This is a genomic window from uncultured Campylobacter sp. (genome assembly GCF_937981295.1).
Lineage (GTDB): Bacteria > Campylobacterota > Campylobacteria > Campylobacterales > Campylobacteraceae > Campylobacter_B.
Genome location: NZ_CALJPC010000087.1, coordinates 1 through 57406 on the forward strand (window position 1 = coordinate 1; position 57406 = coordinate 57406).

The 57406-nt window shown below is 47.9% G+C and carries 56 protein-coding genes and 1 pseudogene (1 of these 57 cut by a window edge); 27 read left to right on the top strand and 30 right to left on the bottom strand.

The genetic code is table 11. The annotated features are described in order from the left end of the window. Window positions 1-284 precede the first annotated feature (284 nt). Window positions 285-557 (bottom strand): 30S ribosomal protein S15, encoded by a 273-nt coding sequence (gene rpsO, locus Q0135_RS08345; RefSeq protein WP_297989767.1) that lies wholly within the window; start codon window positions 555-557, stop codon window positions 285-287. Between the two features lie 104 nt (window positions 558-661). Between rpsO and Q0135_RS08350 the strand changes: the two genes are divergently transcribed. From Q0135_RS08350 to Q0135_RS08365, 4 genes are all read left to right on the top strand, one after another. Then, complete coding sequence (locus Q0135_RS08350; protein WP_297989768.1) at window positions 662-1075, top strand: Rrf2 family transcriptional regulator; 414 nt, start codon at window positions 662-664, stop codon at window positions 1073-1075. After that, window positions 1072-2124: a 3'-to-5' oligoribonuclease B gene (locus Q0135_RS08355; protein ID WP_297989769.1), complete on the top strand. Its 1053-nt coding sequence runs from the start codon at window positions 1072-1074 to the stop codon at window positions 2122-2124. The genes Q0135_RS08350 and Q0135_RS08355 overlap by 4 nt, the downstream gene beginning before the upstream one ends. Continuing rightward, window positions 2114-2356, top strand: a complete 243-nt coding sequence (locus Q0135_RS08360) for a hypothetical protein (RefSeq protein WP_297989771.1) — start codon at window positions 2114-2116, stop codon at window positions 2354-2356. The genes Q0135_RS08355 and Q0135_RS08360 overlap by 11 nt, the downstream gene beginning before the upstream one ends. A gap of 1068 nt (window positions 2357-3424) precedes the next feature. Further along, window positions 3425-4603 carry a TRAP transporter substrate-binding protein gene (locus Q0135_RS08365; protein WP_297989772.1) on the top strand — a complete coding sequence of 393 codons (1179 nt, stop codon included), beginning with the start codon at window positions 3425-3427 and terminating at the stop codon, window positions 4601-4603. Between the two features lie 966 nt (window positions 4604-5569). On the opposite strand, the gene Q0135_RS08370 is transcribed toward Q0135_RS08365, so the two are convergent. Then, on the bottom strand, window positions 5570-7837 hold the full coding sequence (locus Q0135_RS08370) for a molybdopterin-dependent oxidoreductase (protein WP_297989774.1): 2268 nt from the start codon (window positions 7835-7837) through the stop codon (window positions 5570-5572). A gap of 394 nt (window positions 7838-8231) precedes the next feature. On the opposite strand from Q0135_RS08370, the gene Q0135_RS08375 reads away from it, so the two are divergent. Genes Q0135_RS08375 through Q0135_RS08425 form a run of 11 tightly spaced genes read left to right on the top strand, consistent with a single transcriptional unit; the run spans window position 8232 to window position 18633 of the window. Beyond that, entirely contained in the window at window positions 8232-8831 is a 600-nt protein-coding gene (locus tag Q0135_RS08375) for a 4Fe-4S dicluster domain-containing protein (RefSeq protein WP_005871891.1), read from the top strand. Next, a complete protein-coding gene (locus Q0135_RS08380) occupies window positions 8828-10801 on the top strand; it encodes a proton-conducting transporter membrane subunit (protein ID WP_297989775.1) in 1974 nt (657 codons plus the stop codon). The genes Q0135_RS08375 and Q0135_RS08380 overlap by 4 nt, the downstream gene beginning before the upstream one ends. A gap of 10 nt (window positions 10802-10811) precedes the next feature. Continuing rightward, window positions 10812-11750: an NADH-quinone oxidoreductase subunit H gene (locus Q0135_RS08385; RefSeq protein WP_291936444.1), complete on the top strand. Its 939-nt coding sequence runs from the start codon at window positions 10812-10814 to the stop codon at window positions 11748-11750. 1 nt (window position 11751) lies between these two features. Beyond that, entirely contained in the window at window positions 11752-12396 is a 645-nt protein-coding gene (gene hyfE, locus Q0135_RS08390) for a hydrogenase 4 membrane subunit (protein ID WP_297916762.1), read from the top strand. A gap of 2 nt (window positions 12397-12398) precedes the next feature. Further along, complete coding sequence (locus tag Q0135_RS08395) at window positions 12399-13880, top strand: hydrogenase 4 subunit F (protein ID WP_297989776.1); 1482 nt, start codon at window positions 12399-12401, stop codon at window positions 13878-13880. A gap of 2 nt (window positions 13881-13882) precedes the next feature. Continuing rightward, window positions 13883-15619, top strand: a complete 1737-nt coding sequence (locus Q0135_RS08400) for an NADH-quinone oxidoreductase subunit C (RefSeq protein ID WP_005871901.1) — start codon at window positions 13883-13885, stop codon at window positions 15617-15619. Next, a complete protein-coding gene (locus Q0135_RS08405; protein ID WP_177386902.1) occupies window positions 15616-16155 on the top strand; it encodes a formate hydrogenlyase complex iron-sulfur subunit in 540 nt (179 codons plus the stop codon). Before Q0135_RS08400 ends, Q0135_RS08405 begins: the two co-directional genes overlap by 4 nt. After that, window positions 16152-16976 (top strand): NADH-quinone oxidoreductase subunit B family protein, encoded by an 825-nt coding sequence (locus Q0135_RS08410; protein ID WP_177386901.1) that lies wholly within the window; start codon window positions 16152-16154, stop codon window positions 16974-16976. The genes Q0135_RS08405 and Q0135_RS08410 overlap by 4 nt, the downstream gene beginning before the upstream one ends. Beyond that, window positions 16973-17317, top strand: coding sequence for a formate hydrogenlyase maturation HycH family protein (locus tag Q0135_RS08415; protein ID WP_005871907.1), 345 nt, complete (start codon window positions 16973-16975; stop codon window positions 17315-17317). The genes Q0135_RS08410 and Q0135_RS08415 overlap by 4 nt, the downstream gene beginning before the upstream one ends. After that, window positions 17317-17769 (top strand): hydrogenase 3 maturation endopeptidase HyCI, encoded by a 453-nt coding sequence (locus Q0135_RS08420; RefSeq protein ID WP_291936428.1) that lies wholly within the window; start codon window positions 17317-17319, stop codon window positions 17767-17769. Before Q0135_RS08415 ends, Q0135_RS08420 begins: the two co-directional genes overlap by 1 nt. Continuing rightward, window positions 17770-18633, top strand: a complete 864-nt coding sequence (locus tag Q0135_RS08425) for a formate/nitrite transporter family protein (RefSeq protein ID WP_005871911.1) — start codon at window positions 17770-17772, stop codon at window positions 18631-18633. Between the two features lie 280 nt (window positions 18634-18913). On the opposite strand, the gene Q0135_RS08430 is transcribed toward Q0135_RS08425, so the two are convergent. Then, window positions 18914-19552, bottom strand: a complete 639-nt coding sequence (locus tag Q0135_RS08430) for a Crp/Fnr family transcriptional regulator (RefSeq protein ID WP_005871915.1) — start codon at window positions 19550-19552, stop codon at window positions 18914-18916. Between the two features lie 354 nt (window positions 19553-19906). On the opposite strand from Q0135_RS08430, the gene Q0135_RS08435 reads away from it, so the two are divergent. The 3 genes from Q0135_RS08435 (at window position 19907) to Q0135_RS08445 (ending at window position 23214) form a co-directional block, all read left to right on the top strand. Continuing rightward, window positions 19907-20740, top strand: a complete 834-nt coding sequence (locus Q0135_RS08435) for a class I SAM-dependent methyltransferase (RefSeq protein WP_297989779.1) — start codon at window positions 19907-19909, stop codon at window positions 20738-20740. Between the two features lie 228 nt (window positions 20741-20968). After that, window positions 20969-22381: a sodium:alanine symporter family protein gene (locus Q0135_RS08440; protein ID WP_297989781.1), complete on the top strand. Its 1413-nt coding sequence runs from the start codon at window positions 20969-20971 to the stop codon at window positions 22379-22381. Window positions 22382-22527: 146 nt separating this feature from the next. Further along, window positions 22528-23214, top strand: coding sequence for an MOSC domain-containing protein (locus Q0135_RS08445; RefSeq protein ID WP_297989783.1), 687 nt, complete (start codon window positions 22528-22530; stop codon window positions 23212-23214). An 807-nt stretch (window positions 23215-24021) separates the two neighbouring features. Here the strand turns inward: Q0135_RS08445 and Q0135_RS08450 are convergent. From Q0135_RS08450 to Q0135_RS08470, 5 genes are all read right to left on the bottom strand, one after another. Beyond that, the gene (locus Q0135_RS08450; RefSeq protein ID WP_297989785.1) at window positions 24022-25038 is read right to left on the bottom strand and encodes a hypothetical protein; all 1017 of its coding nucleotides are present in this window, start codon (window positions 25036-25038) and stop codon (window positions 24022-24024) included. 33 nt (window positions 25039-25071) lie between these two features. After that, entirely contained in the window at window positions 25072-25287 is a 216-nt protein-coding gene (locus Q0135_RS08455; protein ID WP_297989788.1) for a hypothetical protein, read from the bottom strand. Then, window positions 25284-25664, bottom strand: a complete 381-nt coding sequence (locus Q0135_RS08460) for a hypothetical protein (protein WP_297989790.1) — start codon at window positions 25662-25664, stop codon at window positions 25284-25286. The genes Q0135_RS08455 and Q0135_RS08460 overlap by 4 nt, the downstream gene beginning before the upstream one ends. A 344-nt stretch (window positions 25665-26008) precedes the next feature. Next, window positions 26009-26386 carry a RidA family protein gene (locus Q0135_RS08465; RefSeq protein ID WP_297989792.1) on the bottom strand — a complete coding sequence of 126 codons (378 nt, stop codon included), beginning with the start codon at window positions 26384-26386 and terminating at the stop codon, window positions 26009-26011. A gap of 1053 nt (window positions 26387-27439) precedes the next feature. Further along, on the bottom strand, window positions 27440-28201 hold the full coding sequence (locus tag Q0135_RS08470; protein WP_297989794.1) for a TSUP family transporter: 762 nt from the start codon (window positions 28199-28201) through the stop codon (window positions 27440-27442). Window positions 28202-28311: 110 nt separating this feature from the next. Here Q0135_RS08470 and Q0135_RS08475 point away from each other — a divergent pair, with 110 nt between their 5' ends. After that, on the top strand, window positions 28312-28932 hold the full coding sequence (locus tag Q0135_RS08475; protein ID WP_297989796.1) for a hypothetical protein: 621 nt from the start codon (window positions 28312-28314) through the stop codon (window positions 28930-28932). 8 nt (window positions 28933-28940) lie between these two features. Here the strand turns inward: Q0135_RS08475 and Q0135_RS08480 are convergent, their stop codons facing one another. From Q0135_RS08480 to Q0135_RS08530, 11 genes and pseudogenes are all read right to left on the bottom strand, one after another. Next, window positions 28941-29708 carry a TIGR02757 family protein gene (locus Q0135_RS08480; RefSeq protein WP_297989799.1) on the bottom strand — a complete coding sequence of 256 codons (768 nt, stop codon included), beginning with the start codon at window positions 29706-29708 and terminating at the stop codon, window positions 28941-28943. Beyond that, window positions 29705-30799: an RsmD family RNA methyltransferase gene (locus Q0135_RS08485; RefSeq protein ID WP_367272150.1), complete on the bottom strand. Its 1095-nt coding sequence runs from the start codon at window positions 30797-30799 to the stop codon at window positions 29705-29707. The genes Q0135_RS08480 and Q0135_RS08485 overlap by 4 nt, the downstream gene beginning before the upstream one ends. A 15-nt stretch (window positions 30800-30814) precedes the next feature. Then, window positions 30815-31171 (bottom strand): annotated as a pseudogene (locus Q0135_RS08490) (RsmD family RNA methyltransferase); the annotation flags it as partial. Next, window positions 31164-31490: a hypothetical protein gene (locus tag Q0135_RS08495; protein ID WP_297989801.1), complete on the bottom strand. Its 327-nt coding sequence runs from the start codon at window positions 31488-31490 to the stop codon at window positions 31164-31166. The gene Q0135_RS08495 and the pseudogene Q0135_RS08490, both read right to left, overlap by 8 nt. Then, on the bottom strand, window positions 31490-32581 hold the full coding sequence (locus Q0135_RS08500) for an SAM-dependent methyltransferase (RefSeq protein ID WP_297989802.1): 1092 nt from the start codon (window positions 32579-32581) through the stop codon (window positions 31490-31492). Before Q0135_RS08500 ends, Q0135_RS08495 begins: the two co-directional genes overlap by 1 nt. Further along, on the bottom strand, window positions 32578-33747 hold the full coding sequence (locus tag Q0135_RS08505; RefSeq protein WP_297989804.1) for an aspartate aminotransferase family protein: 1170 nt from the start codon (window positions 33745-33747) through the stop codon (window positions 32578-32580). The genes Q0135_RS08500 and Q0135_RS08505 overlap by 4 nt, the downstream gene beginning before the upstream one ends. Continuing rightward, on the bottom strand, window positions 33744-34361 hold the full coding sequence (locus Q0135_RS08510) for a TRIC cation channel family protein (RefSeq protein WP_297944697.1): 618 nt from the start codon (window positions 34359-34361) through the stop codon (window positions 33744-33746). The genes Q0135_RS08505 and Q0135_RS08510 overlap by 4 nt, the downstream gene beginning before the upstream one ends. Window positions 34362-34952: 591 nt before the next feature. Further along, window positions 34953-35999 carry an alpha/beta fold hydrolase gene (locus Q0135_RS08515; RefSeq protein WP_297989806.1) on the bottom strand — a complete coding sequence of 349 codons (1047 nt, stop codon included), beginning with the start codon at window positions 35997-35999 and terminating at the stop codon, window positions 34953-34955. Between the two features lie 67 nt (window positions 36000-36066). Next, the gene (locus tag Q0135_RS08520; RefSeq protein WP_297989808.1) at window positions 36067-36654 is read right to left on the bottom strand and encodes an NUDIX hydrolase; all 588 of its coding nucleotides are present in this window, start codon (window positions 36652-36654) and stop codon (window positions 36067-36069) included. After that, window positions 36639-38018, bottom strand: coding sequence for a magnesium transporter (mgtE, locus tag Q0135_RS08525; RefSeq protein WP_297989810.1), 1380 nt, complete (start codon window positions 38016-38018; stop codon window positions 36639-36641). Before mgtE ends, Q0135_RS08520 begins: the two co-directional genes overlap by 16 nt. A gap of 8 nt (window positions 38019-38026) precedes the next feature. Continuing rightward, window positions 38027-39196 carry a peptidoglycan DD-metalloendopeptidase family protein gene (locus Q0135_RS08530; RefSeq protein ID WP_297989812.1) on the bottom strand — a complete coding sequence of 390 codons (1170 nt, stop codon included), beginning with the start codon at window positions 39194-39196 and terminating at the stop codon, window positions 38027-38029. A gap of 138 nt (window positions 39197-39334) precedes the next feature. On the opposite strand from Q0135_RS08530, the gene Q0135_RS08535 reads away from it, so the two are divergent. Both Q0135_RS08535 and Q0135_RS08540 read left to right on the top strand, forming a co-directional pair. Continuing rightward, window positions 39335-40063: a plasminogen-binding N-terminal domain-containing protein gene (locus Q0135_RS08535; protein WP_297989814.1), complete on the top strand. Its 729-nt coding sequence runs from the start codon at window positions 39335-39337 to the stop codon at window positions 40061-40063. Then, window positions 40050-41438, top strand: coding sequence for an FAD-linked oxidase C-terminal domain-containing protein (locus Q0135_RS08540; RefSeq protein ID WP_297989816.1), 1389 nt, complete (start codon window positions 40050-40052; stop codon window positions 41436-41438). The genes Q0135_RS08535 and Q0135_RS08540 overlap by 14 nt, the downstream gene beginning before the upstream one ends. A gap of 655 nt (window positions 41439-42093) precedes the next feature. Here the strand turns inward: Q0135_RS08540 and Q0135_RS08545 are convergent. The 7 genes from Q0135_RS08545 to ilvC all read right to left on the bottom strand — a co-directional run bounded on the left by Q0135_RS08545 (window position 42094) and on the right by ilvC (window position 48608). Beyond that, window positions 42094-42780, bottom strand: a complete 687-nt coding sequence (locus Q0135_RS08545) for a tetratricopeptide repeat protein (RefSeq protein WP_297989819.1) — start codon at window positions 42778-42780, stop codon at window positions 42094-42096. Between the two features lie 777 nt (window positions 42781-43557). After that, on the bottom strand, window positions 43558-43926 hold the full coding sequence (locus Q0135_RS08550; protein WP_297989820.1) for an EthD domain-containing protein: 369 nt from the start codon (window positions 43924-43926) through the stop codon (window positions 43558-43560). 445 nt (window positions 43927-44371) lie between these two features. Then, entirely contained in the window at window positions 44372-44764 is a 393-nt protein-coding gene (ruvX, locus tag Q0135_RS08555) for a Holliday junction resolvase RuvX (RefSeq protein WP_297989822.1), read from the bottom strand. 123 nt (window positions 44765-44887) lie between these two features. Further along, window positions 44888-45082, bottom strand: coding sequence for a hypothetical protein (locus Q0135_RS08560; RefSeq protein WP_297989824.1), 195 nt, complete (start codon window positions 45080-45082; stop codon window positions 44888-44890). A gap of 527 nt (window positions 45083-45609) precedes the next feature. Then, the gene (locus tag Q0135_RS08565) at window positions 45610-46398 is read right to left on the bottom strand and encodes a DNA-processing protein DprA (protein ID WP_297989825.1); all 789 of its coding nucleotides are present in this window, start codon (window positions 46396-46398) and stop codon (window positions 45610-45612) included. Continuing rightward, window positions 46382-47572 carry a divergent polysaccharide deacetylase family protein gene (locus Q0135_RS08570; protein ID WP_297989827.1) on the bottom strand — a complete coding sequence of 397 codons (1191 nt, stop codon included), beginning with the start codon at window positions 47570-47572 and terminating at the stop codon, window positions 46382-46384. The genes Q0135_RS08565 and Q0135_RS08570 overlap by 17 nt, the downstream gene beginning before the upstream one ends. A 13-nt stretch (window positions 47573-47585) precedes the next feature. After that, window positions 47586-48608 (bottom strand): ketol-acid reductoisomerase, encoded by a 1023-nt coding sequence (gene ilvC, locus Q0135_RS08575; protein ID WP_297989829.1) that lies wholly within the window; start codon window positions 48606-48608, stop codon window positions 47586-47588. A gap of 137 nt (window positions 48609-48745) precedes the next feature. Here ilvC and proC point away from each other — a divergent pair, with 137 nt between their 5' ends. Further along, entirely contained in the window at window positions 48746-49681 is a 936-nt protein-coding gene (gene proC / locus Q0135_RS08580; protein ID WP_297989830.1) for a pyrroline-5-carboxylate reductase, read from the top strand. Window positions 49682-50383: 702 nt separating this feature from the next. On the opposite strand, the gene Q0135_RS08585 is transcribed toward proC, so the two are convergent. Next, window positions 50384-51022 carry a hypothetical protein gene (locus Q0135_RS08585; protein ID WP_297989831.1) on the bottom strand — a complete coding sequence of 213 codons (639 nt, stop codon included), beginning with the start codon at window positions 51020-51022 and terminating at the stop codon, window positions 50384-50386. A 175-nt stretch (window positions 51023-51197) separates the two neighbouring features. Here Q0135_RS08585 and Q0135_RS08590 point away from each other — a divergent pair, with 175 nt between their 5' ends. From Q0135_RS08590 to Q0135_RS08610, 5 genes are all read left to right on the top strand, one after another. Beyond that, window positions 51198-51779 (top strand): hypothetical protein, encoded by a 582-nt coding sequence (locus tag Q0135_RS08590; protein ID WP_297989833.1) that lies wholly within the window; start codon window positions 51198-51200, stop codon window positions 51777-51779. Beyond that, window positions 51776-51919: a hypothetical protein gene (locus Q0135_RS08595; RefSeq protein WP_297989835.1), complete on the top strand. Its 144-nt coding sequence runs from the start codon at window positions 51776-51778 to the stop codon at window positions 51917-51919. The genes Q0135_RS08590 and Q0135_RS08595 overlap by 4 nt, the downstream gene beginning before the upstream one ends. Before the next feature lie 328 nt (window positions 51920-52247). Then, window positions 52248-53057 carry an SMI1/KNR4 family protein gene (locus tag Q0135_RS08600; RefSeq protein WP_297989836.1) on the top strand — a complete coding sequence of 270 codons (810 nt, stop codon included), beginning with the start codon at window positions 52248-52250 and terminating at the stop codon, window positions 53055-53057. Window positions 53058-53199: 142 nt separating this feature from the next. Continuing rightward, window positions 53200-54129 carry a DUF4299 family protein gene (locus Q0135_RS08605; RefSeq protein WP_297989837.1) on the top strand — a complete coding sequence of 310 codons (930 nt, stop codon included), beginning with the start codon at window positions 53200-53202 and terminating at the stop codon, window positions 54127-54129. A 184-nt stretch (window positions 54130-54313) separates the two neighbouring features. Next, the gene (locus Q0135_RS08610) at window positions 54314-54532 is read left to right on the top strand and encodes a hypothetical protein (protein ID WP_297989838.1); all 219 of its coding nucleotides are present in this window, start codon (window positions 54314-54316) and stop codon (window positions 54530-54532) included. Window positions 54533-54655: 123 nt separating this feature from the next. On the opposite strand, the gene Q0135_RS08615 is transcribed toward Q0135_RS08610, so the two are convergent. The 3 genes from Q0135_RS08615 to Q0135_RS08625 form a co-directional block, all read right to left on the bottom strand. Beyond that, entirely contained in the window at window positions 54656-55636 is a 981-nt protein-coding gene (locus tag Q0135_RS08615; protein WP_297989840.1) for a DUF3137 domain-containing protein, read from the bottom strand. A gap of 143 nt (window positions 55637-55779) precedes the next feature. Next, complete coding sequence (locus tag Q0135_RS08620; RefSeq protein WP_297989842.1) at window positions 55780-56208, bottom strand: hypothetical protein; 429 nt, start codon at window positions 56206-56208, stop codon at window positions 55780-55782. 508 nt (window positions 56209-56716) lie between these two features. Beyond that, a protein-coding gene (locus tag Q0135_RS08625) for a tetratricopeptide repeat protein (protein ID WP_297896459.1) crosses the window boundary here: on the bottom strand, window positions 56717-57406 show its 3' portion. 93 nt of this gene lie beyond the right edge of the window; only the last 690 of its 783 coding nucleotides appear in the window; its start codon lies beyond the right edge, outside the window — the gene reads right to left on this strand; it ends in the stop codon at window positions 56717-56719.

Sequence of the window (57406 nt, forward strand, 5' to 3'; positions counted from 1 at the left end):
CAAGACGGCGCAGATAAAATTTATCGCCGCTCGTAATTTCAAAATTCCGTCGCGGATGTGAACTACGCAAATTATTGGAATTCGGCAAAATTTCAAAATTTCTATGGAATTTTAAAATTTCATAATCCAAGCAGAATTCATAAATTTTACAAAATTCTCAAAAAATTCAAAGATTGAAAAAGTGTGGCTGTCTAAATTTCAGGCATAAAAAAAGCGTCCGCCGTTTGGCGGACGCCATGTATAATCGCGACGGACAAAATAAACGCCGCCGCGAGCAAAGGAGCTTATTTATCTCTTAAATTTAACTCGCTAACGAGCTTGGAGTAAACTGCGTAGTCTTTGTTTTTAAGATATTTCATCATTCTTTTGCGCTGACCTACTAGCTTTAGCAGTCCTAAGCGAGATGAAAAATCTTTCGGATTTGCTTGCAAATGAGAGGTCAAAAGCGTGATCCTCTCGGTAAGAAGCGCAATTTGCACCTCCGCAGAACCTGTATCTTTCTCTCTTCTAGCGAATTTCGCAACTATCTGTGCTTTTTGAGCCGTGTCTAAAGCCATGATGACCTCCTGATCGGTAAAATAGGAAGCGATTATACTTAATTAACCTAAATTTTTGCTTTCTTTGTGTAAAATGCACGCTTTGACACCAAAGGAGAAAATAAATGCTTTTTACAAAAGCAAGCGAATACGCCCTGCTTTCAATGATCTGCATCGCGGGCAAGGAGGAGTCGATGGATGTCGATTCGATCTCTAGCGAGCTTGGAATTTCACGCAGCTTTTTGGCTAAAATTTTACAAAATTTAGCTCGCGCGAAACTTTTGAATTCCTTCAAAGGCGCTAAGGGCGGCTTTGTGCTCGCGCGCAATGCGGATGAGATCACGCTAAGCGAGATCATCAAAAGCGCCGAAAGACGCAAGGCGACGGTGTTTGACTGCACCGCCGAGGGGATCGACGCCTGCCCAAACGGCCGCACGCTGTGCCGCGTCAATCTAATGTTTGGCGAGCTTCAAGATAAAGTCGATGAGTATATGGATACGATCACGCTAGCAGACATCATCGGCAAAGAACGTAAATGAAAATATATCACCTAAGCCATACCGATCTGGACGGCTACGGCGCGCAGTTCGTCGCGGCGCACTATTTGACGGACGTAGAATTTTTCAACGCCAACTACGGCAAGGAGATAAACGAAAAATTTGATCTCATCCTCGCTCGTATCGACGAGCGACTCGCCGTAAACGCAGACGAGAAAAGCCTGGTTTTAATCACCGATTTAAATTTACTGCCCGCGCAATGCGAGAAATTTAGCGGCGAGCTGGCACGTCGCAACGCTCGCATGATCCTTTTGGATCATCATCAAAGCGGGCTTGAGTGCGCGAAGAAATTCCCGTGGTATTTTTTGGACTCTTCGCGCTGCGCCACGAAGATCACCTATGATTTTTTCAGCGCGATGTTCGGCGGCTCGCCGCGGCTGGATAAACTCGTGCGCGTCGTAAACGCCGTGGATATCTGGCTGAAAGACGAGAGCGAGTTTGAGCTCGGCAAAGTCTGCCTCGGCATGGTCTCGGGCGCGAAAGAGATCAATAAGATCATGTTTGAGCGGGAGAGCAGAGATTATATATTTTTCCTGTTAGAAAAAATTTTTAAATTTCAAGACGAGCCGGACGCTCACATCGCGCTAGATAGCGCGCTGCACGGCATAAAGAAAGAATTTTTTAAAAGCGAGCGCGACGATACGCTAAGCAATCTCGTCTCGCATTTCGTAGTCGATCGCCTAAGCGTGCAAAAGCAGCGCTTCGAGATCAGCTATCTCGATAAAAAGGGCATTTTGACCTACAATATCGGCAACGTAAGCGTCATCGGCAACGACTTTTTGACGCAAAACCCCGATGTCGATTTTTTCATCGACGTAACGAGCAAAAAAACGCTCAGCTTCCGCGCCGACGGCAAAACCGACGTTAGCGAAATGGCAAAGCTGCTCCTCGGCGGCGGCGGACACGTAAACGCGAGCGGCGGGATGTTTGCAGGCTTTAAAGACGCGAGCTCGTACGAAGCCGTAAAGGCGCAAATCGTGGATCTAATCGAGAAAAAAACTCAAATTTTAAAGGAAGAAGATGAAAAATAATGACGAAAAAATCGCCGAGCAGGACCTCATCTACGAGATCAACATCCTGCTTGACGCGATGCTGCTTTATGCTGGCGTGAAGCGCGATCGGCTCGCTGATGCAGCGCAGCTGTATATCGAAAACATCGACACAGTGCTTGAAAGCTCGGACGCTAGCGGCGCGGATGAGGTAATCGCCGTGGTCGAGTTTTTGCGCGGCAAACACGCGGAGCTATTCGAAAATAAGGGCTAGCTCGCGAAATTTTAAGCAAAATTTTGCGAGCTAGAATTTTACGAAGCGCAAACTATGCGGAGTAAAATTTCATTTAGCGCAGAAATTTATAAAGCAAGAAATCCGCGAGATAAAATTTTGCGAAATAGAATTTCAAAACGCAAAATACGGAATTTTGCGGGTTTAGGCTCAAAATTTTCAAATTTAGCAAACAAGCTTTGCGAATAAAATTTTAAGGCATGGCGGCTACAGAATTTTGTTTTAAAATTTTATGCTGTCAAACAAGAGCAAAATTTCAAGGCTTATAATTTACGCTAAGTAATTCCGCACAATAGCAAATTTAAAATTTTAAGTGTATTTTGCGGCACGGAATTTTGCAAAAAATTTTAGACAGCGCGGGGTGGCTCTGCGTAAAATTCTAATCTAGGTTTCGCGAGGAATTTGCATCAAAACTCCGCGCGGAATTTTGCGCTCAACTAAGGCGCAAAATTTAAATATAAAGGCGCACTCTCCGCTTGCCGATGCGGTACAAAGAGTGCGCAGATCGTGGAATTTTAAATTTAAAAGCACGATTCTGCCGTCTAAGATCAAAGAAATGGCGTAGCGTCTAAGCTTGCTGATAATGACAAAGCTCGCTTTGAAAGGAAGAGAGAATTTTATCTGCAAAAGCGCAGAGATGGCATTTTAAGATATTTTTGTCATTTCTAAGCGAAAAAGATCCGCGCCAGAGGCTTTTAAGCAAGCGCGCTTGATAAAATATTATCGCTAGATATGGTGCAGGTGTGGTAACATCCGAACGTAGCGAAATTAAACGAACGCGGCACTCTATCGTCGCAAAGCCAGGCACCGTAAAATAAAAAGCTTAGGCGGGGCGCTAAGAAGTAAAATGACGCAAAATAAGACGTCTGCAAAGCAAGGTGCTAAGTAAGATAAAGCGTCGTAAAATAAAATAGCAAAGCAACGTGTCGATAAAATAGACACTGCGAAGCAGAATTCCGTAGCAGTAACGCAGGACGCGATTAAATTTTAAGCAGACGTCGCGCTAAATTTTGAAATTTTATGAATTTAAAACTTTATGAAAGGATATGAATGAAAAAGATTTTTTTGTTTGCATGTCTCATGCTTTTAGGCTCGCAGCTTTTCGGTGACGATAAGGTCTATCGCCTAAGACTTGCTAGTACATGGGAGGCGACTACGCCCGTTTTGGGCGTTGCCGCCGAGGATTTTAAAAACTATGCCGAAAGCCTTAGTGGTGGTAGGCTTCAGATCCGCATCGATACGCCGAGCAAGCACAAGGCAAGCTTTGGCATATTCGACTTCGTTAAAAGCGGTCAATACGATCTAGGATATACTTCGCTTTATTATTATAAAGGCAAAGACGCCAAAACTATGCTCTGGACGGCGGTGCCTTTCGGTATGACTACTGATGAGCAGCACGCGTGGTATTACTATGGTGGTGGGCGAGAGCTTAATGATAAGATGTTCGCGCAATATGGCATGAAGACCTTTTTGATGGGATCTACCGGCATGCAAATGGGCGGCTGGTTTAAAAAAGAGATCAACTCGGTCGCAGATCTGCAAGGGCTTAAATTCCGCATACCGGGGCTAGGCGGAGAGGTGATGAGCAAGCTAGGTGCCACTATAAACACGGTGCCTACGGGCGAGCTATTTATGGCGTTAGAGATGGGCACAATCGACGCGGTCGAGTGGGTAAGCCCTGTCTATGATATGCCACTTGGATTTCACAAAGTGGCTAAATACTACTACACAGGCTGGCAAGAGCCTATGGGAGACTGCCAACTGCTGGTAAATCAAAAGGCGCTAGAGAAGCTGCCTGCGGATCTTCAAGCGATCTTAGAGGCTGCAGCAAGACTTGCCGGAGAGAATTTCCAAAATAAGGGCTTTTATGAAAACGCTCGCATTTGGGCGGAGCTAAAAGCGCAGTTTCCGGACGTACAGGTGCGTGACTTCCCTGCAGACGTGATAGCCGCGCTTAAAAAAGCAACGAATGAAATCTTAGACGAGGAAGCGGCGAAAGATCCGATGTTTAAAGAGATCCTAGACAGCCAGCGCGCGTTTTTGAAAATCGGCAGAGAATGGAATAAAATAAGCACCGTAGCCTACATAAATAACGTAAGCGGCATCGCAGGCGAAAGTGCAGCAAATCCAATCTCCGTAGGCTCTAGCGGTACGACAAACTCAGATTCTGCAAGCAGCGAAAATCACGGCGCTGCGAGCGATTCTAACGCGACGGATGGCAAAAATTGAGGTGCGACAAAGTAAAACAGCGGGCGCTGCGAGCGATAAAAATAAGGTGCGACGAACAGATCTGGCACAATAAGTAGCTCAGGAGCGACAAGCGGCAGAAATTTTAACTATTTTTGCATAAAGTAAATGGAATTCTGCCGCAGCAGCTTTAGCACAATAGCTTCAATATCAGAGCCCAGTTCATAAATCTCATCCGCAAGCAGGCAGAAGCTTTGGCGTAATAGCTTTAACATCGCAAGTAGCGCGATCTATCTAGTGCAGCGAGCGACTCCCGCGTGAAATAGAAAAACACGCGATAAAATAAAATTATAAAAATTCTGAATTCCAAGCACGACGGAATTCGGAATTTTAAATCTAAAATTTTAAAATCAAAATTTATGGATTTCGGACGGAGCGCGAAACTACTCCAACTATGCTATAAACCGGCATTTGCGACTATTAAGATTAAAAGCCGTGTCTAGCGCTTTAAAAAGCCTATGGGTCTTTTGCATTCATCTATTAAAATCACAAAAATTGCATTTGCGTTATTAAAATTATGGCATTTCTTGGCAATATAGGCTAATTTACATAAAATAAGCCTGCGCGCGTTAAATTTAATCAATAATGTAATTTGGCAAGATTTGTCGCGATAAAATAGCCTTATTATCATGCTTATCTTTAAAATTTACTCCATTGCGCCGCTCTTATAGAGACTACATTTATTAGGATTTGATAAATCACGAATGCCCGGTCTCTGCCGCCACATCTATTAACGCAATAGCAGATAAATTTCTATGCCCTCTTATCGATAGTGCAACTACGCAAAAAAGCGTATTAATACCGCGAAATTTATTGAATTCTTGAAATTTTTGATCTTTAAAATATCGCAAGACGGCTAGATCGCTAAAAATTTCATATTATTTGAATTGATTGTTAAAAAGTAGATTCGGAAGCATAGCCCCCGAATCTACGGATAAGATTAAATTCTTAGAATTTAATCGGATGGTGGTGGAAGTCGTCGTAAACGACCTTGTTGGTCTGGAACTTAATGCGCTTAAGCTCGCGGATACGCAAAAATTCCTCTTCGTCGATCTTTTTAATCTGAATCGCCGCCTTAAACGTAGGAGTTTTGGCGATTAGATCCCAGCCGCCGCTCGTTAGCTCGTTGCAGCAGCTCTCCCAGTAGTGATAAGACATCTGAATGATACCATCCATTATACACTCGGTGATGTCCGCCTTGATCGCGATATAGCCGTAGCGGCTCCACGCGACGATGAAATCGCCCTGTGAAATTCCGTATCGCTCGGCGAGTTTCGGATTCATTTCCGCAATCGCTCCTATCGCGTCTCCGCCCTGCTCTACGGTCTTAGAGCGCCTAGTCATCGCGCCTCCTGCATACTCGTAAACCTTACGCGTAGTTAGAAGCTGGATCGGGAACTCCTCGTCGGTCTTCTCGTCCACGGAGCCCGCCATTACAGGATAATCTTTCGGCATATTCATACGCTTTGCGAATTCCTCTTTGGCGCTTTCAATCTTGCTCTTATCATCCACAAATAGAACTGGGACGAAATTTCCTTTACCGTCCGGGGTAAAGAATTTTTTATCAAGGTACAATGCAGGTCCGCCCATAGAATTCTCATCAGGGCACGGCCAGTGAAGTCCGTGGTATTTTTTGATGCGGTAATAGCTCATTCCGCCGTAGTTGTGCGGAGCTACCCTGCGCACCTCTTCCCAAATCTGCTCTGGAGATTGAAATGTGAAATAATCCCCTAGTCCTAGGCGTCTGGCAAGCTCGCAGATGATAGCCCAGTCTTGTCTAGCTTGTCCCGGAGGGGCAACTACAATTTCGCTATGCTGTACGCGGCGCTCGGCGTTAGCATAAGTACCCTCCTTCTCGCCGCTGCAAGCTCCAGGAAGCACAACATCTGCTTTGCGGCTCGTCTCGGTTAAGAAAATATCTTGGATCACATACATCTCTACCTGCGAAATCGCGCGCAAGAAGTGGTTTGCGTTCGGATCGGTCATAACCGGGTTTTCACCCATCGTCCAGAAGAATTTTACCCTACCATCAAGAATTGCGTCAGGCACTTCGGTTTTATGAATGCCGATCTTGCCATTTAGATGACCTTTCGGCAAATTCCACTGGCGCTCAAACCAATCACGGGCACTCTCGTCGGTTACGGCTTTATAGCCGGTAAATACGTTAGGAAGCATTCCCATATCGCAGCAACCTTGGACGTTTTCTTGTCCGCGGATCGGTAGATCGCCGCTTCCAAGCTCGCCTACGTTGCCCGTTACGAGCATTAAATTTGAAATGTCGCAGACCGCGCCCACGCCGTGGTTGAAGTGAGTTACGCCCATGCCGTGCGTGATAACCGCAGGTCGCGTAGTAGCGTAAATTCTAGCCGCTTTTCTAATATCTTCAGCGTTTAACCTTGTGTATTTAGCTACGGCCTCAGGCGAATAATCCTTAACCGCCTCTTTTACATATTCAAAACCCTTGGTGTATTTCTCAACGAATTCTTGATTTACCAAATTCTCGTCGATAATAGCATGGATTAAAGCGTTTATAACCGGGATATTGTGCTCCGGCTCAAGCTGGAGGTGGATATCTGCGCGATTTGCAAATTCCGTCTTAACTGGGTCAATGACGATGAGTTTGGCGCCTCTATTTAGCGCTCTTTGAACGTGCATAGCTACGATCGGGTGACCATTTTCCGGGTTTGAGCCGATCATCATAATGCAGTTACTGTGAGTTCCGATCTCCGTGAAGCTATTTGTAGCTGCTCCGTTACCGATTGTTTTGGCAAGACCTGCCACAGTCGGAGCGTGTCAAATGCGCGCGCAGTGATCGATATTATTCGTGCCTAAAATTCTAAGTAGCTTCTGCGCTACGTAGTTATCCTCATGCGTACAGCGTGCGGAATAGTTTCCGGCTATCGCGTCGGCGCCGTATTTTTCTTTAACTTCGAGCATCTTTTTAGCAACCAGATCAAGCGCTTCGTCCCAGCTAGCCTCGACCAAATCGCCGTCTTTACTAAATTTGCCATTCTTTTTACGAATTAGCGGAGTAGTAAGCCTATCTCTAGAGCCTACGTAGTTCCAGCCGTAGTATCCTTTCAAACACAAACATCCCTGATTTACGGGGTTGTCGCTTACGCCGGTTGCGGATTTGATATAGTTGTCTTCCGCAGTCAGCTCGATTTGACAGCCTGTGCCACAATAAGGGCATATGACCTTGCCTTTATTCGCCATATTTTCTCCTTTCGAAAATACTAAACATGCAAAATTACCATATATGCAATTTCGGCACAATTATATAAATTCTTACCTAAAATAAAATTGAAATTTTGCCTTAAGCTAAAAGAATTTTTTCAATTATAATTAGGAGTAAATTGGGGTAATTTAAGTAGTAATTTAAATTTTAAAATATACTTTAATACTGATATACTAGACATTTAAAGCAAATAATCAACGAACCGGTTTAAAAAAGAAATTAGTTTTTAAATTTAAGCTTTGAAAGCAAATTTATCAAATAAATTCCAAATATCGTCAGATAAATGACGGAATTTTTTTACGGACTTAAATATAATTACACCAAAATTTTTAGTAAAAAATTTTTAAAATTCCTTAAGTCAAGGAGAAAGGTATGAAACAACATAAATTTGTAATCTGCGATTACAAACGATGTATCGGTTGCACGACGTGCATGGCGGCCTGTTACTCAAGTGCCTACGAGCGCGGCAAGCTTGCTAAATCGCGACTTACCGTGCTTAGACAGGCTTACGGCGTTATGCCTACGCAGTGCAGGCAGTGCGATGACGGACCATGCGCAAATGTCTGCCCTACCGGTGCGCTTCGCTTCGATAATAACTATATCGAATTACACGAAGAAATTTGCATCGGATGTAAGATGTGTACGCTCGCCTGTCCTTATGGCGCGATCAGCTCGAATGCCGAGCTTATGCCGTCAGTAAATTATGCGGTCGAGCCGAAGTATTATCTCGAGATCGAAAGCCAAGCGGGCGCCAAAAGCACCGCCATCAAATGCGATCTATGCAACGGACGCGAGAACGGTCCTGCATGCGTCGAGGTTTGCCCAACTAGCGCTATCATTATGATAGATCCTAAAGAAGGTAAGCATAAATTGGGCTTTGCGATAGACTACGATGCGGCTAATGCTTTTGCAAAAGACGTGTTAAACGGCGAAATCAGTTGCGTCGCCAAAAAAGAAGGAGGCGCAAAATGATAAGCGTCTATACTTTATTTATCGTCAGTGCAGTAATTAGTATCCTTTTATACTGCGCTCCAAAAACTGCCGTTAAGGTAGGATTTGGATTAGGTGCTATCAGCTGTTTTTATGCGATGTGTCATTTCGTAGCCAATATGGGCGTAAGCGATAGCTTCGTTTTGGGCGGCACTTTCTTATATGCGCCAAAATTTGCTTTAAGCCCGCTTGGAAATTTCTTCAGTTTCGTAGTCGTTTTCATAGGCTTTGCAAGCAGCGTTTATGGCATGAGCTATGCTGAGGAATATATCGGAAAGGCAAATATCGGCGTTTTTGCATGTTTATTTAATACCTTCATCTTATCTATGCTTTTAGTCATCAGTGCGGATAATGTATTTTGCTTCGCTGTTTTATGGGAGCTTATGACGCTAATCTCGTCATTTCTAATCATAGTAAACGATGGCAAAGGCACGCTCAAAGCCGTTATGGTATATCTAGGCATAGCGCAGATCGGTGCATTTTGTATCACCTGTGGATTACTTATCATTGCAAACTACGCAGGAAGCTTCGAATTTGCGGAGTGGGGAAAAGTAAATATGCCGATGGGCGCTTCTGTAGCAGCATTCATCTTGTTTTTGGTCGGCTTCGGCTCAAAAGCGGGAATGTGGCCTTTTCACGTCTGGCTACCGCAAGCTCACCCTGCGGCTCCATCGAATGTCTCTGCACTGATGAGTGGCGTCATGATTAAAGTAGCGCTCTTTACGCTTGTTAAATTTACGCTATTTTTGCCACTAAGCATCTATTTTGGACTTGCAGTTTTGATCCTAGGAGCAGCTAGCTCGCTTTTTGGCGTTTTATACGCGTTGTGCCAGCACGACTTTAAAGCGCTTCTTGCGTATCACTCGGTTGAAAATATCGGCATTATCTTGCTGGGTCTTGGCACTGGAATTTACGGCGTCGCAGCAGGCAATGTAACACTAGCCGCAGTTGGATTTTTAGCAGGCTGCTATCACGTAGTAAATCACGCGATATTCAAAGGCTTGCTATTCTTATGTGCAGGCTCTGTAATCCACGCTACTCATACGCAAAATATGGACGTGCTAGGAGGGCTAGCTAAAAAAATGCCTCTAACTGCAGTCGGTATGTTTATCGGCATCATGGGTATTGCAGCACTTCCTCCGGTAAACGGCTTCGTTTCAGAGTGGTTTACCTATCAAGGAATGCTTCAAGGCGCTAAGGAAAGCGGAATTTTCATTAGATACGCTTTCTCGCTAGCAGTAGTCGCACTTGCGCTTACGGGCGTTTTAGTCGGTATGCACTTAAAACTATATGCGGTAATCTTTGCAGGAACCCCAAGAGATGAAAAAATTTGGGAAAATGCAAAAGAAAGTCCTCTTGGAATGGTTTTAGGAATGATCATTTTGATGATAGGCTGCGTGGGATTTGGTGTAGGCGCACACTTCATAGTCGATTACATCATGCAGGCGGTAAATTCTATCACTTCCAATAGCGGGTATGTTGCAAGCCTAGGCGCTTCGTCAATCACTTCACCTTTGGGAAGTATCGTTTCAACTCCTCTTATTGCAGTGATTTTGTGTTCTACAATGTTGCTTCCGTTTATCATCCTAGCGGTTATGAAAGCAAATCGCGACAAACCTCGTGAGACAGATCCTTGGGCATGCGGTTTTAAATATAGCCCTCGCATGCAGATGACCGGCGGTCCTTTTACCGGCGATTTAAGAAAGATTATGGACTGGTTATTTAGAGGTCATAAACGCAGAATAGAGCAAAACGGCTACTTCGGACCGATCGAGTATCACAACCACCCACAAGACATTTGGTGGACGATGATTTATCAACCGGTAATCGATTGGAGTAAGAAGATCGCCGATAAGATAGGAATTATTCAAAGCGGCTATGCAAATTTATATACGCTTTACATCCTAATCTATCTTTGCGCGATACTGGGCGTCGGATATTTCTTGATCTAGGAGGTTTAAGATGCAGACTATACAAACTATATTTTTAATGATATTTCAAGTCGCGGTTATCGTCCTAGTCGCTCCACTCTTCGACGGTATGGCTAGAAAACTTCGAGCCAAACTTCAGTCGAAACAAGGAAGCGATTTTTTCCAGACTTACCGCGATATTATTAAGCTTTTTAAGCGCGGCAGAACCGTTCCTGCGTGCAGCCACTGGGTATTTAGGTGGGCGCCGTTTTTCCTTTTCGCTACTTCGGCAGCGATTTTGGCGGCTATTCCTATTACATACAGCGATCCAACCACCGATAAAATTTTCGGAGCATATTCGGATATTTTCGTTATCCTATATCTAGGCGCGCTTTTGCGCTTCGTATTCGGTGCGGCTTCGATAGATAGCGGTAACCCGTTTGCCGCAACCGGCGGCGGACGCGAGCAGATGCTTGCCGTTTTTGTCGAACCTGTGATGATGATGTGCCTAATCGTAGTAATGATGGCTGCGGGAACTTCAAATTTAGTTGAGATTCAGGGGATGGTACGCAGCGGTCAGATCGGCTATCAAATTCCAAGCTTTGCTGTCGCTTCGATTGCGTTTTTATGGTGTATGTATGTCGAGACCGGCAGAAAACCATTTGATCTTGCCGAAGCCGAGCAAGAGCTTCAAGAAGGACTTTTGGGCGAATATGCAGGTAGCGATCTCGGCTTAGTGCAAGCGGCGCTTATTTTGAAGCAATTTGCGATGATCGGATTATTCCTAACGATATTTGAGCCGTGGAATTTTAGCAATCCGTTTTTGGCGATCATAATCTTTGTGCTAAAAACTGGCGTATTTTACGTAGCAGCCGTTTTCATCGACAACTTTGGACCACGCTTCAGAATGACTTCGAGCATGCGCAAAATTTCATGCGGCGCTCTTGCCATTGCTTTTGCGGCATTAACGCTTTACGTAGTAGGATTTTAAGATGAATAGTATCGATATTTTAGCAATTTGTATGATCGTAACGTCACTCGCGGTATTCGGACTTAGAAATTTAAAGCTTTCGATCGGAATTTACGCGATTCAGACGCTACTTTTGGTAAGCATATTTTTTATGCTGTATTCTAACTTCAATGCGCCGCAGCTTAGAATTTGGGCGATAGTGGCGTTTTTTACGAAGGTTATTTTCGTGCCAGGAATTTTATTTTGGCTAGTTAAAAAGCTGGATGTGATCAGCGAGGATGAGCCGGTAGGCGGCTTTTTCGTAAGCCCCGTTATTGCGATGGGATTTTCGCTAGCGATTGCGATGACAATCAATCCGATCTTGCTTAAATTCTCTCTTATTCAAGAAAGAATCGTTCTAATAGCGGCGGTAACCGTATTTATGATGGGAATTTTCGGCTTCATGCTAAGAAATTCTTTCATCAAGCAAATTCTAGCCTACTGCCTCTTTGAAAACGGCATCCACCTAAGCCTTGCACTTATGGCTTACAACTCTCACGAGCTAGTCGAGCTTGGAATTTTAACCGATGCAATCTTTGCGGTTATTATTATGAGCATTTTGGCGGTTAGATTTTACAAAGCTTATGACGGGCTTGATACGTCTAAAGCTTCGAATTTAAGGGGTTAATGATGAATAGTTTAGCTTTTATATTAATTTTTCCGTTGCTCGGAGCGCTGATATTATTCTTATGCCCTAAGAATTTCAAGCTCCTAAGCTCGCTACACGTTTTGATTTCTGGGGTTACATCCGCAGGACTACTCTGTAACGTAGGCAAGCTTATCAGCGGCAACTTTGAGGCTTTTTACGCATACGATAAATTCCTATTCCTAGATAGCCTAGGTTGCGTATTTTTAGTGCTAATCGCCGTAACGGGCTTTTTGGTAAATTTATACTCCACCACCTATATGAAATGGGAGATACAGGGCGGCCATCTGGATCTTAGCGATCTTAGAAAATACTATGCGCTCTGCCACGTTTTCGTTTTTACGATGACGCTTAGCGTGATCTGTAACAACGTTGCGTTTATGTGGGCTGCGGTAGAGGCTACTACGTTAGCATCGGTATTTTTGGTCGCTATTCATAAAGATAAAAAATCTACCGAGAGCGGTTACAAATATATCGTTATCTGCTCGATCGGCTTAGCATTCGCGCTTTATGCTACCGTTTTACTATATGCGGCTACATTCAAAATCACGGGCGACGGCGAGGCTTCGATGCTTTGGACTAGCATTATGGATCACGCCAAAGGCTTAAACAAAGATGCCGCTAAGCTTATCTTTATATTCGCTCTAATAGGCTTTGGAACCAAAGCAGGACTTGCTCCTACTCACACTTGGCTTCCTGATGTTCACGCAGAAGGTCCGGCTCCGATTTCGGCGCTACTTTCGGGTGTGCTTTTAAAATGTGCGATGCTAGCGATATTTAGATATTACGCGGTAACCGCCGAAGCGGTAGGGCCAGACTTCGTTAAGCACGTGATGCTGATCTCGGGCACGATCACGCTATTTATAGCAGGAATTTTCCTCGTTCGTCAGCACGACGTGAAAAGGATGTTTGCTTACCACTCGGTCGTTCATATGGGTGTTATTGCATTTGCGCTAGGTATCGGCGGATATTTCGGCTTGCTTGCCGCGATCTTTCACTGCTTAGCTCATAGCTTTACTAAGGCTCTTGCATTCTGCTCTACCGGTAATATCGCTAGAATTTACGGTCACAAAGATATGACTAGAATGGGCGGTATGGTAAAAATCGCTCCGCTTACTACGATAATGTTTGGTGCTGCGGTTTGCTCGCTCGTAGGCGTTCCTGCGTTTGCGATCTTTGTAAGCGAATTTAACGTTTTCAAAGGCGCGATAGCCAGCGGTCAATACATAGCCGTAGCGTTATTTGCGATCGCGCTCGTAATTATTTTCATTGCGGACTTCGCACACTTTAATCTAGCGAGCTTCGGTACGCCTAAAGGTGAAGTGGTTTATGCTAAAGAGATGAGCTTGTTTGAAAATTTACCGCTAATCTTGCTTTGCGCTTTAGTGATAATTTTCGGCGTATGGCACGTAGGTGATTTTTGGATGCTCGTCGAAAACGGCGTTAGAATAATGATGAGAGGTTAAAAATGAGAGGCGATAAATTTATAGAAATTTTAAAGACCAAAGTCAAGGTCTTAGAAGTTACCCGCCAAGCCGAGGATCAAATCACCGTTTTAGTGGATAGAAATGATCTGCCGCTTGCGGTTAAGACGCTATATTATGACATCGGCGGTTTTATCAGCACGATGATCCCTAACGATGAGCGCGAGCTAAACGGAAATTTCGCACTTTACTATGCGATATCTATGGAAGGTGGCAAGATGACCGAAGCGGAGGATTTTGCCGCAGAGGATAAATGCTTCATCACCGTTAGGACGCTAATTCCCGGATCTGATCCTACGTTCCCGTCGGTTACTCCTTTAGTGCCTGCTTGCGTATGGTACGAAAGAGAAGCCTTCGATATGTTCGGTTTAATCGCTGAGGGCTTGCCTGATAAACGTCGTTTGGTGTTAAGCGACGATTGGCCGGATGGGCTTCATCCGCTTCGCAAAGACGCAATGGACTATCGCTATAGGCCCGATCCTGTAGATCATAAAGACGAACCTAATGCAGAGTTTTTATTTCCTAGCGGTGATGGCGTAGTAGATGTTCCACTTGGACCTCTTCACGTAACGAGCGATGAGCCGGGACACTTTAGACTATTTTGCGACGGCGATGAGATTATCGATGCAGACTACCGCTTGTTTTATCAACACCGCGGTATGGAGAAGCTAGCTGAAAACCGAATGAATTACGATCAGATGGGCTATTTAGCAGAGCGCGTCTGCGGAATTTGCGGCTACGCTCACGCGATTGCGTGTATTGAAGCAGCAGAGAAAGCCATCAAGCTTGAAATTCCGCTTCGTGCGCAAGCTATCCGCGTCATCTGCCTTGAGATCGAGCGCCTTCACAGCCATCTTTTAAATATCGGTCTAGCCTGCGAGGTAACGGGTAACTACAACGCCTTCATGCATATCTTTAGGGTGCGCGAATACTCTATGGAGTTAGCTCAGCTCGTAACCGGCGGCCGCAAGACCTACGGCAATGTAATTATGGGCGGACTTCGCCGCGATATGACCGATAACGAAATCCGCAAGAGCATCGAGATCATCAATAAACTTGATGTTCAAATTTCTGAAATTTGGGACGCCGTTATGGAGGATAAACGCCAAATCGGTCGCTGGAAGGGCGTGGGCGTATTAGATCGCAAAGTAGCGCGCGATTTCAGCCCGGTAGGTCCGAATATGAGAGCTTCCGGTTTTAAACGCGACAACCGCTACGATCACCCTTATGATTTCTTCAACAAGATAGAATTCGAAGTAGCCGTAGAGCACGGTGGCGATGTATTCAGCCGCGAAGTCGTAAGATATAAAGAGCTCAAACAATCGATCCACATCATCAGGCAGTGCTTACATCAAATGCCGCAAACTCCGATAATGATCGATCCACAGACTATGATCAGACCGGAAAACTACGCTTTAGGTCACGACGAAGCGCCGCGAGGCGAAAACGTCCACTGGATCATGCAAGGAAACGCACAGAAGGTTTACCGCTGGAGATGTCGCGCCGCTACGTATAACAACTGGCCGAGCTTGCGATTTCAATTCCGCGGAAATAACATCTCCGATGCGGCGCTAATCGTATGCTCGATGGATCCGTGCTACTCATGCACCGAGCGCGTAACTTTAGTCGATATTAATAGCGGAAAGAGTAAAATTCTAACCGAAAAAGACCTTAAGAAATTTTGCCAAGACGGCAAGGTTAGCAAAAAGGATTTAAGATGATGAAATTATTCGACATTACCGAAAAATATGGTAAGGCGACCTATGCTTATCCGTTTGAGCCATACATCGTGCCCGAGAATTTTCGCGGGCAGCCTGAATACACCTATGAGCTTTGCATAGGCTGTGCTGCGTGCGGAATCGCCTGCCCATCTAATGCGATTGAGCTTAAGATGAATGAAGCCCAAACCAAACTAATTTGGGAATTTGATTGCGGACGCTGCATATTTTGTGGTCGCTGCGACGAGGTATGCCCTACGGGAGCGGTAAGGCTAGGCAATAGCTTTGAGCTAGCGGTAAAATTTGATAAAAGCGCGCTTATCCAACACGGCGAGCTTGAGATGGAGAAATGCAGCTGCTGCGGCAAGCCGATGACCCCAAAAAGGCTCATCAATTACACGCTAGAAAAGTTAAGTACTGCAAATTTGCTCCCAGGCAGATTAGAAGAAGCTAAAAAGTACCTCTATATCTGTCCTGAATGCAAAAAAGCTCAAGCGGTCGAAAGAGTGACCAAAGGTATAGAGGAGGCAATAAAATGAGTTTGTATCAAGTCCCCGAAAATATTAAAAACGCAAACGATCTAACCGCAAAATTGGAGCTTTTGAAAAATATCAAACGAAGCTTCAGCGTTTATCGTATCGACTGCGGAAGTTGCAACGGCTGTGAAATCGAAATTTTTGCTTCTATCACGCCGATGTGGGATCCGGAGCGCTTCGGATTTAAACTTGTAGCTAACCCTCGCCACGCAGATATCTTAGTCTGCACCGGTCCGGTTACCCGCCAGATGTATTATCCGCTGCTTCGCGCTTATGAGGCTGCACCTGATCCAAAGATCGTAGTAGCTCTTGGAGCCTGCGGAAGTACTGGTGGAATTTTTCATGACGCATATAGCGTATGGAGTGGTATCGATAAGATTGTACCGGTAGATGTTTATATCCCCGGTTGCCCTCCACATCCTGCTAGCATCATCTATGGTCTTGGCATGGCGCTTGGCATCATCGATCAAAAGCTTCAAAAGAAGAGCTACGAGCAAGATAGCACTCTTCCGCCACCGGTTAAGAGTTCAGTTATCGGCGATATTTTATTCGAGCGCGATCTGCAAGCTGAAGCTAAGAGGCTGATGAGCTATATTTTCGGAAGAGTTTTATTCGCAAAATATATGGATGCGATCAAAACCTCATCTGACGTTCACGATCCAAAAGCTTCTCGCGAGGCTCTACTTAACGCTATCCATACCGAAGAGGATCCTAGATACGCGGAGTGCATGGCACTATTGCACAATGACGTATATCTAAAATACGCCCGCGCTACGGAAGAATTTAAGATCGATCCGCAAAAAGAGGTCTGGAGCAAACGATGATTGAGGTTTTTAAGCTTACAAAGCGGCATATGGACGAAAACGAAAATTTACCCAAAGAACTAAAGGATATCAAGGTTTTTTCCACCTGCGTCGGTCACGGCGTAGGTACGATAGATTTTAGCGAAAAGGTACTTGAGATAGACGATGAAGAATTTAAACGCATCATCGAGAACTCGGGCGACTACGTTAAATTTAAGATCGGTAACTTAAGCAAGTATTTCGAGATTGAAATTTTTGCCGAGCACGCAGCTAAGCTAATCCCTCAGCTTTGCGAATGTGAGCTTAAAGATCTGCTAAAAAATATGCGCGAAGGATATTTCGTGCTAAGGAAGGATTTTTGATGCGAAAGGCGTTGCTTTGTATCGGCAATCCCCTTCGCGGCGACGACGACGTGGGCAATGAAACGGGGCGAATAGTCGAGGCAAACTTAAAAGATTGGCGCGTTTTTTATGGGCAGGATGTGCCCGAAAACGAATTTGCAGCCCTTAGGGAATTTGCCCCTGAAATTCTAATCGTAGTAGATGCGATGAGCGGCTTTGATGAGGATAAGATAGAATTTTTCGACCTCAGCAATGATCGCGACTATATCTACTCGACGCATAACCTGCCTACGCCGGTGCTTCTAAGCTATCTGCGCAAAATTTGCCCAAAGACGTTGTTTTTGGGCATAAGCGTGCTGCTCGATAACGTCCTTGATTTTAAAGAAGGGCTAAGCGAGAGCGCAAAAAAAAGCGCGCAAAAAGCTTATGAGCGTATCTTAGAAATTGATTCAAATTTAAATGAGGAGGAGTAAATGTTAAATCCTGCAGAAACCGCGCAAGCGGTATCTAGTTCGATGCAACACAAGGCGCATACCCCGCTAATTAGCATAATTTTTCTAGCTATAATGGCGGGCGCTGCAATCGCTATGGGCGATATTTTCTGGGCTCACTCGACCGTCGGAATGGCTGAAAAGCAATCTATTGGCTTATCGAATTTCATCGGTGGTATTACCTTTAGCTGCGGTCTGATGATGGTGGTTTTTTACGGTGGGCATCTATTTACCAGCTCGGTTTTAACGGGCGTACCTGCCGCCGATGGCAAATTACCGCTAGGTAAAACTATCGGCTATTGGGCTATCGTTTGGTGCTTTAACTTTGTAGGTGGCGCGTTAATCGCGTATATGTATTATTACTCAGGACTTCCGCTTAAATATGACGGCTACATCTTGCAGCACTTCATTCCTGCAGCAGCAGGCAAAATAAACGCACCTTTTCATGAGCTATTCATCCGCGGAATTTTTTGTAACGTGTTTGTATGTATGTCTATCTGGACTGCGACCAGCGAGAGTAATCTATCAGGTAAATTCTTTGCAATTATGTGGATGATCGGCGCATTCGTAGCTTGCTCGATGGAACACTGCGTGGCAAATATGTTTATCTTAACCGAAGGTATCATCGCTAAAGGCCACTACCTTGCGGCTGCTGGTGGCGATGTAAATGCTCTTGCAAGCTCGCTTCACGGTGTAACGGCAGCTCAAATAGATTCAATAAACTGGGGAAATTTCATCGTTAAAAATATGATCCCAGTTACGCTAGGTAACATCTGCGGCGGTCTATTTTTCGTAGGCTTGGTCGGATTTATGGTCAATAAATACGATATGAAAAAGAAAGACTAATCTATCGCGCTTCAGCACGATATAAACAAAATATGGCGCGGCACTTTGCCGCGCATTTTTAGTTTCTTAAATTTTAAAAATTCCGATGCATAAAATTTCATTTGATCCAAAATTTTAGACGAAATCCTAACGAAATTCGGGATGAAATTCTAAAACCAAGCTCTTGATAAAAATTTTACGCTGTAAATCTAGGTAAAATCCTGCGCCGTAACTTTAGACAAAATTTCGCGCTTAAGCCGTAACGTAAGCCGCATAAATGCTTTAAAAACTCTAGTCCGCGCTAAACACAGTAACTAAGCAATCTGTCGTAGTCTAGGATCAAAAACTCGTGCTGGCTGATTTTTTGAATTACGTTATCTTTTACAAGCTCGTTAAACGCGGTACTCGCGCTTTGACGCTTGAGCCCTACGAAGGATGAAAGCACCTTTAGCGAAAAGGGCAAAAAGACGTATTTGTAGCCATTTTGATGAAAATTCTGCTCGTTTGCAAGCTCGATCAAAAAGCTCGCGATGCGCCCTTTTGCATTTTCAAAAAGTATGGAACGCGTGATTTTGCGCTGCAGTAGGATTATCTCAGTTAAAATTTTTATATACGCCTCGCAAAAGCTGCGATTTGCCAAGATCTCTCCGAGCCCGCTCGCATCGATCGTGTAAATCTCGCTGTCTTCTAAAAACTCAAGCGCGCAAATTTCATTAAGAATGGTAATATTGTCCTTGTTTAGGTAGTTGATGATGAATTCCTCGCCGTCTTCAAAAAACGAAAGCTTCGCCTGCCCGCTTTTAAAAATAAAAACTTTAGGCGCCTCGCTGTAAAAAACATAGCCTTTTTTGATGACTTGGTGCTCGAACATTGCAAGCTCCTCGTCGCTAAGCGTGGCGATAGCCTCGGTTTGCAGTAGTCCCAGCCGCGATTTTTCCATATAACCTCCAAAAGCTAAGAATTATACAATGAAATATTTAGACAAAGATAAAGCTGCGCGGATTAAATTTACCATTAGGGCTATGGCTGTGCATCTGGGTCGCCGGAGCTAATAAATTTTATAGCTATTAAAATTCTAAATTTCGCCCGCGCTTTGCATCGCGTAAAATTTCAAAAATTTATTGAGCTTTACGCGGCAATATTATAGCCAAAGCCCGCGGCGTGAATTTAAAATTCTGTCTCTAAATAAAAATTCATATCATTTTATTGAAATTTTATTTAGCAAGGATATAATAATGCATATTAAAAATAAGCAGTATTTTGCTCGCGGCAATACCGCAAGAAAGGAAGCCTCATGCAAAAGTTGAATTTTAAAAATAACGTCTCCGAGACGCTGCTAATCAATGTCTATATGCGCCATTTGGATTTCAAAGACGCGGATCCGATCCTAAATGATCCCTTTTCAAGCGCCGTCGTAGAGCAGATCGATTATGATTTTGCAAAATTCGACGACGCGCACCTTAGTAAGACGGGTACGGTGATCCGCGCGAAATTTTTCGACGACGAGACGCTGCGACTCGCGGCGGAGTTCGACCGCCCTATCATCGTGCAGCTTGGCGTAGGGCTCGACACTCGCCCGCTTAGGCTGCAAAGCGCCCTGCCGAGCGCCACATTTTATGATCTCGATCTACCCGACGTCATAGCCGTGCGCGACGCACTGCTACCCAAAGCACAGAACAATTTCAGCCTGCCCCGCTCGATGCTGGATCTTTCGTGGATGGACGAGCTAGCTGTAAAGCACGGCAGCGCGGGCTACATATTTATTTTAGAGGGCGTGAGTATGTATTTTGAAAAAGAGGAATTTAAAAAATTTTTTATCGCGCTTGCGCAAAAATTCCGCGGCTACGTGCTGAGCGACTTTATGAGCGAGTTTTCGGTTAGGAAATTCGACTCCAAGCGCCACGACGCGATGAAACACATGCAAAACGCGCCCTTTAAAATGGGCATTAGCGGCGGCGCGGAGGTGCAGGGCTGGGATAGCGCGCATATCAGATTCGTCAGGGAGGCTGCAATGCTAAAAATGTATAAAAGCCACTGGAGCCTCAAAGGGCGCCTATTTAGCCTGATTCCCGCCTTTTGCAACGCATGCAAGATGTTCGTTTTCAAAATCGAAGGCGGTGATGAATAGGCTTAAAAATTTCAGTTGATTGCTTTGCAAATTTCGACAGCTAAGGCGCAAATTCTAAGCCGCTTGCCAAGCAAGTTGGCATGCAGAGCAAACGGCGTATACCGCTTTGCTTGATGCTTGAGTAAAATTATAAAAAAGCTTTAAAATTTCGCTTAAATTTACCTCGATTTATAGGAATTTAAGAGTTTTTAAAATATATTTTCGCATCTTAAATTCACGGAAAAGATCATGCAAAATTTTCTCGACAAACTCACCGCCACAATTGACGCAATCAACTCCTTTTTGTGGGGTCCGTACTTTCTAATCGCCCTACTTTGCGGCACCGGCGCGTATTTTACGGCGCGCTTGCATTTAGTGCAAATTTTTAAATTTAGAATGGGCGCGCGCAAGCTTTTCGGCAACTTCTCCCTGCACGGCGAGGCTGCGGGCAAAAGCGGCATGAGCTCGTTCCAAGCCGTCGCCACGGCGATCGCGGCGCAAGTCGGCACGGGCAACCTGGTAGGCGCCAGCACCGCATTAGTTATGGGCGGACCGGGCGCTATATTTTGGATGTGGTGCGCAGCGTTTTTAGGCATGGCGACGAATTTCGCAGAGATCTGCCTGGCTCAAATTTACCGCACCAAGGACGACAGCGGACATATGATCGGAGGTCCCGCGTTTTACATCAGCCGCGGACTCAAAAGCCCCCTTGCCAAGCCTTTAGCGGCATTTTTTGCTCTAGCCATCATCTTTGCTTTGGGTTTCATGGGCAATATGGTGCAGGCAAACTCCATTTCAGACGGCTTTAGCAGTGCATTCGGGATCCCAAAATGGGCGAGCGGCGCAGCCTTAGCACTCATCTGCTGCGTCATTTTTTTCGGCGGCGTCAAAGCGATCGCACGCGTAGCCGAAAAGGTCGTGCCACTAATGGCGATCTGCTACGTGCTCGTCGGTCTCGTCATCATCGGCTCAAATTTCGATAAAATTCCATCCGTCATCGCGCTGATATTCAAAGCCGCATTTGATCCATCGGCTGCCTGGGGCGGCGCTACGGGTGCTACGATCGCCACTGCGATGAGATACGGCATCGCGCGCGGGCTCTTTTCAAACGAAGCGGGCATGGGCTCGACGCCGCACGCACACGCCGCGGCGAATGTCAAACACCCCGTAGATCAAGCCGTGCTCGGCATAATGGGCGTTTTCGTCGATACATTCATCGTGCTTAACATCACCGTTTTTGTCGTGCTTAGCACCGACGTAGTCACCTTCGAAAACGGCAAGGCGGTATTTTCGGGCATCTCGCTGGTGCAGGAAGCCTTCGCATCGCAAATTTTGGGTCGCAGCGGCGGCTACGGCTTCGTGGCGATCTGCCTGTTTTTCTTCGCATTTACCACGATTTTGGGCTGGTACTACTTCGCCGAGATTAATGTGCGCTATCTGCTCGGCGCAAAATTCGTCAAGCTCTTGCAAATTTTGGTCGTCGCATTCGTATTCATAGGAAGCGTGCAAAAGATCGACCTCGTCTGGGGGCTAGCGGATATGTTTAACGGACTAATGGTGATCCCAAATTTAATCGCGATCATCCTACTTAGCCCCGTCGTCGTGCGGCTTTTGAGCGACTTTAACGACGGCAAAAGCTACGACGTAAACGACTACAAATAACGCCGCGCGTTAAATTTCAAGCTCGCACTTGAAATTTAGCGCAAAATCACCGCAAAATTTAGAATTTTAAAATTCTTTTCGAGCTAAAATCATAGCCTAAATTTTATGATCTAAGGAGAAGGCATGCAAATTTTAAGGAGCAAAAAATGCCCGTTTTAAAGGCATTGCTGACCGGGCAACCGCGCGCTTACGGCGACGAGCGCGCTACGCAGCCTCTAAAAAGGCGCTGGGAGACGGCGATATTCAAGCAAGCTAGAGCGGGTGAAGTGCGCGCGAATGAGCTTGGATTCGAGGGTGACGCGGTAGCCGACACGCTACATCACGGCGGCACGGAAAAGGCGATTTTTGCCAACTCGCTGCAAAATTACGCCGCGTGGGAGAGGTTTTTGGGGCTTAAAAATCTAGCCTACGGCGCAATGGGCGAAAACCTCACGATCAGCGGATTAGACGAGCAAAACGTCTGCATCGGCGATGTGCACCGCATAGGCTCGCTGGTGCTACAAGTAAGCCAGCCGCGCAAGCCCTGCTACAAGCTCTCGATGCGCTGGGGTAACGCGGAGATGACGGCGGAGATCGCGCGCAGCGGACTTACCGGCTGGTACTACCGCGTGCTGGAGGCTGGCTCGTGCCGCGCGGGAGACGAGATCTACGTCGTAGAGCGCGACCCCGCTATAATGAGCGTGATGGAGCTTAACCGTCTATTTTACGGCGAGCGTATCGATGAAGGGCTGTTAGCAAAATTTAACCGGCTTGCGACACTTACTCCAAAATGGCGCGAGGATATGCGCCGCAAGCTAGAAGGCAGCTACGACGACGGTTTTATGCGGCTATGAAATTTAGCGCCAAAGCGGCGTTTTAAAACAGCAAAGCAGCGCCGCGCCTTATTGTTTTAAAACACAACACTCTTGGCGCGGATTTCAAAATACTTTCTAAGCCGCCGATGCTAAGTTTCAAGACACTTCTTGGCTACTCAATATCGGCTTACAAAAAATACTTTCTTGATGCGAGCTGCAAATTCAGACTAAATTCCAAAGACGAAATTTTAATTTGATCCGCGCTGATCGCGCGCAAATGCGATCTATTTTCGCACTCTGTTTTGCAGTGCGACACAGGCTACAAGCAAAATTAAAGACGCAAATTTAACCGCGCTTAGAATTTAATCTTTTATGAAATCTAAATTTAGCCGCACATTCAAAGCCGCAAGCGCCGCTCTTTATAAATTTTAAAATTTAAAAGCGGTAAATTTAACTCTCTTGCTCGCAGTGAATTTTTTTCAAAAATCAAAAAGCGAACTATTTTTACTCGCGAGGCAACCTCATCTCGCGCATTTAGCGGCACAACCTACGCTGCAAACGAGCTTCCTCAAAGCTTTGTAACGCGCGCCAAATTAGACATGTCAGATACTTCGCCAAGCGCCTTTCAAAGCTCATTTATAGCGCTTGCTATAAGTAGAATTTTGCGCGGAATTTTGCGCGACGCGGCAACAATTACGACCTTTTAAGAGCGCGCACCGCAGCTCAAAAGCCTATTTTAGCTTTTTAAACTTTCTATAACTTCCCCCGGCGCAAGCAAGCCACCGCTCAAAGACCTATTTTAGCTTTTTAAACCGCACCCGTATGGCTCAAAGTCCATTCCTGCGCTCACTCCACTATCGCAATCCTCGCATCCGCGCAGGCTTTTCGCGCCTTTTTGGATATGCCGATGCCGGTCGTCTCGATCTTTTTAAGATTAATGAAGGGCGCAAGCTCCGCGGCATCGATATTTTTGATGTCGAAAAGCTCGTCCTCGCCGTCCCAATCAGGCGCGATTTGCAGGTAAATTTCGTTTCCGCCGTCAAGATGTAGCTCGTTCACCTGCTCCGCCAAATCCGCAGGGACCGGATAGTCCTTGAACCACTTTTTGGCTTGCGGCAGCGCGCCGAAGTCCGCGTACGGATCGATGCCGCGCTCCTCACAGTACTCAAACACGTCAAATTTAGGCTGTAGCAGTGCTTTTTCATACATCAGCTCGTTCATCACGGCGATTTTGAAATTGAAATTTTTAAACGCTAGCGTCTCGCCCGCCGCGCGCGGAAGCTTAAATTTATCGCTCGGCCTGCGCTTTACCTTTTTCTCTTTTTGATTGATGCAGACGCGCCCTATCGGCATTTTCGCAGCTCGCACGATGTCTGCGATCTCGTCGGTGTCGCGCTTAGCGAAGCGCTCGGCAAAGTCCATCGCGCCTATGCGCTCCTGCACGGCCTCTGCGAGAGCTAGCGAGACTTCGAATTTGCCTAGGCTAAGCTCCAAAAATATATATGCGCCGCGCAGCTCCTGTTCTGGCACGGCCTCAAGCGGCGGCCTACCCTCAAGCGTGAACGCGCCGCCGTAGAGCTTGCGCGGAACCTCGTGCTGCACGCCCTTTGCGACCTCAAGCATCAAAACTATCTCGGAAAGCCTCGGTTCTGCGAGCTCTCCTGTGCGCACGAAGGCAAAAATCCCCGCCTCATCCCAAAAATAGCGGCTTTTGCCCTCCCCGTCATTGATCACGCGCGGCTGGTCCAAGGCTTCATTAAATTTAGCTAGATCAAACCCGCAGTTTACACCACCGATAAAAATGCCGTCAGAGCGCACGTCGACGTCAAATTTATCCTTTTTAAAAATATCAAATAGCCCCATTTTATCGCTCCTGATTTTTCCTTAAATTTCGTTTTAAAATTTTTCCAAAACCCCATAAAAATCGTCTGCAAAAAGCCTATCCTCGCTCTGCGCGTAGTCGCGCACATAGACTTTGTATTCACACGGCGCATCGCCTGCCGCTTCGCTCGCTATCTCTTTCGTCGCTCCATTTGCCGCCTCGTCTGCCATCTCGCTCATTGTCGCGCCCGCCGTTTTACATGTCGTTTCGTCCGCCGCTTCGGCATTCATATCGCGTGCCGCATCCGGCGATCTCTCCGCGCGCGCTTCGTCGTCCGATGCCCTATTTTCCGCACCGTGGATACCGTCGCGACGACTGTATCACGCGCCGTCGCGCCCGCAGCTTCGCCACTCGTGCTCTCAACCGTCTTGCCGCGCACCGTATTAGACGAGCCGTCCGCTATGTCGCTTGCGGGCGAAATTTTAAAATAATACTCCTCGTCCTCGAGCTGCAAAAATACGAGCTCGTCCGCGGCGAATAGGCCATTTTTCAGATTTACCTCATACGTGTAGCAGATGTCGGCGTCGGCACTATCCGCAAACTCGGGCGGCGCGATCGTTTTTAGCTCCGTCCCCGTCGCGCTGACGTTAGCATATCTTAGCAGCATCCGCTTATAGCTCGCAGGCAGCGCAAAACCGAGCCGCCGCTGCGCCTGCGCGATCCATGCGGGCTCTATGTCGCTGCGCCCCGAGACCGTGATATTTTTAGATTTTTGAATAAGTTTTTCTATTATTTTGATCCCGTTTCGAGCGAGAAATTTTAACGCCTTAGCAGCACTAAAACGCGCTGTTTACATAAACCCGCGGGCATTTGGCGCGGCTTTGAAAATCTAAATTTAAAAGCTCGCGCAGCTTCAACTTTAAAGCGAGCCGTTTAAATTTCGAGCAGCCCGCACATAAAATTTCAACCGCAAACGCGAACCGGCAGAGTTCTAGCGATCTAAATTTAGCGCTAGGCCCTAGCCAGCGCTATTACTTCGATCTCCACAAGCGCACCTTTGGGGAGTTTAGCGACCTGCACCGTGCTGCGAGCGGGCTTGTGCTCGCCGAACGCCGCTGCGTATATCTCGTTCACCGCGGCAAAATCGCCCATATCGGCCAGAAAAATCGTCGTTTTGACGGCATCCTGCAGCGTCGCGCCCGCCTCTTTCAGGATCGCGGCGAGATTTTGCAAAACCTGCCTGCTCTGCGCCTCCACGCCGCCCGCGACGAACTCGCCGTCTGGCTTAAGCGCGATCTGCCCTGAGGTAAAGATGAGCCCGCCCGCCTTGATCGCCTGAGAGTATGGTCCGATGGCCTGCGCCGCATCGGGAGTCGAGATGATCTGCATAGTAAATCCTTTGTGAAAAATTTCGCCCATTTTATCGCAAAATATTTTAGCATTGCTTTAGGCGGCGGAATTTCGCGAGCGAGGTTGCGGGTGCAGAGGGTACGACGGTGCAGCTAAAATTTAATAGGCAGAAAGGCGGCGGCACGGTAAAATTAATAAGCGCGGGGCGGCTAAATTTCGTTTATACAAACACCGCAATGCGGTGGAATTTAAATGGTATGGATAGGCAAAATTTCGCCTACGATAGCAGAATGAAACGGCAAACGCAGCGGTGCGGTTAAATTTATCGCGCAAATACAGCGAGCAATATGGCGAGGGGCTAGCGCGGAATAGCGAGCCGTAGTGACGGAACGGCAAAATTTAAAATAGCCGATTGGCGCGGAAACAGCGCGTGAAAGTCCGCTAAATTTAACCGCTGCGAGTGGATTTGGTAACACATACGGCAACGCGATAAAACGATCTACAAAGTAGTATTTTAAAATTTTGCTGACGTAAGCGTATGAAATTTTATAAGCACCAGCGCGATAATGCCGCGCGCTCGGCAATACGACGAAATTCTATCAATGGCGGGCAAATAAAATAGATACGCGGGCAATACGGCGAAATTTAACCGACACGAATAAATAAAATTTCATCGGCGATACACAGCGAGATTGATATCATCGCAGCGGGATCGGTATGACGTTACGGCAAGATCAGCACTATCACAGCAGAAAGATCGGCGACACAGTAGTTACATCAAACGCTACAGCAAGATCTGCGCTATTGCGGCAGCAAAGTCAACGCCGTTGCAGTAAGTTCGGTGCGGCTTTACGATAAAATCGGCACCGCAGTAGTAAATTAATAGTGTCGCAGTAAGTTTGGTGCGACACTGCGGCAAAATCGGCGCTGCAGTAATAAAATCGACGCTGCCACAGCAGCAAGATCAGCGTCATTGCGACAGATCGGCGAAGGCTCATAAAATTTTACGCGAAATTTTATACGAAATCCTGTATAAAATTCTATGATTTTGGCTTGAAATTAACCCGCGATCGACCCTCAACCAGTCTGTAATTAACTTGCAATCAGTCCGTAAAGTAGCTTTAAAATCGTGGCGGCAACGACGAGCAGAAGCATCTTGCGCACAAATTTCACGTCGCATCTCATCACGAGGCTTGAGCCTGCGAAGCTACCCGCGATCTGCCCGACCGCCATCACCGCTCCGACGAGCCATAAAATCTGCCCGCCGATGATAAAAACGCCCAAAGAGACGATGTTTGAGGTGAAATTTAAAACCTTCGTGTGTGCGACCGCCTTTTTCATATATAGCCCTAAAATTCCCACGAGTGCAAACGTCCAAAACGAGCCCGTACCAGGGCCGAAAAATCCGTCGTAAAACCCCAAAATAAGCCCGAAAATCGCGTAAAAGCTCTTTTTTGACATCTTGGGTTTGGCGGGCGCTTCGCCTAGGTTTGGCGAAAAAATCATATAAAAGAAAAGCGCCAGCAGCAGGATCGGAATGAGGTAGTTTAGGAATTTCGCATCGATTAGGAGTAGGACATAGGCGCCGACGAGTCCGCCTATGAACGTAAAAACCACGCCCCGCAAGATCTCCGCGGCATCGACATAGCCCTTGCGGATGAAATTTAAAGCGGCGGTGAAGCTTCCGAAGCTGCCTTGAAATCTATTTGTGGCGATCGCTACATGCGGCGGAACGCCCACGGCAAGCAGCGCAGGCAGCGATATCAGCCCGCCGCCGCCCGCGATCGAGTCGATAAATCCGCCGAAAAACGCCGCTGCAAAAAGCACCGCAAACTGCCAAAGTTCAAGCTCCATTTTTGTCCCTTTTTAATTTCCAATATTTTACAAAAGGTGAACTTAAATTTTAACCGCCGTACATCGCAATAGCAAATCGTATGCTATAATAGTAAAAAATAAGGATAAAAATGAATAGTTTCAAAAAAATCATAGATCTGATTTTAAAAATTTTCATCATAAGCGTATCTATTTTAGGGGCAATCATCATATTAATAATAGCATTTATTATTGCGTCAATTTATTTAAAACCATATAATGATTTTTGGAACGTAAAGAGCAATAATTTTGAAGAATTGAATATTTTAACAGACAATGCAGATATGGATGGATTACTTTTGTATCGTAGAAAAATTCAACCAAATGCCGCAGATAGTCTAGATGAAATCTGCTATGTTCATTACGTAAAGTTAAATTCTACTAACGGCATAGCAGAAAAGAAACTCATTGAAAACGGCTACAAACCCTCCAATAAATCCAATTGTGTCGCTCAAGATAGCAATCTAACGGAATTCAAAAAAATCACGTTTGCGGCGCCGTTTTTTCATTATCTAGGCTATAGTGATATATTTGATAAAATATATTTAGTCTATGGCTCAACAGCTCACTTAGATGTATCTACCATAAGCGCAAAAAATGGACAAATCTGGCAAAAGCAAGGACACGAAATTATTATCTATCCAGGAGAAAATATAATTCAAAAGAATAGACTGTTCTCCGAATGCTTCGGTCCACTTGGTATGTGTAATTAAAACTGAAATCAATCGGCCAGTAAAGGTAAAATTTTATCTATCTCGCCGCTCTGTCCGAGGCGATACAGCGCGAAGTCGTATTTGATGGGATCGCTCGGATCGAAGCGCCTTAAGCTTTGCGTAAGCTGCAAAACCGCCTCAAAATCGTAACTCTTGCGATCGATCAGCCCAAGCTTAAGCGAAACTTTATGCGTGTGGGTATCGAGCGGGATGAGGAGGCGCGATTTTTCGATCTTTTTGTACAGCCCCAGATCGATGTCGCTGTCGCGCACCGCCCAGCGCAGGAAGAGATTGTAGCGCTTATACGGCGACGTGGGCTTTTGCGCGAAGCCGCGCCCGAAAAAAAACTCATACCCAGGACTGCGGTAGGGATTTAATCTGTAAATCTCGCCGATTAAAAAATTTATCCCATCCTCGATCCGTCCGCTTTTTTGCATGCCGCGAAGCACGCTTTCTTCGATGCTAAGGCTATTTTTAAGCCGCTTTAAAGTTATAAAAATTTCAGCGACGTCGCGCGGGCTTTGAAATCTATATTTTTTGCCCGCAAGCTCCGCGCCAATGCGCTCATCGCTTGCGTCCAAAAGCGAAAAATCAAGCGAGTGGAGGAATTTTAAAATTTGAGCCGCGTTACCGTAAGCAAACAACGCGCAGATGAGCGCTACGACGTCGTTTCGATGTCCCTTTGCGACCTGCAGCGGATCGGGCGCGCCGAAAAGATCCGCGTCGCAATTTTTCAAATCGGCGTAATAATCTAAAATCTGCTTTAAGCTTTTCATTTTGCGTAGTAGCTCATCGTCGTAGCGCCGAATTTACGCGATTTAAGCAGCGCGAAATCGCCGATTTTAGGCGGCAGCTCAAGCTCGCTCATATGCTCGATCGCGATTAGCAGCTCGCACTGCACGGAGCTCAGGCGCGCTATCAGCGCCAGCACTCGCTCGTAAATCTCGCCAAAGCCCTGCCTGATCGCAAACGGCGGATCCAGATAGACAAACACTCTGCGCGCGGGATCGGAGACGGAATTTTCACTAGAATTTGCGGTATGGCTTTCGCTAGAATTTGCAGCAGAACATTTGCCTAAATCGTTTGCGGTAGAGCTTTCGCCTAAACCGCAGGATAAATTTTCGCGGGAGTTGGCGCCAGAATTTTTTCTTAAACCGCGGGTTAAATTTACGTTCGGACGCGAATTTTCTTTGCAGCTAGCGGCAAAATTACCACTAGAATTCGCAGTGGAATTTTTTCTTGAATCATAGACGAAATTTGCGCTTGAATGTAAATTTTCTCCACAACCCGCGTCAAAATTTTCGCTCAAATTTAAGCTTTCTTTCTCTTCACAGCTCGCGCCTAAGCTCGCACCGCGATTTGCGTCAAAATTAGAACTTACGCCGCATTTTGAGCTTAAATTTACGTTGCAATTAACGGTCTCGGTGCCGCTTGCATCGTATTGCGAAGCGGAGCTCGCGTCAAACTTTTCGCTAAAGCTCGCGGCGTCCGTAGCTAGCGAATCCACGCAGTATTTTATGCTAGTAGCACCCGCGTAATCGAGAATCTGGGCACAACCGCCAAAGCTCTCATCGCCTGCGTAATCACCATTTGCGCCGCTCTGCGCGCCATTTTGCGCTCTGTCAGACATACTACTTCGCGTGCTGCATTTAGCCAAATCTTTCACGCCGCTTTGCGTGTCGCTTTCCGCTCCGATGCCTTGCGCGGCGCAGTATCCGTTCTCGCCCTGCTCTACGCTACTAAAGCTTTTGCGACAACCCTCTTTTTCGCTGCTTAAATTCTCACAGCAGGCGGCATCGGAAGCGCGGTTTTTGTCTAAATTTTTGCCGCTCAAATTTAGCGAATTCGCGCCCGAGCGTCCGTTCATATCCGCTTGTAGCTCATGCAAAATTTCGCTCAGTCGCTCGAAGCAATCGCCCAAAATCGCATTTGCGCCGAGCCCGAAAAGCTCGAAATTTTTCCGCATTATCTTATGCGCGGCAGCGTCCTTTTCGATCGCATAAACGTTTTTTGCGCCGTTACTTAGCGCTTCAAGCGCCATCGCGCCGCTACCGCCGAAGCACTCGATAAACGCCGCGCCGCGCAACTCCGCCCGCCAAGTATCGAAAAACGAACCCTTTACGATGCTTTTCGTGCTGCGCGTGCTCGAAAGTGCGGGCAGAGCGAGCTTTTTGCCCTTATAAATGCCGCTTGAAATTTGCGTAAAGAGCGTGCCGTCAGGTTTGGAAAATTTAGCCATTTTGCCTTCTTAAAATTTCGATGATTTTTGCCTTAAACTCATCAAACAGCGCACAAATTTCCTCTTCCGCCGCGTCGTATTCGCTAAGATCCTGCTTTAGCGAGCCTTGAAAATCTTCTAACTTCGATAGCAGAGTATTCTTTGAGAACGGTAGCGCCAAATCTCCGCCCTCGCCGATCAAAAATAGCGGTTTTGCCGAGCTTTGCGGCTCATCGCTTATCACAAAGTCGCAATCCTGCGCGCTTACGGTATGGTCCTTCAAAAATAGCTCCAGCGTCTTTTGCAAAATTTCGCAGTCGCAATCGATAAAAGCTTTCATCAAAGCCCCTTTTTAAATTTTATCATCTTAAACTTCTCGCCAAACTCCGCGCGCAGGTGATTGAACTGCAAAAGCGCGTTGTGATAGCCCTTCTCGCCGCTTTTTTGCATAAAAAGCTCTAAAAGCTGGACCGCGCCGAAGTCTATCAAAGCCGCGATCTGTCTTTTAAAATCCGTCGTCACGGCGCCCGCGTCCTCAAACGCCGCGCGTAAAATTTCAAAATTTACGTCGTAGGTAAGATCGCTTTTGCCGTAAAAATCGCTCAAGTTTTGCACCTCAAAGAAGCTAAAAACCTCGTGGTTTCGGTAAATCCGCAGGCTAAAATCGCCGCTAGAGCCCATCTGTCCGTAATCAAAGACGATGAAATAAAACCGCTGCGCGCTGGCACAAATTTCGCGCGCGAAGCGAAAGTATCCGATCGGGATTTCGCCGCGCGATATGCCGAATCTGCGTGCGAGGGTCAAAATTTCGCGTTCTTTTATGGGGGCAAATTTTACCGCGCCGCTTTCGATAAAAAGCATATTTTCGCCGTCCACCGCCTCGCATTTAAAGGCGTCGAAAAGCTCGTTTGCCACAAAGATCGCATCTTTAAATTTCGCCTCGTGTACGCTCGCAAAGTGCTTTAGCGCGATTTCGTCACCGAAGCTCTCTGCAAAGCTCGCTCGCTGTAACTCGCGCAGGCGCTCGTGCGGCTCGATAATCGCAAAGCTAAATTTATCAAGCGCCGCCGCACCGCCCAGCGTAAAGATCGCTTGCGCTATGTCGCAAAGCAGCCGCCCGTCGTGCGAGCCGATCTCTACGATAGCGATTTTGGCGCTCTTTTGCGGCTTTTTTGCAGGCGCAGCGTCTAAATTTAACTCGCTCGCCGCAAGGTTTTGCCGCGACCTATCTGGGTTCGCCGCCGCGTCTAGGCTTAACTCTTGCGCCGCGCAAAAATCCGCGCTTAGGCGTAAAATTTCGCGTGCGATGCAGATCCCAAAAAAGCTTCCTACGCTTACGGCAGTGTAAAAATCGCCGATCTTGCCGATTTTAGCGGCATTTGCGTAGTAACTCTCGTTAAGCCAGCCCTCGAAAAAATCGCTAAATTTCACGCCCGCACTATCTCGTCCAGGCTCTTGCGCAGGCGCGCAAAGCCCTCTTTGATCTCCGGTTTTTTGATATTTAGCGCAGGCAAAAATCTAAGGGTGCGCTTGCCGGATTTTAGGATCAAAAGTCCGTTTTGCAGGGCTTTGTTAAAGATCTCGCTCAGATTTTTTTCATCGCGCAGCACGAGGCCTTGCATCAGACCGAGCCCCACGCGCTTTTCGATCAGGCTAGGATAGTCTGCGGCGAGCCCGTCTAATTTTTTGATAAATCTTTTTATAGTCTTATCAAGCTTGCCGCTCGCTTTTAAAAACTGAAGCTGCGAAAGCACCGCAAGCGCCGTAGAGGTCGCCAAAAAGTTACCGCCGAAGGTGCTGCCGTGCTCGCCCGGAGCGAAAATGTTTTGCTGCGCCACGCACGCGCCGATCGGCACGCCGCCCGCAAGACCTTTGGCAAAGGTGATGATGTCGGGGCGGATATCGTAAATTTGCGACGTCGCGAACTCGCCCGTGCGATATACGCCGCACTGCACCTCATCGGTGATCAAAAGCAGCTTTTTCTCTTTCAAAACCGCCGCCAGCCTTTGCACGCTCGCCTTATCCAGAGGCTTGATACCGCCCTCGCCCTGGACTAGCTCGATCATCACGGCGACGCTGTTTTCATCGATATGCGCGATGATATCCTCGATATCGTCGAAAAATTTAAATCCGGGCATATAGGGCGCAAAAATTTCCGGATGAAATTTTTCCTGCCCGGTAGCTTGCAGCGTCGCTAGCGTGCGGCCGTGGAAGGAATTTCGCAGAGTTAGAATTTCAAATTTCTTATTAGGGAAGTTTACTGTGCCGTATTTACGCGCCATTTTGATCGCCGCTTCGTTCGCCTCCGCGCCAGAGTTACAAAACACGGCGTAACTGCGATACCCCAAAAGCTCGCTAATCTTTTGAGCCAGGGCTTCTTGAGGCAGAATTCTATAGATATTTGAGCCGTGGATGATCTGCGCAGCTTGCGTGCCGATCGCTTCTAAGACGATTTCGTTTGCGTGCCCCAGGCAGTTTACGCCGATGCCCGCGCCAAAATCCACGTAGTCCTTGCCCGCTTCATCATAGACTATCGAGCCCTCGCCTCTTACTAGCGCTACGTTTACGCGCGCAAAATTATCCATCAAATAGTTCATTTTTTATACTCCACTTTAGGCAGATGCCAAGATTTGTAATAAGCCACCATGCGAAACGCAACCCCTAAAACCAGCAAAATAAGCACCGAAACTACGCCGCTAAGCCCCAATCCATCAAGCACGAAATATATCAAGCCCACGCCCATGCTTATCGTGCCATAAAGCCCCGTATGTAAAAACCACGGCACTTCGTTCAGCAGTACGTCGCGTAAAATGCCGCCGCCCACGCCGTTGCAAAATGCGATTAGCACCACGCCAAAAACATTATGATTATAGCTTAGCGCAACCATCGCTCCCACGATCGAAAAGCTTACGACGTCGATCGCATCGGTTAGAATAAATAAAAATTTACCCTCCAAATCGCGGTTTTCGTAAAGTTTGGCAAAAATGGCTACGGCGCTTACCGCGAGCACGATGGTTACGGGCGCGTAGTGCGTGAACGAGTAGATCTCGCGACTTACCAAGGTATCGCGCATGATCCCGCCGCCAAGCGCAGTCAAAAACGCCGCGATAAAGATCCCAAGCCAATCGCAGCCCTTCTTTACGCCGAATAAAAACCCGCTAAGCGCCGCCGAAGCGATGCCTACGCACTCAGTAAGCTCTAAAATACTCATATCACAAACCGCTAAAATCCTTTTAAAAACGCATTTTACAACAACTAAATATAAATTTGGGTAAAGCGTAGCTGGCAAAATTTAGGAGTGGCGGTATAAATTTAAAGCGGCGGATAAAATTTGAGCGCGGCGAATTAAAATTCTACGAGATAGAATTTTGCGAGACATAATTTCGCTAGGTAAAATTTTATGCGGCAGAATTCTACGCGAATAAAATACGGCGTCGCTTCCGCGTAAATATAAAATTTAGACTTGAAATTTCTTGAAATTTATAAATGCCCGCGGGATAAAATTTCACAGAACTTTATTTCAGCTAAAATATACGGCGTCACAGCCTGGCGCAAATTTTAGCTTTAAATTTACGGCACGTGCGCGCTAGAAATAATTTAGCGCCAACGAGACCGGCTTTATATTTGCAGCTAACAGCGCATAAATTTTGATTTGAAATTGCGCCCTTGTTTTGGCGCCGTGTTTTGCCGCTATAAAATTTTATGAAATTTTACGACGACCTAGCCCGCGTGGAATTATACGTAAAATTTTAAAATTTAGCGGTCGAATTCTGCGTGGAATTTTACGCCGAGCCCCGCTAGATTAGCGCAGTCTCTCTTTTAAAATTTTCCAAATGCCGGGCATTGCCAGCAGTCCATTATGCGGCGCGTCTGGTATTTCATAAAATAGATCGCCCGCCTTAAGAGATCCCGCAAGATCATACGAGTGATGCACCGGTATCAGCTCGTCGGCGACTCCGTGGATGAGCGTGATCTGCGTGCCGCGTGCCGCTTGCAAAAATTCCGCAGTCGGAATCTTATAGCGGATCAAAAATTTCGGCACGAAGGGGATTTTTTCGTGCGCGAGCCGCTCGAAGCTAAAATATGGCGCGAGCAAGATCAGCCGCGCCGCATCCCACTTCGCAGCCTGCTGTGCCGCGATGCCGCTTCCGATCGAGTAGCCGATCATCGCGAGCTTTCTTGGCAGATGCTGCTCTAAAACGTAGCGGCTCATCGCATCGGCGCTCGCAAAAAGCTGCTGCTGCGATGAAATTTTGCCGTCCGATTTGCCGTAGCCCGGGTAATCGAAAATATAAAAATCGTATCCCAAAGCCGCAAAATCAGCGCCGTATGCGCCCCAGCCGCTCACGTCGCCGAAGTTGCCGTGAAAGAACAAAATCGCGCCTTTGGGCTCTGCTGCGCTAAATTTCAGCCCGTTTATCAACCCGCCCTCAAACGGGATATTGATCTCTTGAAATTTTATCGCAGCAGCGTTTGCGTTATTGCCTGCAGCGCCGTTTCCTGCGGTGTTTTCTACGCCATGCTCGGTGCTAGTTTGAGCGTTTTTGTTTTTGATCTCACCCGCTACAGCGCCGCTTTCTTTTGCGGCGTCAACCGCGGAAGCGTTTTCGTCCGCGGCGCTGTTTGTCGCCGCACTATTTTTCGTAGCGGACGCCTGCATATCTAAATGCGCGCCGATATCAGGCGCATTCACAAGTCCCGCAAATTCGGAATTTTCAAAGCTAAATTTGAAATTTTTATCCAGCGGCTCGCCCAAAAATATCAGCCGCTCCTGAAAGATATAAAGTCCCGCTGCGATCGCCGCATAAAGGCACGCCGCGATAACGCACAGCCTAAATAAAACCCTCATCGCCGTCATTTAAATTTAAAGCCGAGACGCAAAAGCGCGCAGCAGCACACGAAATTCCATCTCGCCGCTAAGCTTTAAACTCGCTCAAAAACCATTGAAATGCCAGGATCAGCCCCGGCGCGCGCACGATCTTTTCGTCGAACATAAACTCTCGCGCCTTGGCTGCAGGCAGGTAGAAAAGCTCGATCTTCTCGCCGTCCACGCCGCCGCCGGCTCCTAGCTTCATAGATTCGTCGATACGCGCGAAGTATAAAATTTGGCGGTTTGCCGCAAAGCCCAGGGCGCTGTAGTAGCTCGTGATAAATTTCAGATCCTTCACGGCATAGCCAGTCTCTTCGAGCACCTCTTCGATCGCCGTTTGCTCCTCGCTGATGCCCTTGTCTAAAATGCCCGCGCAAAGCTCATAGGTGTAGCCCTTCTCAGGCGAGTTGATTAAGCCCTCCTCTTGATAAAACCACACGCTGGGGCGAAACTGCTTGACGAGCAAAAGCGCGTCGCGTTGCGTATGATAAAGCAAAATCGAGACGCTATCGTGCACCTTGACGCAGTCCCATGCGCGCGCCACGCCGTCCATTTCGAAATTTAAGCGAAAGGGTTTAACGAAATTCGAGCTTTTAAGCTCGGAAATTTTAAAATTTTTTATAGTAGTATCCACGTCGCAAGTCCTAAAAAGCTAAAAAATCCCACGATGTCCGTCACCGTGGTAAGCAGCACGGAGCTGCCGACGGCGGGATCGATATTTAATTTTTTAAGCGTGATCGGAATGACGGCGCCGAAAAGCCCCGCGAGCGTTAAATTTAGCACCATCGACATCGCAATCACCAGCCCCAAAAGCTTAATGCCGAACCAAAAATACGCCACAAACCCCATCAGCGTGGCAAAAATGAGGCCGTTTATAAAAGCGATCGTGATCTCGCGAAAGAGAACCTGCTTTTTGTCTTTAAACGCTATCTCACCCAGGGCTAGGCGGCGCACGGTTACGGTAAGCGCCTGCGTGCCGGTGTTGCCGCCCATGGAGGCGACTATTGGCATAAGCACGGCGAGCGCGACCAGCTTTTCGATAGTGGCGTCAAAAAGCCCGATGATCGTGGAGCTTACGATCGCCGTGCATAAATTTACCGCTAGCCACACAGCGCGCGCGCGACCTGCTTTAAAGATCGTAGTCTCATCATCCTCCGCTTCGTCATCGACGCCCGCGAGGTTGTAAATTTGCTCGGTGGCGCGCTCTTGGATGAGATCGTGGATATCGTCGGCGGTGATACGCCCGATGAGTATGCCGTTAGCATCGACAACAGGGATGACGTTAAGGTCAAATTCTTCAAAATCCTTGATCACGTCGTCGATTTTATCGGTATCGGTAGCGAAGTGGATTTTGTTTTCGGCGCCGAATTTTTGTGAAATTTGCTCCAACGTGAGCGAAAAATCGTATAAAATCAGATCGGACGTCGAAAAGGTAGTAAGCAGATGCCCCTTTTTATCAAGCACGAAGAGCTGAAAGACGTTCTCGATCTCGTCCTTTTCGCGCATAACGCGCAGCATCTCGACCGCCTGCCCCAGGGTCTGATCCTGCCTGGCGCTAAAGACCTCGGTCTGCATATACGCGCCCGCCTCATCTTCGCTATATTTGGAGATAGTAAGAATATCGTGGCGATCGTCCTCGTCAAGCCCATAGAAAATCTGCTCGGCCTTGTCCTCGTCGATTTCGCCGATATTTTGCAAAAGCTCTGCCTGATCGTCGCTTTCGAGCTCCTCAATCGCTTTTACGATCTTTTCGTGAGGCAGAGTTTCGATGACGTCTTCGAGCATATGCTCGGGCATCTCAAGCGCAGCATCGGCAAGATCCTCAGGATCTAGCTTTTTTAAGAATTCTACGTATTTTTCTTCGTCATGCTTTTTTAGAGTTTTTAAATGCTCCGTAAGATCGGCGGCACTCAGCTCATGCTCAAGCGTATCGCCTAGATGCGCATCAAGAAGCGCCTTAGCTTCCTCGACGTCGTCCAGCTGCTCTTTATTTTCCATTTTTGGCCTTAATTTATCGTGATAAGCGACTCGTAGTTTTCAAATTTAGCAGGGTTTTTCGAGCCGTCTTTAGCCGCAGCCATTCTGGCGTCCATATCTTTGACGAAAGCTTTAAATTTAAGTTCTTCGGCGCTTATGACGTTAGTTTTTTCAATCTTGACTACCTTAAGCGGATCTATAGCCTGCTTATTTTTATAAAGTCCGAAGTGCAGATGCGGTCCCGAACTAAGCCCGGTCGAGCCTACGTAGGCGATTAACTGACCTTGCTTGACACTAACGCCTGCTTTTGTGCCACTAGCAAAGCCGCTAAGATGTGCATAAAGCGTACTGATACCGCCGCCGTGGTTGATCTCTACGGTGTTGCCGTAGCCGTTTTTACGCCCTACGAAGCTAATCTTGCCCGCTCCTGCGGCATTTACCCTAGTGCCTTTGGGAGCTGCGTAATCCACACCCAGATGCGCGCGATATCGCTTTAAAATCGGATGAAATCTTTTAGGAGTAAAATAAGATGAAATTCTGGTATAAACAAGCGGCGTGATAAGTAGAAAAGATTCGACCTTTTTACCGCTTCGGTCGTAGTATTTATCATCGAAAAAATATAGCGATTTGGGCTTTTTATTTTCCTCGATCATTCCTGCGGTGATATTTACTCCGCCAAAAGGCTTGCCAAGGCGCGTTTTTTGCTCGTATAGGATCACGAGCCGATCGCCTTTTTGTAGCTTTTTAAAATTTACCTCATTTTTAAAAACAAGCATAAACTCATTCGCTAAAGCCGCATTGCCCGTAGCTTTGATGATATCTTGATAGGGTGAGCTTTCGATCTGAATTCCTAAAGAGTAGCTGTTTTCCTCATAAACTATCGGAGTATAAACGAATCTAAAAGTGCCGAATTTATCGCGGTATATGTGAATCTGAAGCTCCTCGCTGACGGGGATTAACAGCTGGGAGACGCGACCTGCTGGATCACGCAAAATTTGACACTCCACGCCCGCTCGCACCTCAGCGGCAAGCTCCTGATCCTCTTTATCCAGGTCGTAATATACAGATGCGGGGATGCCCGCGGTTTCCATAAACTGCAGCAGACTCACGCCATCGGGCCAGGCAAACTTCTCTACGCTGGGGTTGTTCGCAAAAACTACGCCTATCCACAGAAAAAGCAATATAAAAATTCTAGTCATATAAAACCGCTTTGAAATATTATTTTAAGGCGGGATTGTAACGAAAAAACGCTTATATTTCGTAAATACCGCGGAATTTTATCGCTAATTTCAAAGTTTTATGTATAATTAGCCGAAATTTTATTCAGGAGCAGAATTTTGAAAAAAGCTTTACTTATTTTAGGTCTATTTTTAAGTGCGGCGATAGGGGCGGAATTTAACATGCCGCGATACGAAACCGCCCTACTTAGCGTAAAGGATGGTTCGGGCGAGATCACAGATAGCCCTACGATTGCCGTAGGCAGCAGTGGAGTGGTGATGCATAATTTCGGTAGCGGCGCGAGCTCCATCATCGCGCGCGCAGTCGTGACGCAAAAAAGCGCAGGCAAGGCAAAGGTGCGATTTGAGGTCTTTGATATGTTAGCTCAAGAGGCACTGCCACTGCCTAAAATTTTACCCTCAAGCGGCGATAAAGTGATCTTAAATTTCCTCTATGACCGCGCCATAATCGTCGCGCCTAACGCTGAAATTTACGAGCAGGTTATCAAGGCTTTTCCAAATATAAATTTTATCCACCCAGATCTTGGCGGCGCCTATCTTAGCTACAACCACAAGCCAAATCCCAGCCGTGACGATTTTCGTAAAATTTGCGCGCAAAACAGCGCCGGACTGATTTTTATCGCGATGGATAAACAGGGCGTATTTGCCGACTGCGGCAGCTTCAAGCCTTTGCGCACGTTCGCTAGCGGCAGCGTGGCTTATTATCAGCTGCCATTTTACTCACGCGTGGGCGAGATAAAGACCGTCATTTGGGACTTTACTAACGGCCCGATCAGCGATTACGACAAACACTACCGCTATTTGCTGGGCTTAGATGGCGACAAATAGCGCTGCGCAAGCGTTTTTTATAAATCTATTAGGCGCGGATAATGCCTATTTTGACGAGGCTCATCGCACGGCATACTGCTACGACGCGACGAAAAGACGCTGCCTGCCGGACGGCGTACTTTTCCCGCGAAGCGAGGACGATGTCAGTCAAATTTTAAAATTCTGCAACGAAAATTTAATCCCCATAGTTCCAAGAGGCGCAGGTAGCGGTTTTACTGGTGGATCTTTAGCCGCAAACGGCGGAGTGATTTTGGCATTTGAAAAACATATGAATAAAATTCTAGAAATCGACATGCAAAATCTACTCGCCGTAGTCCAACCCGGCTGCATAAATATCGATCTGCAAAAAGCAGCCGCAGCGCGCGGGCTTTTTTATCCGCCCGATCCCGCAAGCCAGGATTATTCCACGCTAGGAGGCAATGTCGCCGAAAACTCCGGCGGTATGCGCGCCGCAAAATACGGCATCACCAAAGACTATGTAATGGCACTGCGTGCGGTACTGCCTAATGGAGAGGTGATCCGAGCAGGCAAACGCACTATCAAAGACGTCGCAGGCTTCAACGTGGCAGGAATTTTAATCGCAAGCGAAGGCGCGCTTGCCGTCATCACCGAAATCACGCTCAAACTAATCCCGATGCCAAAGCTTAAAAAGACCGCGATGGGCGTCTTTCCTAGCGTAGATGCAGCAATGAATGCCGTGTATAAAACAATGGCAGCCGGTATCACGCCCGTGGCGATGGAATTTTTAGACGCACTGTGCATAGCCGCGGTTGAGGAGAAATTTCATAAAGGCTTGCCAAGGGATGCGGGCGCGATTTTGATCTGCGAAACCGACGGCAATTTAGAAGCAATGCTTTTGGAGGAGCTAGCGCTCATAAAAGAAATTTTCGTTCAAAACGGCGCGAGCGACTTCCGCATCGCAGAAAGCGAAGAGGAGCGTGCGGGCATTTGGTTTGCGAGACGCAACTGCTCGCAGGCGATCAATATCTACGGCACGCTTAAGCTAAATGAGGACATCACCGTCCCGCGCTCGCAGCTGCCCGAGCTACTGCGCCATATCGCGCGCATCGGCGATAAATACGGCGTGCGCGTGCCCTGCTTCGGGCACACGGGCGATGGCAATGTCCACACCAACGTCATGGTCGCCGACAAAAAAGATGAAGCTCAGGTGCGACGCGGACATGACGCAATCACCGAAATTTTCAAAGCTGCAGTTGATCTTGGCGGTACGCTCAGCGGCGAGCACGGCATCGGACTAAGTAAGGCGGAATTTATGCCACTAGCTTTTAGCGCAGCAGAGATGGAGCTATTTCGCGCAATCAAAAGGGCGTTCGATCCAAAAGGCATCTTAAATCCCGGAAAAATGGGGCTTTAAATTAGGATCGTCATCCAACTTCTACGGTGATTTGAAATCGATTTATCCCACTTATCTCATCTAAAATTTTACTTTCTTACAATATGCCTGCTTAAAATTTATCTTGCTTGCAATTTAGCTTATTTACAGGCTACTTCGAGTTAGTTTTAAGCTTGATCTACCCACTTACAGATCGATTTTGCTTACTTTGCAATTAATTTTATTTGCCTTGCAATGAATAATTTTACTTGTTTATTGATAGATTTCATCCACTTGATAATTGATTTTACTTACTTCGCAGATTGATTACCTTGTGCGATCTTTTTCGGATATTTTTGCCATATCAGCTGTGATTACATAGCTACTCGCTAGTTTGCGCAATTTTTTCTCTTTCAGGGATGCACTAAGATTATGATGAAATCCCTATATCGCGATGGATAAGTCTATGACAAGTCAAAATTCTGTCAATAAAATCCATAGCATAGATTAAATTCTAAACTTCCAAGATACTGAAATTTTAAAATCGCTATCTATCGATATTATCGCAATATACGGAATTTCAGCGATAAAATTTAAAGACGAAATTTCACGAAATTTCATAAAATCCTATAAAGCTCCGAGAAATTTCTATGCTAATTTCGATCTCGCCATGTTATCATCTAGCTAGCCCTGCCATCTATTTAGTAGCATTAGCCTCGCTTGCATTTATTTTATTCATCGCGGCTACTACGTTGCAGCTAAACTCCGCTCCCAGCTTGCAGGCCTTGTCGTAGTAGATCATCGCCTTATCCAGATCCGGCTCGCCAAATTCCTTTTTTGAATACGCTAGCCCAACCCTTTGGCATCCCTCTGCCAAAGCAGCATCGCAAGATTTGAGGAAAAACTTAAGAGCGCCCTGATAGTCTTTTTCTTCGTAGCTAGCGACCGCAGCGTTTAAGCAGCCCTCGCCTAATCCCAAATCGCATGATTTGGCAAAAAACGCAAATGTATTTTTCTTATCGGCATTTTTATAAGAGATTATCGCGGCGTTGTAGCAAGCTTTGGCGGCTCCCAGCTCGCACGCTTTGGAATAAAACCGCGCGGACTTGCCCTTATCTTTCGTAGTTTTATATAAATTTTGCTCGTCGTAATACAAATCCCCCGCGATAGCACAGCTATTTTCTAGCCCTGCTTCACAAGCTTTTTCAAACGGCTTTTTTGCTGCCTCATAATCGCGCTCCTCAAGCAAATACGCTCCGTAGTCTTCGCACGAATTAGCCCTACCGACGCCGCATCCGACAAACGAGACCCCTTGCGGGAAAAATATCTGCGCGAGCAAGTAGGCTGCTACTATTAGAGCGGTAATCGACGCTAAAATTTTCATTTTTGCTCCTTTTAAATTTTAAAAATAATTATAGCAAAAAGCGAGGGATAAAATTTTAATTTTTGATAATAGCTGTGAAATTTACGGCGAATTCTTGCAAAATTCCTATCAAAATCCCAAGCAAAATTTTAAATAAAATTTTAAACGGAGCTTTGAGCTGAATTTCAAAAAGACAAATTAAAATTTTACTTGCAAGATTATTTTTATGGCTGGCTATCCCACTTTTTTACTCGCACGTCTATGCGGCATCCACGGCGCCTGCAGTATTTATAATAACTAAAGCATTTAATCCTGAGGTATGAAACGCCTATAGCCTTTACAATGACAATTTATCAGGGCGATAATCTAGTGTGTAAAATATTTTGTTGCATACTAAGCCCATGGTGAGCATCTTGCCGCGCCATAGAAAATTTTTGAAAATTTCGCATTGCTGCTTAGAAATTTTAAAAAATTTTACGCCGCCAGCCTTTAAATTTTATCTTAGAAATCGGCTTGCCTATGCCAAAATCGCAAGCGTAATGCGTCTTTAGGCGTTTTGGCTCCAATACCCAGGCTTCTTAGATCTACACCACTTAGATATATGAGCCTTAAAATAATTTAGGCCGCGCAGTATCTGTATCGCGCATGTAAATTTCATCTATGTAAACTGCGATTGCGATTTCAGCCGCGCAAGCCCAGCTCGTAAAATTCTGCTAGTTTTAAAACCCAAATGCCACGTAGAATTCTATCCATTTAAAGAGCTTTACTTCAAAATTTATTCACTGCAAGCCGCGCTCCCTAGCGCTCAAACTCTATCACAACCTCCTCCTCGCCGAACCACATCACGGAGTTTTTCATATCGCAAAACCGCGCCTCATCCGCCATCAGCTCCGCTAACACCGCTCGCGCTACCTCGCTGTTTCGTGCGTCCGCAAACGCCTGCACGCTTTCATACCATAGCTCGCCCATCGCGTCGTAGCCAAACGCCGCCGTCTCACGCTTGGTGCTCTGACCCTCGGGAAAGACGGGAATAGTTTTTGCGTAACGGATAATATTTAGCTCTTTTTGATTATCCAAAACCTTTTGCGAATGCGCCTCCCAGTGCGCCAAAAACTCCTGCTGCGTGATGTTCGGCGCCTTTTTTACTAACATCGTGATCTTAAACATAACCGCTCCCTAAATGAAATTTATCGCAAAATTTGCACCCTATTCTATGATGCATCCGCATTTTTGCAATTTTGCTTAGTATTCTTTGCGTCTAAATAGACCTTGAAAAAACTTAAATAGCAGCCGTGCGCGCGAGCACAAATCGCCAAAAATGCATAAACCTCGCCGTTTACAACTTAAATCGCTGTCAATCTCACTTAGTTTAACTACCTAAAGCGCCATTTACGGCTGCAGTCGAAATAAATTCCGCAGGCTCTTTGCGGGCAAAGCAAAATTTCGCCAAGCTTTAGCGAACGATAAAAATTTTACTGACTTTCGGCGCGCATAAATTCCGTCTATTTTAGGCGAGCGAGTAAAATTCCGCGGCCTTTCAAACGGCGACAAAACAGACGAGCGGCGATTTTCTCTTGCGCCGCCGCGGGCAAATTACGTTGCTACGCACGCGCTAACCCTTGCTCGACAAAAACCTCTGCAAAATTATCGTCGCGGCGATACTATCAAAGCGCGGATCCTTGCCGCCCCCCTTAGCGCCTTTGCTCGCAAACTCTGCCGCTTCGGCGCTCGAAAAGCTCTCGTCTTGAAATTTTATCTCGCCGTCAAAATCCAGCAGCGAGGCGAAGTGGCGTATGCGCCTGCTCATCTCCTCCTCGCTCGCCCCGCCGCGCGGCACGCCAAGCACCAGCATGCTGGCGCCCTTTTCGCGCAGCAGCTCGCTTAGCTCGCGCGCGGCTTGGGTGCGGTTTTTGCGCAGGATCGGCTCGCACGGAAGCGGCGTCTTATCATCAGGTGCCGCCGCCACGCCGATACGTTTAAGCCCAAGATCGATCGCAACTATCAAATTTCATCCTTTACTTACATTAAATTTTATGGAATTTTACGTTTCGCCATTAAAATATGCCACCAAAATTCCGCGATCGAAATTTCATAGCTAAATTTCATCGCAGAATTTCGCTACGGAATTTTATGAAATTTCATACAAAATAGGCATAATAAATTTCACTCGCTCGCGCCGCTTGCGAGATATTAAATTTAGCGTGCCACGAGCTTCAAATTCCAAAATTTCGATCGCCACGCCCGGCTCAGTACATCCGCACTGAGTCCGCGTGAGCTGCACGTAAGCGACACCCAAACTCACGGCGTGCATAAATCCTGCCATGCAGGTGCCGGACGTGCAACCAACCCACCCCACGTAAAATCAAAATTTTAAAGCAAACCCGCACTCACGCGGCGGAGCAGATACAAGCCCCCCCTACGCTTTATAACTCGTAAAATTTTGCCGCCGTGACCAAAATTTTCTCTTGCAACAAATTCAGCCTACCACACTCGCGCTGAAATCCGCAGCCAAATTTACCCGCAAAAATTTAGCACGATAGGCAAACAAACATTTAAACGCTATTTCAGAAAATTTCATGCATTTTAACACTTAAATTCCGCGCCGCAAAGTATTTACAAATTGCGCGCGGCATTCACAAACCGATCATTACCGCAAGCGGAGGCGAGCGGCGCTGTACAAACAAACCGCGCCAATTTGTTTTTAGTTCTAGTGCGACCTGCGGAAGGTAAAATTTTACCGAGCCGCCTTTTTTCTAAATTTAAACACCGACCGCGCAGACTACGCGCCATGCAAACACGCTATGCCGGCAGGCGGCGCCGATCAAACCGCGACGAGCAAGCGCCCGCCGGCTACTTTGCCACGATCTTCGCGCCTAAAATTTCAATCCTGCCTTCAAGCTCGTATTCGTAAATTTTATCGCCGAAGCGCTCGATCGCCGCTTGCAGATCGGAATTTAAAGCCAAAAATTCCATCACCTCATCCTGCGCGCGTTCGGTGCTTTGCGGCATCTGCGGAGCCAAAGACGCAACAAACTCGCCCAAATCCGCAATCAGTCGCGCCTGAGATTTTGCGAGCAGATCGTTCGTGCCCGCGCTCTCATCCATTCGGTGCGGCAGCACATACACTGGCACGCCCATCTCACGAGCCAGGCGCGCGCTTTGCAACGAACCGCTGCGGGGTTCGGCTTGAGCGACGATGAGCGCCTCGGACAGCGCCACGACGATGCGGTTGCGCTGCAAAAACTGAAATCCGCGCGCGCTCACGCCGTCCTCATACTCGCTAAGCGCGAGGCTATGCTCGTAAATTTTGCCGATCATAGCGGCGTTTTGCGCGGGATAAATTTGATCAAGGCCGTTTCCAAAAACCGCGATCGTGTTTGGGAACGCCCCTTCGTGCGCGGCTATGTCGCAGCCGATCGCCGCGCCGCTTACGACGCAAAAGTCCGCATCGCTCAAAGCGCGCGCGAGGCGCAGGATCAAATTTTTGCTATAAACGCTCATCTTGCGCGAGCCCACGATCGAGATGCGGCGCTTTTGTAACATCGCCGGCTCGCCCCTAAAATACAGCCGCGCGGGCTCGCTCGCACCGAGTATTCTTAAGCTTGGAATTTTAAAACTAAGCTCACTCGTAGTACTCATAAATTTCGTCCAAATAGACCAAATCGACCTCGCCTAGGATGTCGGCGCTGTTTGCAAGCGCGCGAAGAGTGGAGCTTTTGGGATGGCCGATAGCGATGGCGTAACCCTGCTTTTTAGCAAGCGCGACGGCTTCGCGCAGCTTTTTGCGCACCGCGGCGACGCTGTTTTGATTATCTAAAAACACATCGCGATGCACGTATCGCATGCCGAGCCCATTCATCGCCGCCTTGGCCTTGGTAGCGGGGCTTGTGCGCGAGTCGATAAATAAAAATCCATGCTCGTTCATAGCGCGCAGCAGATTTTGCATCGCGCGTTCGTCGGCGGTAAATTTGGAACCGGTGTGGTTATTTATAAATTTAGCGTTCGGAAAGTCCGCGCGCAGCTTGGCTATGACGCCGTTTAGCTTCTCGTAATTATCCGAAGTCCGCAGCGTCGCGGAGTTATTTTTGGCAGAGCTCGCCTCCATCGGCAGGTGGATCGCGTAATGCTCAAAGCCGCGAGCGAGCGAGCGCGTGTCCTTGCGCTGATACTCGGGCGGGAAGATGGACGGCGTCACGCGCACGGGCAGAGCGGCGATCTTTTGCGCCTGCTCGCCGGTGCCTACGTCGTCGATGATGATCGCAAGCTTTGCGCGAGAGCCTGCGGGCAAAGCCTTGCGCGGCGATTTAGAAAGATCGTCCGCGTTGCCGGAAGCGTGGCTTTGCGCGGTAGAATTTATGGAATTTTCTAAAGCGGAATTTGCCGCGGTAAAATTTACGTCCGATCCGTCATCTGCCGAATTTGCGACGGCGGAATTTGAGGAAGCGATAGAATTTGCGGAATTTTGCAAATCGCCGTTTGTAGAATTTTGTTTTGCGGAATTTTGCGAGGCAGGCTCTACGGGAAGCTTCGGCGCGGTTACGTTTTGCTCGGCGATCTTATCAAGCTCCTTTTGAATCAATGCTTCCTTCTGTGCAGCGCTTAAACGCGGCTTTTTTCCGCGAGAATCGGAAGTGCTTTCGGGAGTTTGTTTGCGCGAGCTCTGCTGCAATGCGGCTTTATTGCCCGAAAATACGAGATCCAAAACCGCGTAGGTAACCGCACCGCTTAAAAAGCATAAGATTATGACAAAGGCGATCGTTGCGTAGTTGATCAAGCGCTTTTTGCGGCGCCCGCGTGGATTTCTATTAGCCAAAGCTCAGCCGAAATCAGTTTTTATCTTTATTTACGAGCTTACCCTTAGCGATCCACGGCATCATTGCGCGAAGCTTCTCGCCGGTTTTGGTAAGCAAGCTGTTTGCCGTGATGTTGCGCTCGGCGTTCATCCGTACATAGCCCGCCTTGCGCTCGAGGATGAAGTCTTTTGCAAATTTACCGTTTTGGATCTCCTTTAGCACCTCTTTCATCGCCGCTTTGCTGCTTTCATTTACGACGCGGTTGCCGCTTACATAATCGCCGTATTCTGCGGTGTTTGAGATCGAATAGCGCATATCTGCCATGCCGCCTTGATAGATGAGATCCACGATCAGCTTCATCTCGTGCTGACACTCGAAATACGCCATCTCAGGCTCGTATCCAGCCTCTACGAGGGTCTCAAAGCCCGCGTTGATGAGCGCGCAAAGTCCGCCGCAAAGCACAGCCTGCTCGCCGAAAAGATCGGTCTCGGTCTCTGCTTTGAAAGTAGTTTCGATGATGCCGGTGCGGCCGCCGCCGATCGCGCTTGCGTAGCTTAGAGCAAGCTCTTTGGCTCTGCCGCTTTCGTTTTGCGAAACGGCGATCAGCATAGGCACGCCGCCGCCGCTTACAAACTCGTTGCGGACGGTGTGGCCCGGGGCTTTCGGAGCGATCATAATGCAGTCGATGCCCTTTGGAGGGACGATCTGTCCGAAGTGGATATTAAAGCCGTGCGCGAACGCGATCGCGTCGCCCTCGCTTAAATTTGGCTCGATCTCCGCTTTGAAAATGTCGCTTTGAAACTCATCAGGCGTTAGGATCATCACAAGATCCGCAGCCTTCGTAGCTTCGCCGACGCTCATTACTTTAAAGCCCTTTGCCTCAGCCTTACTCCAGCTCGCGCCGCCCTTTTTAAGACCCACGATAACTTCTACGCCGCTATCTCGCAAATTTTCGGCGTGAGCGTGCCCCTGCGAGCCAAAGCCGATCATAGCGACCTTTTTAGCCTTAATCAAACCTAAATCGCAATCTTTGTCGTAAAAAACGTTTATTGCCATAATGCATCCTTTTTTAAAAATTTAGGCGAGATTGTAGCTAAAATTTGCTTTTACGTAGATAAACCGCGCGCCGCAAGGGCGGATAAAGAAATTTTGAGCTATCATTGAGGCATAATTTAGCTTTAAAAGGAGCGAAAATGAAAGTGGGATTTATCGGCGGCGGAAATATGGGCGAGGCGATGATCGCCGCACTTTGCAGAGCTGGCGGGCGAGATTGCACGGCGGGCGGAGAAAATTCCGCGCACGACGGGCGGAATTTTATGCCCGATACTCAAAATTTTACCGCTTGCGAGCGGAATTTCGCAAATTTAGAGCAGAATTTTGCGAGCCGCGAACGTGATTTCGCCTGTGTGCAGCCCCGCTCCGAGACAAAACTAGAAGTCCTAGCCTACGCCAGAAGCAAAAACGAAGCCTTGCGCAAGCGCTACGGCGTGCAAATTTTACAAGACGAAATGCGGCTGGCGCACGAAGCGGATATAATCGTGCTCGCGACCAAGCCCGCTAGCTACGAGGGGATTTTGCACCTGATCGCGCCCGAGCTCGCGGGCAAAATCCTGCTTCTTTTAGCGCCGAATTTCAAGCTAGAGCGCGCCCAAAATATCGTAGGTGCGGACGTTTTCGTGGCCCGCGCGATGCCAAACGTCGCTGCGGGTATCGGCGCGTCGGCTACTGCGCTGTGCTACGGCGAGTATTTTGATGAGGCCAGTCGGGAGATCGTACGAGCGCTAGCCGCCAAAATCGGCAAATTTTACGAGATAGATGAGGCTGGCTTTGCTGCATTTACGGGGATTGCAGGTAGCCTGCCTGCGTATGTGTGCGCCTTTATCGAGGCGGCGGCGGACGCGGGCGTGCGGGGCGGACTACCGCGGGCGCTGTGCTACGACGCGGTAGCGGCGGCGGTAGAGGGCACGGCGCGCCTGGTGCAAAGCGGCAAGCGCCCATCGGAGCTTAAAGACGCGGTCTGCTCGCCTGCGGGCACGACGATAGAGGGGCTCGCGGCGCTCGAGGCGGCGGGGTTTCGCGCAGCGGTGATGGCGGCGATCGAGGCGTGCATCGCCAAAGCTCGCGGCTAGCCTCGCCGCACCTCGTCGGTTTCGGATTTCAAATACGGCGCGTTTTTGGGCGCGCTAACATTGGGATTTTGTGCGGGCACTCTCTAGCAAAAATTTTGCCTTATCTTTAAATCGAATGAGTTCGCTGTTTCTGTAGCGGGGGAGTTTACTAGCCTTATGGCAAATAAGCCGGCAAGCTCATATTGCATTTAAAATTTTAAAATTTAGAGATTTTAGAAATTTTAGTTCAAAATTTTACGCTTAAAATTTTAAATTTAGAGATTGTAAATTTAGCGCCCGCAGCAGGGCAAAATTTTGATTTTTATCGGCGCGAGCCTACGTCCACAACTATTAAAATCAAAATTTAGCGCAACATGAACGGATATGTCCGCGACTACGAACTTGAGAGGCAAGAACATAAAAGCGTAACGTAAGCGCTAAAAGAGGGCGTCCTGTACTGCGGTCTTGCGAGATACAAACGCAAGCCGCGAATTTCGCCGCTCACGCAAACAGCAAAGCAAAACTAGCCGCGCCGAGCAGTATTTTACTACCAAAGCGGGCCGTATAGAAACATATTCTGCCGCCAAAGCGAGCTGTAAATTTAAACTGCGTTTCGCCGCCTAACCACAAACCAAATCCACGCGCCAAATCCTACCGAGCTGCGCAATAAAATTTGACTTTCATTTAGCCAAAACTTCGCACGCAAAGCCACGATAAGCAAGATCAGATAAATTCCTTTTCCAAAGGCTGCATCGCGTTGCCGTCTGCGTCGAAAAGTACCCGCCCGCAGACCTCGCAAACCTCGTCTCTAGGAGAGGGCTCGTCCGCGTCCAGCTGCCACGCCGACATCTCGCCGCACTCGCAGTTTATGACGTAAAGGATCTGCCTCTTGCGGCGCTTGCCCCATGGCGCGATGCCCCAAAATAGCTCCTCGTGCTTTGCTAGCTTTTTAAAATCTTTCTCGGCGTCCTTGTGCGCGACGAGCAGATAATAAGCGTCGCTATGAAGATCCAAAGTAAAGAGCCTAAAATCGCTCTTTTTGAGCGCCTTTTGAAACTCGTTCATCAAAAATAGGCTCGCATCACCGCGCTCGAAACCCTCTTTTTTCGCTTTTTTTTCGAGCCTTGCGTAAATTTTATCGCACTTTATAGCCACACCGCTTTGCAGCGCACCTAGCCTAGAGCTGATAAATTTGCCTACATCGCCCGTCTCGTCCTCGCCTGCCCAATCAAGCACCCGCACGAGCCCTTTTGCGATAAGCGCATCCAAAAACTCGCCGTCATTCATCTCGCCCGTTTTCTCAAAACCGCCCGTATCGCCCGCCGTCAAATGCTTTAGGACGTAGCACTGATCTTTCGTCATTTTCGCTCCTTTGATTAAATTTACCGCCTACGTGGGTCTGTTTAAATTTTACTCTCAAAAAGCTTTAAGCTCACTTTTCGCAACTCCTTACACTGCAAATTTAGCTCGCGGCGGCGGGTAAAATTTACGCTATAATTTCACAAAAGCGCTAAAATTCCAACCGAAAAGGACGCAAATGCAAACGCATCTGCAAGAAAAGATTAAGGAGCTGCAACGCAAGATCGCGCGCAAGATCACCTATTTTCAGACGGGCGGCGTGAGGCCGCGAGGCGCGATCGATGAGTGCTGGATCGGCCGCGTGCTCGCTTACGCGGCGGATGAGGAGCTGCCGACGGATCAAAACGGCGCGCCGATGCTCCCTCTAGCGCAGTTCTACCTGCCCGCGCTGCCCTACGTACCGCAGGTCTTGGACGGCGTCAAGCTGCTTGTGGTCTTTATCTCACAGGATCTCATCGGCAAATTTGATGAGGATATGGACGGCCCGTGGAAGATCCGCGAGCATAAAAACGAAAAGGAGCTCGTCATAAAAGAGCTTGCAAATCCGCGCTCGCAGATAAAGCCCTTTCCTTTGCAACCCAAATTTGCCGCGGACGATACGCCCGTTTGGGACGGCGGCGGGCTGGAGCCTGACGTCGTGCACGAAATTTTGGAGCTTAAAAGGTCGGTCGGGCTTTATTATTCCGACGTCACGGCTGGGCTGGAATATTACAACTGCACGAAGCTCGGCGGCCACCCTCCTTTTGCCAGTCCGGAGTGAGCTTCGGCGAGGGCTTTCAGTTCGCTTTTCAGGTCTCTTCAGACGAGAAGGCGGGCTTTAACGTCATTGACAGCGGTAGCTTGATGTTTGCTAAAAACCAGCAGAGCGGCGCGTGGAGCCTGTATTATGATTTCGATTAGGCGCGCGAAAGGCTTTAGCTTGCTTGCAAGATTCCGCCGCTTTAAATAGACGCTCGTGCCGAGTAGATTTACGATGGAATTTTATCGGTGCGCGGCTTTAAGCCCGCTCAGTGCGGATTAAATTTAAACGGCGGCGCGTCCCGATCGAGATTAAATTTAAACCGCCGAAGGACGAGCCGTATAGTTACAGGCGAGCCGAATACGGCGAGCGAGCCGTGAAAAATTCGGCACCGTAAAATTTTAAAATTTTATAGCCTGAGATTTCGGCTTCGAGCTTAAAATTTAAGGCATGCTTGAAATTTTAACCCGCAAATTTAAAGGAGCGAAAATGAACGCAAACGAACTTGCAAACATCTGGCGCAGGCCGATCTACCTGCCCTATCTACAAGATCCGCTCACTCCAGAGGCGCTGAGGGCCGCAGAAGAGGAGCTAGGTCGCGCTCTGCCACGCGAGCTAGTCATGATGCTAAGCGTGCAAAACGGCGGCTACCTGCGCTACGAGCTGGAGAGCTACCCGCTGGACGCCGTCAGCGGCATCGGCGAGGCGCATCCGTCGCTTACGCGCTTTAGCTGGGGCGAGGAGCGCGAGTGCGTGAGCTTCGAGCTTGACGGGCTGGTGCCATTCAGCGGCGACGGGCATTGGTATCTGTGCCTGGACTACCGCGCGAGCGAACAGCCTGCGGTCACCTACATCGACGTCGAGTGCGACGAGCAAAGCATCATCGCGCAGGACTTCGCTTCGTTTTTAGCGCTTTTGCGGCTCGACACTAGCGGCAAGATCGCGCTGCAAACGGGGCTCGATCTAGACGGCACGAAGGCGCGGCTGGAGGAAATTTTGAGCGTGCGCGCTAGAGCCGCCGATCCGCAGCTTTACGGCTTTAGCGTGTATAATTTCACTCGCAATAGCGGTATGCTGAGCCTTAGTCCGAACGAGGTTCGGCTCGGATTTGCCAGGCGGGGCGAGCGGCGGTTTAAAGAGCTTAAAAACTTCAGCGAGCCCGCCCTACGCCATGCTGAGCTGGACGCCGGCGCGATGATACTTGACGTTTTCAAAGAGGAGTTGATGGGTGAAATTTTGCGCGAGCTCAAGAGCGCAGGCTTGTGCGCACAGAGCCTAAAAGACGCAGTCGGCGCGTAAGCTTTTGCGATTATTAGTGAGTTTTGTGACGGCTGCGGCGCACGCTTGTGCAACCAGCAACGCGGGCTTGCACGCGTAAATTTAGCTCGCCGTGGCGGGTAAAATTTCGCTATAATTTTGCCGTTTCAATAAGGAGAAAACGATGAGCGTAGAATTCCGCATCAAAAACAAAAAGCGACCGCTATTTATGGGGTATTCGGACGCCATGAGCGTTAGCAAGGCATTGGATCTGCTGCCCGATCTATCGGTGTTTGGCATAAACGAGAGCGCCGAGGATTTCGACGAAAGGGCGTTTTTAAAATCGCTTTTGAGCGAGTATGAGTGTCTGATTTTGGGCGTGCGGGGCAAGAGCGGGCGCGGAATGGAGCTAAGATATGACGAGGAGCAGCAAAGCTACGCCGTGCGCGTAAATACGCCCGCGACGATCTTTGATTGGGTTTTGGCGATCTCGTATCTGCAGGCGCTATCTAAGCAGCTGGAGGGCGAGATCACGGATGAAAACGGCGAAATTTACACTCACGACAGGATAGAGCAATTCGACTACGAGCGCGATATAGCGGCGGGGCTACATTCGATAGATCAGCACTTAAGCGGCGATACGGAGGTAAATTTTTGCTATGGGGTGCAGAGGCCTTTTGCGATAAACCGCGCGATGATGGATGAAATTTTAGCCTCATACAACCCCGCCGCCGAGTTTAGCAAGCGGCTAACCGAAGTGCAATATCTCGACGCTTACGACGCGCACCAGAGGTTTTACCGAAATGGGGATGACGGCACGATAATGGGCTCATACGCGCTCACGCAAGACCTACCCACTATCCTGCCCTACAAGCCGTTTGTGGAGTGGCAAAACGCGGAGATGCTGAAAAATAGCGACGTCGCGCGCTGGCAGATCGCGCTCATAGGCATAGAGGGCGACGAAAACGACGCAGGTAACTACCGCGCCATCGTCGAGCTGGAATACGGCGAGTTTATCGCGCGGCTGCCGAAGCGAAACTACCGCTTCATCGATGCGAGCTATATTTTGGTTGACGGGCTAAACGTCAATCAGCTAAAGGCGCTAGCGAGCTAAATTTTACTTGCGGTGAAATTCTGCAGAATTTTATCGAGGATTGACGCCGCAAAATTTAAAGACGCGGAATTCGCGGTAAATTTCGCGGCGCACAAAATTCTAAAAGATGGAATTTTATCGCGATGCAAATTTAAGAATTCCACCACGATAAAATTCCGTCGCGGTAAAATTTAGAAAGGTTAAAATGAAAAGGACCTACTACGATCTAAAAATTTACGATAACGGCATGATGCGAGGCGTGCTGCAAGAGGAGATCGAGGCGCTGCCGTTTTTCGGCTACTGGCAAAAGATGGGTTCCGCAGGGCATATACATAGACGAAAGCGGCAAAGAGCACAGGCTCGTCTATCTGCACGACTGGGAGAAATTTTGCAGATTATTCGCTCGCGAACAGGAGCTGCTTAAGCGCGCCCCGGCCGGTAGCGAAAATGAGCAATCCGAGCCATAGCGTATCTCGGTCGGCAGCGGAGAATAGCGGCGATCCTGGCGCAGCGCAAGTAAATTTTAGCCGATAAATAGCGGCGCGCATTAATCAGCCAAAATCGCCGCCCCGCTTAAATCCGGGTTTAAATTTAACTCGTCTATGATAGATAAAAGCTCTGAAATTTCCTTTTTAATTTCAGTGGCGTCCTCTAAGCTCGGCGGCGGCGAAAAAAGCGTCGTCTCAAATTTGTTTTTCGCTCCGTTTAAAAATAGATAAAGCTTATCGTCCATAAACGCCGCGCTCACTCCCATTTTCCCCGCGAATTTTTCCTTTAGCTCGCGCAGGCGCTCCATAAACGCGGGCGTCAAAAGATACCTCGCCTCAACCTTATCGTCCGCAAAGACCCGAAATTCTTTGCTAAAAAACACGTCGTCCATCTGTTCTTTTTCGCCTATAAATTTAGTATTTAACGTGCGACTCGCGACTATCGTTTGCCCGTTAAATTTCTTGTAAAACTCGCAGACCAAGACCGAGCCGCTAAACGCCTGCATATCTTTCATCGTTGACCAAGCAAAAACTATCGCAGATAGCAAATTTAGCGCCGCCGAGTCGCCGATTTCCAGCGTCGCGCCGTTTGGGATGCGGATCGCTTCGCTGAGGTTAAATTTGACGCCGTTATAAATGCCGCTGATTTGATCTTCGGCGCGAAACTCATCGGGCGAATAGATGCCGATTTTGCGAAATTCTTTACGGCTGATGCCGGCATTCGGATCGTAGCTAAAATTTGGATCTGTGCCCCGAATAGCGGCGCGGACGAAAACGTCTTTATAAAACGCTTTGTAATCCCCCAGCTCGCTGGTCACTCGGCTCGCGTTAGCCATTAGTGCGGCTTGAAAAAACGGAATATAGATAATGATGAAAAATAGCGGTGCAAGGCGATTTTCAAAAAGATGCCATACGGCAAATCCGCCGCCTACGGGCAGCGCTATTATAAATAAAATTCCCAAAAACAGATACTTTATAAATGCTAGCCGGCACTCTTTTTGCTTTTTGGCGGTGGCAACTATTGCTTCGTTTATGTTCAAATTTTGCCTTTTTCTAAATTTACGCAGCGGATTTCGCGCCTGGAGCGAATTTTAGCAAAATTTACGCCGCAAAGATACGACGGCGCGAGTAAATTTTATTCGGCGAATTTATAAGTCTATAAAATTTACGTCGCGGCGGCGATCTACTCGGACGTGCGCTGATTTAGCCACATTTTAAGATTGCCCGCGCCCTCTTTTAGCACCCCAAATCCTGCCGCGGCAATACAGACAAAATTAATTAGCGAGCCCCTCCCGCCGACGTTTAAAATCCCAAAGCCTACAATCCACAGCGCCGCGCCGAAGCCCAGCGTGCACACGGCGGTCGCGATCCCCAGCTTGCGGCGCAAAGGGCTTGGTTTGCGCGCTGTCTGAACTCGAGTGATCACGTAGCTACCCGCATATCCTCCGCGGATGAAATACGCGCGCGCAAGCTCGCCCTCCTCCACGGGAATATCGTTAAACTCGCCGCGCAGCTTCACGCCGTCTATCTCGAAAAATACCCAAATTTTGCTATTTCCTCTTGCAGCGTGGACGCGGAGATTTCGAACCTCGCCCGTGATCTCATATTCCATTTTATCTCCTCAAATAGCTCGCGCTTTGCTTCCACGCTAAATTCCGCACCGTAAAATTTTAAAATCAAAATTTATGCCTTGCTCGCAGCGCCGCCCGTAAAATTTTAAAGTTGAGATTCTGCGAGTCCTGAATTTAGAGCTAAGCCTTAAAATTTCATAGCGATAGAATTTTAAGTAAAGCTCCGCCGCTAAATTTAACTAATCGCATGCATGGGCTATCTACGCCTTGCCGAATTTCGCACGTCGTAAAATCTCGGCGAAATTGCGCGCGCTACAAAAGCTCACAAACCCATCGCGGTAGTATCGCAGAAGCCGCCGCAAAATTAATACCACGCGGCAAGCAGGGCAAACAGGCGGTGCAAGACGCGAGCAGTGCAAAACAAACAGCGTACGGCAAACAGCACAAAACAGAAACTCGCGACGGACAGCGCACGGCGAGCAGTGAAAAACAGATGGCGTGCACGGCAGGCAGTGCAAATCGGCAAATGTGCGCCGGGCTACCAAGCGCCTACTTCTTTAAAATTTGGTTTTTCATGAATTCGTAGAGCTGGCAGGATTTTTTATTGCCCGCGTCGCAGCCCTTTTTGACCCATCCAAGCCCCTTGGAAAATCCGCGCAGATCCCCCTTGCTCACATACAAATAGCCTAAATTATTGCAGGCATCGCCGAAGCCCAGCTCGCAGGATTTGGTGTAAAGCTTCTCCGCCTTGTCGCGATCCTGCGGCGCGCCGAGGCCCTTATCATACGCAACGCCGGCATTATAGCAGCTATCCGCTAGCCCGCCGTCACAGCCTCGCTCGAAAAAGCTCACCGCCTTTGCCGGATCCGCCGCAAGCCCGAAACCGCCCGTGTAATAGACCACGCCCGCATTGTGGCAACTCTTGGCATAGCCCAAATCGCAGGCCTTAACGTAACGCTGCGCGGCGGCAACGAAGTCCCTGCTTAGGCGCCCTCGCTGATACAGGTTGCCTAGCTTGTGGCAGGCTATGGCGACGTTTTTATCGCACGCTGCGGCATAAAATACGCCCGCTTGCGTCGCATTGCCCTCGCCGTCGTATAGAGCTCCCAAATCAAAGCAGCTATCTTTCTCGCCCGCCTCGCAAGCCTTGGCAAAAGCGAGCCTGGCGCCATCGTAATCTCCGCGGGAAAGCTTGTCGCGCCCCAGCTGCGCACAGCTTACGCCATCGCCGCGGTAGCA

Bases quoted from the DNA above. Each gene is read 5' to 3' on its own strand.
- Q0135_RS08420 (WP_291936428.1), top strand. From the start codon at position 17,317: ATGCGAAAGGCGTTGCTTTGTATCGGCAATCCCCTTCGCGGCGACGAC.
- Q0135_RS08605 (WP_297989837.1), top strand. From the start codon at position 53,200: ATGAGCGTAGAATTCCGCATCAAAAACAAAAAGCGACCGCTATTTATG.
- Q0135_RS08415 (WP_005871907.1), top strand. From the start codon at position 16,973: ATGATTGAGGTTTTTAAGCTTACAAAGCGGCATATGGACGAAAACGAA.
- Q0135_RS08475 (WP_297989796.1), top strand. From the start codon at position 28,312: ATGAATAGTTTCAAAAAAATCATAGATCTGATTTTAAAAATTTTCATC.
- Q0135_RS08565 (WP_297989825.1), bottom strand. From the start codon at position 46,398: ATGAGTACTACGAGTGAGCTTAGTTTTAAAATTCCAAGCTTAAGAATA.
- Q0135_RS08455 (WP_297989788.1), bottom strand. From the start codon at position 25,287: ATGAATGCCGAAGCGGCGGACGAAACGACATGTAAAACGGCGGGCGCG.
- rpsO (WP_297989767.1), bottom strand. From the start codon at position 557: ATGGCTTTAGACACGGCTCAAAAAGCACAGATAGTTGCGAAATTCGCT.
- Q0135_RS08600 (WP_297989836.1), top strand. From the start codon at position 52,248: ATGAACGCAAACGAACTTGCAAACATCTGGCGCAGGCCGATCTACCTG.
- Q0135_RS08585 (WP_297989831.1), bottom strand. From the start codon at position 51,022: ATGACGAAAGATCAGTGCTACGTCCTAAAGCATTTGACGGCGGGCGAT.
- Q0135_RS08445 (WP_297989783.1), top strand. From the start codon at position 22,528: ATGCCCGTTTTAAAGGCATTGCTGACCGGGCAACCGCGCGCTTACGGC.
- Q0135_RS08385 (WP_291936444.1), top strand. From the start codon at position 10,812: ATGCAGACTATACAAACTATATTTTTAATGATATTTCAAGTCGCGGTT.
- Q0135_RS08410 (WP_177386901.1), top strand. From the start codon at position 16,152: ATGAGTTTGTATCAAGTCCCCGAAAATATTAAAAACGCAAACGATCTA.
- Q0135_RS08355 (WP_297989769.1), top strand. From the start codon at position 1,072: ATGAAAATATATCACCTAAGCCATACCGATCTGGACGGCTACGGCGCG.
- Q0135_RS08425 (WP_005871911.1), top strand. From the start codon at position 17,770: ATGTTAAATCCTGCAGAAACCGCGCAAGCGGTATCTAGTTCGATGCAA.
- mgtE (WP_297989810.1), bottom strand. From the start codon at position 38,018: ATGGAAAATAAAGAGCAGCTGGACGACGTCGAGGAAGCTAAGGCGCTT.
- Q0135_RS08590 (WP_297989833.1), top strand. From the start codon at position 51,198: ATGCAAACGCATCTGCAAGAAAAGATTAAGGAGCTGCAACGCAAGATC.
- proC (WP_297989830.1), top strand. From the start codon at position 48,746: ATGAAAGTGGGATTTATCGGCGGCGGAAATATGGGCGAGGCGATGATC.
- Q0135_RS08505 (WP_297989804.1), bottom strand. From the start codon at position 33,747: ATGAACTATTTGATGGATAATTTTGCGCGCGTAAACGTAGCGCTAGTA.
- hyfE (WP_297916762.1), top strand. From the start codon at position 11,752: ATGAATAGTATCGATATTTTAGCAATTTGTATGATCGTAACGTCACTC.
- Q0135_RS08560 (WP_297989824.1), bottom strand. From the start codon at position 45,082: ATGGCAGGATTTATGCACGCCGTGAGTTTGGGTGTCGCTTACGTGCAG.
- Q0135_RS08375 (WP_005871891.1), top strand. From the start codon at position 8,232: ATGAAACAACATAAATTTGTAATCTGCGATTACAAACGATGTATCGGT.
- Q0135_RS08465 (WP_297989792.1), bottom strand. From the start codon at position 26,386: ATGCAGATCATCTCGACTCCCGATGCGGCGCAGGCCATCGGACCATAC.
- Q0135_RS08470 (WP_297989794.1), bottom strand. From the start codon at position 28,201: ATGGAGCTTGAACTTTGGCAGTTTGCGGTGCTTTTTGCAGCGGCGTTT.
- Q0135_RS08620 (WP_297989842.1), bottom strand. From the start codon at position 56,208: ATGGAATATGAGATCACGGGCGAGGTTCGAAATCTCCGCGTCCACGCT.
- Q0135_RS08515 (WP_297989806.1), bottom strand. From the start codon at position 35,999: ATGAGGGTTTTATTTAGGCTGTGCGTTATCGCGGCGTGCCTTTATGCG.
- Q0135_RS08360 (WP_297989771.1), top strand. From the start codon at position 2,114: ATGAAAAATAATGACGAAAAAATCGCCGAGCAGGACCTCATCTACGAG.
- Q0135_RS08430 (WP_005871915.1), bottom strand. From the start codon at position 19,552: ATGGAAAAATCGCGGCTGGGACTACTGCAAACCGAGGCTATCGCCACG.
- Q0135_RS08495 (WP_297989801.1), bottom strand. From the start codon at position 31,490: ATGAAAGCTTTTATCGATTGCGACTGCGAAATTTTGCAAAAGACGCTG.
- Q0135_RS08435 (WP_297989779.1), top strand. From the start codon at position 19,907: ATGCAAAAGTTGAATTTTAAAAATAACGTCTCCGAGACGCTGCTAATC.
- Q0135_RS08365 (WP_297989772.1), top strand. From the start codon at position 3,425: ATGAAAAAGATTTTTTTGTTTGCATGTCTCATGCTTTTAGGCTCGCAG.
- Q0135_RS08450 (WP_297989785.1), bottom strand. From the start codon at position 25,038: ATGGGGCTATTTGATATTTTTAAAAAGGATAAATTTGACGTCGACGTG.
- Q0135_RS08405 (WP_177386902.1), top strand. From the start codon at position 15,616: ATGATGAAATTATTCGACATTACCGAAAAATATGGTAAGGCGACCTAT.
- Q0135_RS08485 (WP_367272150.1), bottom strand. From the start codon at position 30,799: ATGAACGGACGCTCGGGCGCGAATTCGCTAAATTTGAGCGGCAAAAAT.
- Q0135_RS08510 (WP_297944697.1), bottom strand. From the start codon at position 34,361: ATGAGTATTTTAGAGCTTACTGAGTGCGTAGGCATCGCTTCGGCGGCG.
- Q0135_RS08440 (WP_297989781.1), top strand. From the start codon at position 20,969: ATGCAAAATTTTCTCGACAAACTCACCGCCACAATTGACGCAATCAAC.
- Q0135_RS08395 (WP_297989776.1), top strand. From the start codon at position 12,399: ATGAATAGTTTAGCTTTTATATTAATTTTTCCGTTGCTCGGAGCGCTG.
- Q0135_RS08545 (WP_297989819.1), bottom strand. From the start codon at position 42,780: ATGAAAATTTTAGCGTCGATTACCGCTCTAATAGTAGCAGCCTACTTG.
- Q0135_RS08550 (WP_297989820.1), bottom strand. From the start codon at position 43,926: ATGTTTAAGATCACGATGTTAGTAAAAAAGGCGCCGAACATCACGCAG.
- Q0135_RS08350 (WP_297989768.1), top strand. From the start codon at position 662: ATGCTTTTTACAAAAGCAAGCGAATACGCCCTGCTTTCAATGATCTGC.
- Q0135_RS08610 (WP_297989838.1), top strand. From the start codon at position 54,314: ATGAAAAGGACCTACTACGATCTAAAAATTTACGATAACGGCATGATG.
- Q0135_RS08380 (WP_297989775.1), top strand. From the start codon at position 8,828: ATGATAAGCGTCTATACTTTATTTATCGTCAGTGCAGTAATTAGTATC.
- ilvC (WP_297989829.1), bottom strand. From the start codon at position 48,608: ATGGCAATAAACGTTTTTTACGACAAAGATTGCGATTTAGGTTTGATT.
- Q0135_RS08540 (WP_297989816.1), top strand. From the start codon at position 40,050: ATGGCGACAAATAGCGCTGCGCAAGCGTTTTTTATAAATCTATTAGGC.
- Q0135_RS08530 (WP_297989812.1), bottom strand. From the start codon at position 39,196: ATGACTAGAATTTTTATATTGCTTTTTCTGTGGATAGGCGTAGTTTTT.
- Q0135_RS08460 (WP_297989790.1), bottom strand. From the start codon at position 25,664: ATGCTGCTAAGATATGCTAACGTCAGCGCGACGGGGACGGAGCTAAAA.
- Q0135_RS08480 (WP_297989799.1), bottom strand. From the start codon at position 29,708: ATGAAAAGCTTAAAGCAGATTTTAGATTATTACGCCGATTTGAAAAAT.
- Q0135_RS08400 (WP_005871901.1), top strand. From the start codon at position 13,883: ATGAGAGGCGATAAATTTATAGAAATTTTAAAGACCAAAGTCAAGGTC.